This window comes from Janthinobacterium sp. GW460-12-1-14-LB5 (assembly GCF_059423585.1).
The window spans coordinates 114,374-164,897 of sequence record NZ_JBWKYD010000017.1 but is presented as its reverse complement, the minus strand read 5'-3'; the positions used below and the strand labels follow the sequence as shown (position 1 = coordinate 164,897).

The window sequence follows — 50,524 nt, the reverse complement described above, 5'->3', positions numbered from 1 at the left end:
CAGGACCGTGAAACAACTTTGCGCCGATGATAGTGCTGCAACCAGTGTGAAAGTAGGTTATCGTCAGGCTTGTTATACGCAGTAAAGAAAAAACCCCGCCAGCGATGGTGGGGTTTTTTTTCGTCTGCTGATTCAGCCGCCAAAGCGTAACGGCATAAAAAAAGGCAGCGCTACGCGCTGCCTTTGTCATTTATCAAACCCATTAAAAGTGATAAGCGACTTTGACGTTCATGTAATTGACGCCGCTATTTGGTTTCTTGTAGCCGCCATTCGAGAAATGCTGGATCTTCGCAGCGACTTCCCATTTGTTATTGAAGATATAGCCGACGCCGATATGGTCGCCGAACTGGAAGTGGGTCGACAGGCGGTTATCGTCGTTATCGTACAGCTTGGACAGCATGTGCACGCCAATGCCGCCTTCTGCATAGAAGCCCAGCTTGTTCGTGTTTTCAAAGCGGAAGACGGGAGTAAAGCCCAGGTCCCACAGTTTTTGATGCTGGCCGGGGACATTGCGATAGCTCTTGCCATCCCAGCCGCCGATGCTGGCATCCCAGTAACCGCTCAGCTGTGTGCCATTCGATACAAACCAGGCCTTGTCCCAGTTCGAGGTGACGCCGGCGCGTACCATTTGTACCTTCACGCCCTTGGCATATTCGCCGTAGACGGAGTCGATCAGTTTGTCGTCGGCGGCAAAGCCGGCATTGGCTGCCATCAGCGCGGCAACGGCGGCGATGGATTTGAGGAGATTCTTCTTGAAGAACATAGAGGCTTTCATCGTAAAATTGGCCGATAGGCTATTGTCTTGTCTGCGCAGGCAGCTTTTTTGCATGCCGCTCTCGCCACTTGTTGATTTCAGGGGTTCAATTGACATTCTCTACAAAAATCGCATTTCTCGGTATCGGTCTGATGGGGGATCCGATGGTCCGCTGCCTGCTACGCGCTGGATATTCTGTCACAATTTGGAATCGCACGCACAGCAAGGCCCAAGTCCTGCGTGCGGCAGGGGCGCAGGCGGCCGTTTCCGTGGCTGAGGCGGTCAATGGCGCAGATGTGGTCATCTCGATGCTGGAAGCCGGCCCCGTCGTAGCAACGGTGCTGCAGGAAGCGTTGCCGGCCTTGTGCGCAGGAGCGTTGTGGGTCGATATGAGTTCCACCAAGCAATCGGAAGCCCGGCAATTTCATGCCACTTTGCACGCCGCCGGCCATGGCTTCATCGATGCGCCCGTGTCGGGTGGCGTCGGCGGGGCACAGGCGGGTACGCTGGCGATCATGGCTGGCGCCAGCGCCGGCGATTACGCGCGCGTGGAAACTATCCTGGCGGCCATGGGGCGACCGACCCTGGTGGGGCCACCCGGCAGTGGCCAGGTTGCCAAGCTGTGCAATCAGCTGATCGTCGGCGCGACCCTGAATATCGTGGCGGAAGCCCTGTTGTTGGCCCAGGCGGCCGGCGCCGATGCGGCTGCCGTGCGCACGGCTATCCGTGGCGGTTTTGCCGAGAGCAAGATTCTGGAGGTGCATGGCCAGCGCATGCTGGAACGTAACTTTGTTGCCGGTGGACAGGTAAAAAGCCAGATCAAGGATATGCACAATATCCTCGCGGCGGCCGAGGCGGCCCACGTCACCTTGCCGGTGACGCAACTGGTGACGCAGCGCTATGAAACCCTGGCTACCACGCACCCGACGGCAGACCATGCGGCGGCCTTGCTGGCCCTGGAAGCGTTGAATCCGGGCCAGCGCTTGGGCACCGGTCCGGATAAGTTGAGCTGAATCAAGTGACGGGCAGGCTCGCTTCGGCCAGCTTGACCCAGAAACTGGCGCCGATGGGCAGCAGGTTGTCGTTGAAGTCGTAGCTGCCGTTGTGCAAGACGCACGGCCCCAGGCCGTGGCCGCCGTCGCGGTGCTCGCCGTCGCCATTGCCGATGAAGATGTAGCAGCCGGCTTTTTCCTGCAAGAAAAACGCGAAATCTTCCGCACCCATGGTCGGCTCGACATTCGCGTTGACCTTGTCGGCCCCCACCACGCTTTTCATCACGTCGACGGCAAACGCCGTTTCCTTCGCATGGTTGACCAGTGGCGGATAGTTGCGCTTGAAGTGGAACTCGACTTCGGCGCCAAAGGCGGCGGCCGTGTGCACGGCGATGTCGCGCATGCGCTCTTCGATCAGGTCCAGCACGGGCGTGGTAAACGTGCGCACGGTGCCGACCAGGCTGGCATCGTCGGGAATCACATTGGTGGCGCTGCCCGCATGGATTTGCGTGATCGACAGCACGGCCGTGTCGAGCGGACTCTTGTTGCGCGTGATGACGGTTTGCCAGCTTTGCGCGATCTGCACGGCCACCATCACGGGGTCGATGCCCTTGTGGGGCTGGGCCGCATGCGCGCCCTTGCCTTTGACGGTGACGTGGAATTCATTGCTCGACGCCATCATCGGCCCTTCCACCACGCTCAGCGTGCCGGTTTCCGCGCCTGGCCAGTTGTGCATGCCGTAGATGGCGTCCATGGGAAACTTTTTAAACAAGCCGTCTGCTATCATTTCGCGCGCGCCGGCGCCACCTTCTTCGGCCGGCTGGAAGACCAGGTAGACCGTGCCATCGAAGTTGCGGTGCTGCGCCAGGTAATGGGCCGCGCCCAGCAGCATGGCTGTGTGGCCGTCGTGGCCGCAGGCGTGCATCTTGCCCGGGTGGCGCGAGGCATGCTCGAAAGTATTCATTTCCTGCATGGGCAAGGCATCCATATCGGCGCGCAGGCCGATGGCACGCTTGGAGCTGCCATGCTGGATGATGCCGACCACGCCGGTGCGGCCCAGGCCGCGTACCACGGGAATGCCCCATTCCGTCAGTTTGGCGGCGACCACGTCCGAAGTGCGCTGTTCTTCGTAGCACAGTTCGGGGTGCGCATGCAGGTCGCGGCGGATACCTTGCAGCTCGGATTGAAACGCCAAGATCGGATCAACTAGTTTCATGGGACTCTCCTGTGGATGCTGGCACGCAGCAATGTATGGCGCGCCGGACCGCGGCTGTTTGATCAAAAACAGGCGCGGCTAATAATGCATTGTAGCCCTTGTTTGCCGGGTAAATCCAGCGCACGGACCAGCTTGTCATGGCGCCAACAGCAAGCGCGCGGAATGGTTTACAGTATCGCCTTCCCCCAACGTTTTTGGATTGCCCCATGACCACCACCCAAGTGCGCGCCGCCTGCCCGCTCGACTGTCCCGATACCTGCGCCCTCCTGGTCACGGTGACCGATGGCGTGGCCACTGCCGTCAAGGGTGATCCCGACCACCCGACCACGGCTGGCGTGCTGTGCACGAAGGTGTCGCGCTTCACGGAGCGCACCTACCATGCGGACCGCTTGCTGACGCCGCTGCGCCGCGTGGGCAAGAAGGGGGAAGGCAAGTTCGAGCCCATCAGCTGGGACGAAGCGCTGACGACCATCGCGGCGCGCTTGAAACCGATCGCCGCGCGCGATCCGCAGGCGATCTTGCCGTACAGCTACTGTGGCACCATGGGCCTGGTGCAGGGCGAGTCGATGTCCTCGCGTTTCTTCAACCAGCTCGGCGCTTCCCTGCTGGACCGCACCATCTGCGCGTCAGCCGGCGCCACGGGCTACCGCTACACGGTGGGCGCCAGCATCGGCACGGACCTGGAGCAGTTCCAGAACGCGAAATTGATCATCATCTGGGGCGGCAACCCGATCGCCTCGAACCTGCACTTCTGGATGCGCGCGCAGGAAGCCAAGCGCCATGGCGCCACCCTGATCGCCATCGACCCCTATCGTTCGCTGACGGCCGAAAAATGCCACCAGCATATCGCCTTGCTGCCGGGCACCGACGCCGCCCTGGCGCTGGGCTTGATGCATGTCTTGATTGTGGAAGATTTGCTCGATCATGATTACATCGAGCGCTACACTGTTGGTTACGAGGCCTTGAAACAGCGGGCCCTGGAATGGCCGCCTGAGCGCGTGGCCGAGGTGTGCGGCATCACGATCACGGAAGTGGTGGAACTGGCGCGCCTGTACGGCCAGGCCTGCCGCTCTGGCGAAGGCGCCGCCATCCGTACCAACTACGGCGTGCAGCGCGTGCATGGCGGCGGCATGGCCGTGCGCAACATCGCCTGCCTGCCGGCGCTGACGGGCGCCTGGCGCCATCCTGCCGGCGGCATGCAGCTGTCGAGCTCGGGTTCCTTCCCCGTCAACCGCAAGGCCCTCCAGCGTCCTGACTTATTGAAAGGCACGCCGCGCACCATCAACATGAGCACCATCGGCGACGACTTGCTGAAAACCAGCTCGCCCGAGTTCGGCCCGCAAGTGGAAGCCGTGATCGTCTACAACTCGAATCCGCTGGCGGTGGCGCCCGATTCCGCGAAAGTGGCGCAGGGTTTCGCCCGCGAAGACCTGTTTACGGTCGTGCTCGAACATTTCCAGACCGATACCGTCGATTACGCCGACATCGTGTTGCCCGCCACCACGCAACTGGAACACGTCGATGCGCATTCCACCTACGGCCATCTGTACATGATGGCGAACAATGCGGCCGTGGCGCCGCTGGGCGAAGCGAAGGCGAATACGGAAATCTTCCGCCTGCTGGCCCGATACATGGGCTTTGATGATCCATGCTTCCAGGAAAGCGACGATGCGCTGGCGGCCACGGCGTTCGACAACACGGATGCGCGCGCCGTGCATTTCGACTGGGAATCGCTGAAACGCACGGGCTGGCAAAAGCTGGCCATGCCCGAGGCGCCATTTGCCGCGGGCGGTTTCCCCACGCCATCGGGCAAATGCGAGTTGTATTCGGAAGCCATGGCGCAGGCGGGACTCGATCCCTTGCCGACCTACATTGCGCCGCACGAATCGCCAGCCAGCAATCCCGCACTGGCGGCGCGTTTCCCGCTGGCCATGATTTCGCCGCCGGCGCGCAACTTCCTCAATTCCACCTTTGTGAACGTGAAAAGCCTGCGCGCGGCCGAAGGCGAGCCGCACCTCGATATCCACCCGGATGACAGCGCCGCGCGCGGCATCGCGGCCGGCGACATGGTGCGCATCTTCAATGACCGCGGCAGTTTTGTGGCCAAGGCCAGGGTCACGGACAAGGCGAGACGGGGCCTGGTGGTGGGCCTGTCCGTGTGGTGGAAAAAACTCGCCAGCGATGGCAAGAACGCCAATGAAGTGACCAGCCAGCGCCTGACGGACATGGGCCGCGCCCCCACCTTCTACGACACGCTGGTCGAAGTGGAAAAGGCTGCCTGAGATGGCGCGCTGGCCGGCCCGGCTGCTTGTCGGCATGCTGTGCCTGCCGCTGGGCGGCTGCACGCAGCTGCGCTACTACACGCAGGCGGCGCAGGGGCAATATGCGCTGTGGTCCGGCGCGCGTCCCATCGGCGACTGGCTCGATGACCCGGCCACGGAACCGCGCCTGAAAGTGCGCCTGGCCAAGGCGCAGCAAATCCGCCGTTTTGCCGTCAGCGAGCTGGACTTGCCCGACAATGGCAGCTACAAGAACTATGCGGCCCTGCGGCGCCCGTTCGTGCTGTGGAACGTGGTGGCCACGCCGGAACTGTCGCTGCAGCCGCTGCAATGGTGTTTCCCCATCGCCGGCTGCGTCAGTTACCGTGGCTATTACAGCAAGGAAGAGGCGCTCGCGTATGCCGACGAGTTGCGCGCCCAGCATTACGACGTGCAGGTGGGCGGCGTGCCCGCGTATTCCACGCTGGGCTGGTTCGACGACCCGCTGCTGTCGACTTTTATCAATTACAACGATGCGGAACTGGCGCGCCTGATCTTCCATGAACTGGCGCACCAGGTGGTGTACGTGCCCGGCGATTCGGCCTTCAACGAATCGTTTGCCGGCGCCGTGGAAGAGGCGGGCGTGCAGCGCTGGCTGGCGCGCGAGGGCAATGACGCCATGCGCGCGTCGTACGCCCAGTATGCGGCGCGGCGCCAGGATTTCCTGGCCTTGCTGCTGACATATCGGGAGAAACTGGACGCCGTGTATGCAAGCGACGCCAGCGATGCGGACAAGCGCGCGCGCAAGACGCAGGTGTTTGCGGCATTGCAAGAAGGGTATCAGGTGCTGAAGAAAAACTGGGGTGGTTTTGCCGGTTACGACCGCTGGTTCGAGCAGCCCTTGAGCAATGCGCACCTGGCTTCCGTGTCTACCTACAATGAATTTTTGCCTGCCTTCAAAAAATTGCTGGAAGAAAAAAAGAACTTTCGTGCTTTTTATGCTGCAGTGCACACAATGTCCCAGATCAAGAAGCCTGAGCGCAGGCAGGCGCTGGAACAATTGTCCAGCCCGTGACCCGTAAAGTTTGTCCCGCACGTCAGGGCGAGCGATCCTGCAACAGTGTATTTGTCATGCTGCATTGCAGCATAAAATACCCCTAGAGTTGCCGCTCGAATACTGTTGAAAGCGCTTGCATGGAAGCGCGGCGCCCGATAGCATCGCATTAGTAGCATAGAGCAATTGCTCGTCAGAATGCTCAAACCGACTGCCGGACGACAGAATCCGCAGCAATGATCCGCGCCGGCAAGGTGCGCCGGCTCCCCCACGATGATTCGAGACAAGAGGCACAGGATGGAAAAAATTTGGCTGAAGTCGTACCCTCCCGGCGTCCCCGCCGACATCGATCCTGATCAATATCGTTCGCTGGTGCATGTGCTGGAAGAGGCATTTCAAAAATATGCGGACCGCAAGGCCTATGTCTGCATGGACAAATTTCTCACCTACGCCGAACTCGATACCTATTCGCGCCAGCTGGGCGCCTGGCTGCAAAGCCGCGGCTTGAAGAAGGGGGCCAGAGTGGCCCTGATGATGCCGAACGTGCTGCAGTATCCGGTGGCCATTGCCGCCGTGCTGCGCGCCGGCTATACGGTGGTCAACGTCAATCCGCTGTACACGCCGCGCGAACTCGAGCATCAACTCAACGATTCGGGCAGCGAAGCCATCATCGTGCTGGAAAACTTTGCCCATACGCTCGAGCAAGTGCTGAGCAGGACGGCCGTCAAGCACATCGTCGTCGCCAGCATGGGCGAGATGCTGGGCGGTTTGAAGGGCATGCTCGTCAATTTTGTCGTGCGTAACGTCAAGAAGATGGTGCCCGCGTATTCCCTGCCGAACGCCATGCGTTTCAAGCAGGCGCTGGCGCTGGGCAGCCGCATGAAACTCACGCCAGTCGAGCTGAGCATCAACGACCCCGCTTTCTTGCAATACACGGGCGGCACCACGGGCGTGTCGAAAGGCGCGACCTTGAGCCACCGCAATGTGATCGCCAATGTGCTGCAAAGCGAAGCGTGGTCGGGCGCGGCGCTCGACCAGAACAGCAAGGAACAGATGATCATCGTCTGCGCCTTGCCGCTGTACCATATCTTTGCCCTGACGGCGTGCGCCATGTGGGGCACGCGCGTGGGCGCCCTGAATATCCTGATCCCGAATCCGCGCGATATCCCGGGCCTGATCAAGGAACTGGGCAAATACAAGTTCAATTTGTTGCCGGCGGTCAATACGCTGTATAACGCGCTGGTCAATCATCCCGACTTCGCCAAGCTCGATTTCTCGGGCTTGAAGATCGCCAATGGCGGCGGCATGGCGGTGCAGCAAGCTGTCAACGACAAGTGGCTGCAGGTGACGGGTGTGTCCATCATCGAAGGTTATGGCTTGTCGGAAACGTCGCCCGTCGCCACCTGCAACCGCGCCGACAGCACGGCGTTCTCCGGCACCATCGGCTTGCCGATTCCGTCGACCGAGATCGCCATCCTCGACGATGACGGCAAGGAAGTAGCGCTGGGCCAGACGGGCGAGATCGCCATCCGTGGCCCGCAAGTGATGAGCGGCTACTGGAACCGTCCCGATGAAACGGCCAAGGTCATGACGCCGGACGGCTACTTCAAATCGGGCGACGTGGGCATCATGGACGAGCGCGGCTACGTGAAGATCGTGGACCGCAAGAAAGACATGATCCTCGTCTCCGGCTTCAATGTGTATCCGAACGAAGTCGAAGCCGTCATCGCGGCCCATCCGGGCGTGCTCGAGTGCGCTTGCGTGGGCGTGCCCGATGAACATTCGGGCGAGGCCGTGAAAGTGTTTGTCGTGCGCAAGGATCCGAACCTGACCCAGGAAGTGCTGGCCGCGTATTGCAAGGAGCAGTTCACGGGCTACAAGCGGCCGAAATACATCGAGTTCCGCGATGAACTGCCGAAGACCAACGTCGGCAAGATTTTGCGTCGCGCCTTGCGCGACGAGAAAAAGATAGCAGCATAAACAATGTGGATGCGCCAGGGGGCGCATCCCTTTTACAGATAAAGATGAGGCGAGATGGACAAGATTTGGTTGAAGTCGTACCCGGACGGCGTTCCCGCAGAGATTGATTGCACGCAATACCGTTCCGTAACGCATTTGTTGGAAGAGTCGTTCCAGAATTATGCGGACCGCAATGCCTTCGTGTGCATGGATAAATTCCTCACCTACCGCGAACTGGACAAGTTGTCGCAGCAGATGGGCGCCTGGCTGCAAAGCAAGGGCCTGCAACGGGGCGCGCGCGTGGCGATCATGCTGCCCAACGTGCTGCAGTATCCGGTGGCCATGGCGGCGATCCTGCGCGCCGGCTACACGGTAGTCAACGTCAATCCGCTGTACACGCCGCGCGAATTGCAGCACCAGCTGATCGATTCGGGCAGCGAAGCCATCATCGTGCTGGAAAACTTTGCCACCACGGTCGAACAGGTGCTGCCGCATACCCAGGTCAAGCACGTGATCGTGGCCACCATGGGCGACTTGCTGGGCGGCTTGAAGGGCACGATCGTCAACTTCGTCGTGCGCAAGATCAAGAAAATGGTGCCCGCGTTTTCCTTGCCGAACGCCATCAGCTTCAACAAGATGCTGGCCGAAGGCGCGCGCCTGACCTTGACGCCGGTAGAGCAGGGCCATGACGATATCGTCTTCCTGCAATACACGGGCGGCACGACGGGCGTATCGAAAGGCGCCATGTTGTTGCACCGCAATGTGATCGCCAACGTGCTGCAGAACGAGGCGTGGATGGCGCCCGTGATGACCAAGGAAATGCGCGCCACGTCGATGGGCTTCATGTGCGCCTTGCCCCTGTATCACATCTATTCGCTGACGGTCAGCGCCCTGATGGGCATGCGCCTGGGCGGCATGAGCGTGCTGATTCCGAATCCGCGCGACATCCCCGGCTTCGTCAAGGAATTGAGCAAGCACAAGATCGTTGTCTTCCCTGCCGTCAATACTCTGTACAACGCGCTGCTGAATAATGCCGATTTCGCCAAGCTCGATTTTTCCAGCTACAAAGTGTGCAATGGCGGCGGCATGGCCCTGCAGCGCAACGTGGCCGAACGCTGGCTGAAACTGACGGGTTGCCCGCTGATCGAAGGTTATGGCATGTCGGAAACATCACCCGTGGTGACGGGCAACCGCGTCGATATCACGGAATTCACGGGCACCATCGGCTTGCCTTTCCCGTCGACGGAAGTGGCTATTTTGAATGATGACGGCGTGGAAGTGGCGCTGGGCGAGCCGGGCGAAATCGCCGTGCGCGGCCCGCAAGTGATGGCGGGCTACTGGCAGCGTCCGGACGAGACGGCCAAGTCGATGACGGCCGACGGCTACTTCAAGACGGGCGACGTGGGTGTTATGGACGAGCGCGGCTATGTGAAGATTGTCGACCGCAAGAAAGACATGATCATCGTCTCCGGCTTCAATGTGTATCCGAACGAGGTGGAAGACGTGGTCGCTTCCTGCCCGGGCGTGCTCGAATGTGCCTGCATCGGCGTGCCGGACGCCAATTCGGGCGAAGCCGTGAAAGTGTTTGTCGTGCGCAAGGACCCGAACCTGACGGTGGAACAGATCCGCGAGCATTGCAAGCATGAATTGACGGCATACAAGAAGCCGAAATACATCGAGTTCCGCGATGAATTGCCGAAAACCAACGTCGGCAAGATCTTGCGCCGTCAATTGCGCGACGAAAAGAAAGCAGCTTAATGCGCTGATAAGGCCGTGTCCGCCACTACGGCTTGCCGTGGCCGGGCGGGCAAGCCGAAGCAGGGGCGCAGCCAGTTCACTTTGCTGATCAGCAGCGACGTTCCCAGCCAGCAAGTCGCCACCGTGCCTGCAAGTATCAGCAGTGGTTCCAGCACGGGGCCCAGCTTTAACGGCACCAGCCAGTAGGCCAGCAGCACGATGGCGCTCTGGTGCAGTATGTACCAGGGAAAGACGGCCTGGCGCGCCCATGGCAGCCAGGCAAACGGTTTATTCAGCAAGGTGTGCGACCAGCCCAGGATGGCGCAGATGGCCAGCCACATGTACAGGTTGCGCATGGGCCAGGAGCCGGCTGAGGCCCAGGTCAGCAGGTTTTCCGAATACACGAGATCAAAGCCCAGATACACGGCAAACGCGCAGGGCGCCAGCAGCAGCGCATGCCAGCGCAAGCGCGCCAGTTCCTGCCACACTCCCTTGTCATTGCCCAGCCACCAGCCATACAGATACATGGTGAAATAGATGGCGTGCGCGTACCAGTCTTTCACCAGCGCATGGGTTTCCGGATAGCGCAGTTTCAGGAAAGCCGTTGCCGCCAGCGCGGGCAGGGCGGGCAGGATCAACAGGCGCCAGCCGCGCAGCCCCGTCAACAGCGGCCTGGCCTTGGCCAGCAGCGGCTGCAGCGCCACCAGCACGATGGTGTACAGCAGCAGATACACCAGATACCACAGATGGTTCCAGGTAAAACTGGTTTTCCAGCCCGTAAATGCGCCGGCCGGCCAGGCGTAGCCGCCAAAGTAGTGCAGCAGAAATGCTCCATAGCCAGGCTCGACCAGGCCGTTGCTGACGCCCTCGCAATACGGCTGCACGGGAATCACCACCAGCACGCCAAACAGCAGGGGCAGCAACAGGCGCTTGATCCGGCGCCACAGGAAGGCGCCGCGCGAGGCGTGCGCCATCATGGCGCACGACACGCCGGAAATGAGGAACACGATTTCCATGCGCCACCGGTTGATAAAGACCATGGGAAAGTTCAATGTTTCCGTCAAGTAGCTGCTCTTCATGTGGAAGGCGGCACCGTCCAGGTACAGCATGGCCGTGTGGTAGACGATCAGCAGGCTGAAGACAAGAAAGCGCAAGGCATCGATATCGTAACGGCGAGAATCAGTGGTCATGGTCGTGGGTCCGCTGGTGAAGGAAGAGCCCAGCATAGGCAGGCCACACGGGGCGATCCAGCGAAAAGTGATCAATTGCGGGCTGTTTGTGACGAGCGGTGACACTGGGACGGCTTTGGGACCTTACAATCATGCAACTAATTTGCCATCCGACACCATGCGCCTGTCTTCCACCGATTTGTTGCAACGATATCAACGCTGGCGCCAGTTCGCCGAGCCAGCTTTCTGGATCGTCCTGTATCTGCTGCAAACGTCGCTCAACTGCTGGATCAGCTGGACGGACCGCCAACGCGCCGGGCTCGCGACACCGTTCTGGGAAGTGGCCGTGTGGGAGTGGAGCAGCAACCTGGTGTTGCTGGCGCTGGTGCCGGTGGTGATCCTGGCTAACCAGCTTCGGCCCTTGCACCTGATTTTCCAGCGCCAAAACCTGCGCTGGCACCTGATCGCGTCGCTGGTCTACAGCCTCGTGCATGTGCTGGCCATGGTGGCCTTGCGCAAACTGGCGTACTGGAGCGCCGGCAGCGATTACGATTTCGGTAACTGGTGGCGCGAATTGCCGTATGAATATGTCAAGGATGTGCGCACTTACTTCTCCATTTTATTGTTCACGGGCTTTTACCAGTTGCTGCTGATGCGCTGGCAAGGCGAGGCGACCCTGCTGGGCGAACCCGACGAGGGACTGGCCGTGGAGCCGGTGCAGCAGCCGGAACGCTTCCTGGTACGCAAGCTGGGCAAGGATTTTCTGTTGCCCGCCGCCGATATCGAGTGGATACAGGCCTGGGGCAATTATGTAAATTTGCACGTGCGCGGCCATGATTATCCGTTGCGCTCGACCATGGCGGCCATCGAGCGCCGCCTGGATAGCAAGCGCTTCCTGCGTGTGCACCGCAGCTATATCGTCAATCTTGATTTCGTGCAAGCCATCGTGCCGCTGGAATCGGGCGATGCCCGCGCGGTACTTTCCACTGGGGGCGAAGTGCCCGTCAGCCGGCGCTACCGCGAGGCCTTGAAAAGCATAGGCTAGACGCGCTGCACGCCAGCCTTGCCATCCTGAACGGTGAAACTGGCCAGTGTCGCGATGGTCGATGCGCTGTCGCGCACGTTCTCCAGGCCCTGGAACAGGGTCGTGGTCTTCTCCGGCGTGATTTCCATCAACATATAGCCGCGCTTGTCGCTGCGCCCGTAGCGGATGTGCGGATTCATCGCCACATACTGCGCCGTGCGCGCCTGCGGGCGGGAACTCGAGGTGATGGAGGTGCCGCAAAACTCCGTGGCCAGCACGGGATTATCCTTGCCGGTGGGGCGCATGGCGTTGCGGCTCAGTTCCGTGGCATAAAAGGTGTGCACGTCGCCCGACAGCACCAGCGGGTTGCTGGCCTTGCTGCTGCGCAAGGCGTCAAGCAGGTGCTGGCGCGCCATCGGGTAACCGTCCCAGCCATCGGTCCAGACGCGCTCGTCGCCGGGGCGCAGGATGGGCACCTGGCTCGATTGCGCCATCAGGGTTTGCTGGGCCAGGATATTCCAGCGCGCGGGAGAATCATCGAGACCGGTTTGCAGCCAGCGCTGCTGTTCCTCGCCCAGCATGGTGCGGTTCGGTTTGAGCAAGTCGGGGCAGCTGCGCGTGGTGACGGAATTCGAACCGCCGCGACCCGGCCTGGCGCAGGCGTGATGGGCGCGGTATTGCCGGTCGTCCAGCACGTGGAAGCGTGCCAGTCGGCCCCAGTCGTAGCGCTGGTAGATGCGCATGTCGACAAAGCCCCGCCGTCCCAAGGGCAGCAGGCGCAGCGGCATGTGCTCATAAAACGCCTGGTAGGCGGCCGCGCGGCGCTGCAAGAAGGTGGGCGTGAGCAACTCGTCGCGGTCGTTGCCGTAATCGTTGGCCACTTCATGGTCATCCCAGGTGACGATCCACGGCGCGGCCAGGTGCGCGCCCTGCAAGTCCCGGTCGCTCTTGTATTGCGCATAGCGGGCGCGGTACTCGTCCAGGCTGAAGCTTTCATGCGTGCGTATGGCGCGGCTTGGGTGCTGCAGCTGGTACGGCCCCCACTCATAGATGTAGTCGCCAAGGAAGGCCACCAGGTCGGGGGCGGCCGCGGCGATGTGCCGGTGCGCCGCATATGCGCCGAACTCCCAGTGCTGGCACGAGGCGACAGCCAGTTTCAGCGAAGAAGGCATGGAGGCGGGCTCGGGCGCCGTGCGCGTACGGCCCACGGGGCTGACGGCGTCGCCCAGCATGAAGCGGTACCAGTACCAGCGTCCGGGCGCCAGGCCGCCCGCGTCGACATGCACGCTGTGCGCGAGGGCGGGCGTGGCCGTCGCTTGCCCTTTGGCGGCGATGCGCCGGAAAGCTTCGTCTTCGGCCACTTCCCAGCGCACGTTCAAGGCGATGGCGGGCGTGGCGGCAGCCTGCAGCGGGTCGTAGCAGATGCGCGTCCACAGCACGACGGCGTCGGGCAGGGGCGAGCCGGAAGCGACGCCGAGCGCAAACGGGTAGCCCGCGCCGTTCAGGCGCGTGGCGGCGCTGGCGCTGGAACCGGACAGCACGCTGCCGGCGGCAGCCAGCGCACCGATGCGGGCGGCGCTGTGCAGGAAGATGCGGCGCTGGCTATCCATGCCGTCTGAAACGTGGGATTAATACGACAATCAGGACGCCAATAAGGTCTCGATCGGCGGCACCTTGCGCGGCTTGCGGTCGGAGTCCGTCGCCACATAGATCAGGGTTGCTTCCGTGACTTTCACGATGCACGCCTGCAGGCGGTTGCGCTCGGCATACACTTCCACGTTGACGGTGATCGAGGTATTGCCCACCTTGACGATGTCGGCGTAGAACGAGAGCAGATCGCCGACGAAGACGGGGTTTTTGAAGACGAAGGAGTTGACGGCGATGGTGGCGACACGGCCGTTGGCGCGCCGCGTGGCCGGCAGGGAACCGGCGATATCGACTTGCGCCATGATCCAGCCGCCGAAGACGTCGCCGTACACATTGGCGTCGGACGGCGCGGGCATCATGCGCAATTCCGGCATTTTTCCGGCGGGCAGGCCGGAGGCGAGGCAGTTGTCGGGGCGGGCGGGGGAGGTGCTCATCTTTTATTCTCATGAAAGGCTACAATTGCTGCGATTGAACCATAAAAAGCCGACCTTCGCCATGCGCCGTTCCCAGACTCCCCCTCCGCCCCGCTCGCCAGCTTCCGCCAGCCACAGCGATTTCGCCACCATCAAGACCTTGCTGCCCTACCTGTGGGTCTACAAATGGCGAGTGCTGCTGGCGCTGCTATGCCTGGTGGGCGCCAAGCTGGCCAACGTGGGCGTGCCCCTGATCCTGAAAAAACTCGTCGACGCCATGACGGTCACGGCGGCGCATCCGCAGGCGCTGCTGGTGCTGCCCGTCGGCTTGCTGGTGGCCTACGGCTTGCTGCGCCTGTCGACCACCTTGTTTACGGAATTGCGCGAATTTCTGTTCGCCCGGGTCACGCAGCGCGCCGTGCGCACCATCGCCCTGCAAGTGTTCCGCCACCTGCATGCCTTGTCCCTGCGTTTCCACCTGAATCGCCAGACGGGCGGCATGACGCGCGATATCGAACGGGGCACGCGCAGCGTCGGTTCGCTCATTTCCTACACCCTGTTCAACATCCTGCCGACCCTGGTGGAAATTACCCTCGTGCTCGGCTATCTGGTCTTGCATTACGACATCTGGTTCACCGTGATCACGGCGGTGGCGCTGGTGTCGTACATCGCGTTCACCGTGCTGGTGACGAACTGGCGCACGCATTTCCGCCGCACCATGAACGACCTCGATTCGAAGGCAAATACCAAGGCCATCGATTCGCTGATTAACTATGAAACCGTGAAATATTTCGGCAACGAGGATTACGAGGCGAAGCGCTACGACGAGGGCTTGCAGCGCTACGAATCGGCGGCCGTGAAATCGCAGACTTCCTTGTCCTTGCTCAATACGGGCCAGTCGCTGATCATCGCCACGGCCGTGACATTAATTCTCTGGCGCGCCACCGTGGGCGTGATCGCCGGCACGATGACTTTGGGCGACCTGGTGCTGGTGAACGCCTTCATGATCCAGCTGTATATTCCCCTCAATTTCCTGGGCGTCATTTACCGCGAAATCAAGCAAAGCCTGGCCGACATGGAACGCCTGTTTTCCTTGCTGAACGAAAACCGCGAAATCGCCGATACGCCGGACGCCAAACCGCTCGTCACGCGCGGCGCGGCCGTGCGTTTCGCGCATGTGGATTTCAGCTATGAAGCCAAGCGGCAAATCCTGTTTGACGTGGATTTCCAGATGCCGGCCGGCACCACGACGGCCGTGGTGGGCCACAGCGGCTCGGGCAAGTCGACCTTGTCGCGTTTACTGTTCCGCTTCTATGAAGTCGATGGCGGCGGCATCACCATCGATGGCCAGGACTTGCGCGCCGTAACGCAGGATTCGTTGCGCGCGGCCATCGGCATCGTGCCGCAGGATACGGTGCTGTTCAACGACACCATCGAATACAACATCGCCTATGGCAAGCCGGGCGCCAGCAAGGACGCCATCGTGGCGGCGGCGAAAGCGGCATCGATCCATGATTTTATTGAAAGCTTGCCAGATGGCTACAACTCCATGGTGGGCGAGCGGGGTTTAAAACTGTCGGGCGGCGAAAAGCAGCGCGTGGCCATTGCCCGCACCTTGCTGAAAGACCCGGCCATCCTGATCTTCGATGAAGCCACTTCGGCGCTCGACTCCAAGGCCGAACAGGCGATCCAGGCGCAGCTGAAGGACATCGCCAAGAACCGCACCACCCTGGTGATCGCGCACCGTCTGTCGACGGTGGCCGACGCCCAGCAAATCCTCGTGTTCGACCATGGCCGCATCGTCGAACGGGGCACGCATCCGCAATTGCTGGCGGCGGATGGCCTGTACGCGCAGATGTGGCAACGCCAGCAGGCGAACCAGGATGAAGAGCGCGGCGAACAGGACGAGTTGGCGGGGCTGGCGCCGGCAAAATAAATCGGGAATGGGAAATCAGTAGGAAAAATGCTACAGCCGCGCTCCTTCAGGCGCGCGTATAGCGCCTATTTGACGGCAATCGCAGAAAACGGCTGGTCCGGCGCTGAAAATGAAATAAAATTAATTCCATTGGTGGCGTCTGCACCACAGTTGTTTCGTTCGGAGTCCATCCGGTTTGTCCGCCCAGGAGAATTTATGAAATTGACCAAAATCATCGCCACGCTGCTCAGCGTCGGTGTCATCAGCAGCATGTCGCCAGTCCAGGCCCAGGAATTGACCGGCACATTGGCCAAGATCAAGAAAGCCGGTTCCGTCACCCTCGGCGTGCGCGACGGCTCCGTGCCCTTCTCCTATCTCGATGACAAGCAGCAATACCAGGGTTATTCGATCGACCTGTGCATGAAAGTCGTCACGGCCCTGCAAAAGCACCTGGGCCTGAGCGAACTGAAAGTGGTGATGAGCCCCGTCACGTCGGCCAACCGCATTCCGCTGATGGCCAACGGCACTATCGACCTCGAATGCGGCTCGACGACGAACAACCTGGAGCGCCAGCAGCAGGTGGCATTCGCCCCGACCATGTTCGTCATCGGCAATCGCATCCTGGCGAAAAAATCCTCGAACATCAAGACCCTGGAAGACTTGCGCGGCAAGACCCTGGTCGCTACGGCCGGCACGTCGACCATCAAGCAGATGACCATCCTCAACAAGGAAAAGAACCTGGGCATGAACATTGCCGTCGGCAAGGATCATCCCGAGTCGTTCCTGATGCTGGAAACGGGCCGCGCGGTGGCCGAAGCCAACGACGACATTTTGCTGGCCTCGCAAGTGGCCAACTCGAAGAACCCGAACGACTACGAAATCACCAAGGAAGCGCTGTCGGTCGAGCCGTACGGCATCATGCTGCGCAAGGGCGACCCGGCCTTCAAGAAAGTGGTCGACGACGCGCTGATCCGCCTGTACAAGAGCGACGACATCAACCGCATTTATGCGAAATGGTTTACCTCGCCGATTCCACCGAAAAACATCAACCTGAAATTCCCCATGCCGCCGCAACTGAAGGCCGTGTTCATGAATCCGACCGACTCGGGCGACCCGGCAGCATATGCGGCCGTACCGGAAGCGCAGAAGACTTCGGACAAACGGAAAAAGTAAAGATTGCGTAACAAACCGGGAGGCGCAAGCCTCCCGATTTATTTGCGGGATGGTCGGCCGGCTGGCCGCCGTCCTTGGGCTGCACGGGAAGGATGATCATGAATTACAACTGGAATTGGCGCATTTTCTGGGAGATTTCTCCCGATGGCGTGGGCACGTATATGGACACGCTGTGGTCCGGCTTGATCTGGACCCTGGCCACGGCCGGTACCGCCTGGATCATGGCGCTGATATTGGGCCTGGTGATCGGCACCGTGCGCACCTTGCCGAACAAATGGCTGGTGGGCGTGGCCAATGCGTATGTGGAATTGTTTCGCAATGTGCCGCTGCTGGTGCAGATGTTCCTCTGGTATTTCGTCATGCCGGAACTGCTGCCGCCTGACCTGGGCGCCTGGGTCAAGTCGCTGCCGAATGCGCCGTTCGTCACGGCCGTGCTGTGCCTGGGATTCTTTACCTCCTCGCGCGTGGCCGTGCAGGTGACGACGGGTATCGAGGCGCTGCCGCGCGGGCAGAAACTGGCCGGCACGGCGCTGGGCCTGACCCTGCCGCAAACCTACCGCTTCATTCTGCTGCCGATGGCCGCGCGCGTCATCATGCCGCCACTGACCAGCGAGTTTTTGAACATCATCAAGAACAGTTCCGTGGCGTTGACCATTGGCCTGATCGAACTGACGGCCAGCGCGCGCGCCATCCAGGAGTTTTCCTTCCAGGTGTTCGAAGCGTTTTCGGCCGCCACCATCATCTACGTCGTCGTCAACCTGCTGGTGGTGGTGCTGATGCACCTGATCGAAAAAAAGGTCGCCATCCCGGGCTTCATCGTGGCCGGCGCCAAGACGGGAGGACACTGATATGTTCGGTAATTTCGACTTCGACGTCATCTCCCGCTCGTGGGTCTACCTGTTCCAGACCGGCATGGTGTTTACCCTGAAACTGACGGCGCTGGCCATGGTCGGCGGCATCGTGCTGGGCACCGTGCTGGCGCTGATGCGCTTGTCCGGCAGCCGCCTCATCTCGGGCGTGGCATCGAGCTACGTCAACCTGATACGCTCGATCCCGCTGGTGCTGGTGATCTTCTGGTTCTATTTCCTGGTGCCGTATATCGCCGCCTGGGTCATCGGCGCCAACGAACCCGTGAAAGTGGGTGCGTTTTCTTCCGCGCTGATCACCTTCATCATGTTCGAGGCGGCCTACTATTGCGAGATCATGCGCAGCGGCATACAGTCGATTCCCCGCGGCCAGGTGTGGGCGGGCCAGGCGCTGGGCATGAATTACTCGCAGACCATGGCCTTCATCGTGCTGCCGCAAGCCTTCCGCAACATGATTCCCGTGCTGCTGACGCAAACCATCGTGCTGTTCCAGGACGTGTCGCTCGTGTACGTGCTGTCGATCCCCGATTTCGTCGGCGCCGCCTCGAAGATCGCGCAGCGCGACGGCCGCCTGGTGGAGATGTACGTGTTTGTCGCCGTCGTGTATTTCGTGCTGTGCTATGCCTTGTCATTCCTGGTAAAACGCCTGCAGAAACGCGTCGCCATCATTCGCTAACCGTAAAAGAAAGAACAAGATGATTGAACTCAATAACGTCAGCAAATGGTATGGCCAGTTCCAGGTACTGACCGACTGCAGCACCAATGTCGACAAGGGCGACGTGATGGTCATTTGCGGCCCGTCCGGCTCCGGCAAGTCGACCTTGATCAAGACCGTCAACGGCCTCGAGCCGATCCAGCAGGGACAGATTTTCGTCGACGGCATCGCCGTCAACCACCCGAAGACGAACCTGTCCAAATTGCGCGCGCGCATCGGCATGGTGTTCCAGAATTTCGAGCTGTTCCCGCATTTGTCCATCCGCGAAAACCTGACCATCGGCCAGGTCAAGGTGCTGGGGCGCAGCGCCGACGAAGCCAATGCCAAGGGCTTGAAATACCTGGACCGCGTGGGCCTGCTGTCGCAGCAGGATAAATTCCCCGGCCAGTTGTCGGGCGGCCAGCAGCAGCGCGTGGCGATTGCCCGCGCGCTGTCGATGGACCCGATCGCCATGCTGTTCGACGAGCCGACGTCGGCGCTCGACCCGGAAATGATCAACGAAGTGCTCGACGTGATGGTGGGCCTGGCGCAGGAAGGCATGACGATGATGGTCGTCACGCACGAAATGGGTTTTGCCCGGCGCGTGGCCAACCGCATCGTTTTCATGGACCAGGGCAAAATCATCGAGGATTGCAGCAAGGATGATTTCTTCAACACGACGCGCTCGGACCGCGCGCGTGATTTCTTGGCGAAAATCATTCACTGATCCCAGGTTTTCTTGATAAAAACGGCCGGTTTCCACCGGCCGTTTTTGCGTTGACAGCACGCTTGCGTCCGGTTTGCGTCCGGTTTGCCTCCGGCAGCCTGGCCGCAAAGGCAGCCCCGCGGCTGGTAAAATGGCGCTATCCGCAATGACCGCCTGAGAGCAGCCGCCATGTCCACACCCGATCACACCCCAGATTCCATCACCATCACCCGTCCAGACGACTGGCATTTGCACCTGCGCGATGGCGCCGTCATGGCCAGCGTGCTGCCGCACAGCGCGCGCCAGTTCGGTCGCGCCATCGTCATGCCGAACCTGAAGCCGCCCGTTACCACCACGGCCGATGCCAGCGCCTACCGCGAGCGCATCCTGGCCGCCGTGCCGGAGGGCGTGAACTTCGATCCGCTGATGGTGCTGTACCTGACGAACAACACCTCGCCCGACGAAATCCGCCGCGCGCAGGACAGCGGCATCGTGCAGGCCGTGAAACTGTATCCGGCCGGCGCGACGACGAATTCCGACCTGGGCGTGACGGATTTGAAGAATTGCTACAAGGTGCTCGAAGTGATGCAGGAAGTGGGCATGCCCTTCCTCGTGCACGGCGAAGTGACGGATCCGGAAATCGACATTTTCGACCGCGAAGCCGTCTTCATCGAACGCGTGATGCGTCCGCTGCGCAGCGCCTTCCCGGCCCTGTCCGTCGTGTTCGAGCATATCACCACCAAGGATGCGGCGCAGTACGTGGCTGAAGCGGAAGGCCCGATCGCCGCCACCATCACGGCGCACCATCTGCTGTACAACCGCAACGAGATTTTCAAGGGCGGCATCCGCCCCCATTACTACTGCCTGCCCATCCTCAAGCGCGAAGAGCACCGCCTGGCGCTGATGACGGCAGCCGCCAGCGGCGACGAGCGCTTCTTCCTCGGCACCGATTCGGCGCCGCACGCGCAAGGCGCCAAGGAAATGGCCTGCGGTTGCGCCGGCTGCTATACGGCCCTGCACGCGATGGAAATGTATGCCGAAGCGTTCGAACGGGCCGGCGCGCTCGATAAACTGGAGGCGTTCGCCAGCTTCCACGGCCCGGCCTTCTACGGCGTGCCGCGCAACACGGATACCATCACCTTGCGTCGCGAAAGCTGGACCTTGCCGGCTTCGCTGCCGCTGGGCGACAGCCACGTGATTCCGCTTAACGCGGGCGAACAGATCAACTGGAAAATGGTCTAAGCGTTCATGCTGCCATCGATAGACTGGACCCGCCCCTGGTTTGCCACGGTGCTGCCGGCGCGACGGCAGCTGGACCTGCAGCGCGACACGGTGATCGCGGCGCTGAACGGACGTGCGCGGGCGCTGGACTTGCGCAATCCGTCCGGCTTGCCGCTGGCCTTCGTGCCGCAAGCGGACCTGCCCGAAGGCATGGCCTACGAAGAGTTCATCGGCGCCACGGGCGGCGTGCCCACGCGCGACAATCTGCACGATTTTTTCAACGCACTCGTGTGGCTCACTTTCCCGCGCATCAAGCGGCAGTTGAATGCGCTGCAGGCCGCGCAGATAGCCCTGTCCGGCGTGGGTAAATCGCGTGGTCCCGCGCGCGACGGCGCGACCATTTTCGATGAAAACTCCGCCTTGCTGGTGCTGCGCGACAGCGATGCGGGGCGCGCGCTGGAAGCGGCCTTGCGCGGGCACGACTGGCGCAGCGCGTTCATCGCGCAGCGTGATAAATTTGGCGCAGGCGGCGACGCCGAAGTCTGGCTGTTCGGCCACGCACTGATGGAAAAACTGGTAGCGCCACGCAAGGCCATCACGGCGCATACGCGCGTGATCCTTGCCGGCGACGCTTACTTTGCGCTCGACGACGCGGCACGGCGCGCCTGGCTCGACGAGCGGGTGGCGCAGGACCTGGCACAGCAGGGCCTCACCACGGCGGACTTCACGCCGCTGCCGGTGCTGGGCTTGCCCGGCTGGTGCGAAGGCCAGGACGACGATTTTTACAATGACGCGGCGGTGTTCCGCCCGAAGCGCAAGGCAGCAGGCACAGAAAGAGAGTAGAGCATGGAGCATACCGTCCGCTGGGGCATCCTCGGCACCGGCAAGATCGCCCGCGCGATGGCCAATGGCTTGCGCGACGCGCCTGGAGCGCAGCTGGCGGCCGTCGCCTCGCGCAGCGCCGCCGGCGCGCAAGCGTTCGGCGCCGAATTCGGCATCGAGCGTTGTCACGGCTCCTACCAGGCGCTGGCTGACGATCCTGGCGTGGACGTAATCTACATCGCCACGCCGCACACCCTGCATGCGGAAAATGCCCTGATGTGCCTGGCCGCCGGCAAGCACGTCGTGTGCGAAAAGCCGTTCACCATGAACGCGCCCGAGGCGCTGGCCATGGTTGACCTGGCGCGCGAGAAAAAGCTGTTTTTGATGGAAGCGATGTGGAGCCGTTTCCTGCCCGCCGTGCAGGAAGCCAAACGCATCATCGCCAGCGGCGAAATCGGCGTGCTGCGGCAAGTGCAGGCCGATATCGGCTTTGTCGCCAATTTCCCGCCCGAGCACCGCATGTTCAATCCGGAACTCGGCGGCGGCGCGCTGCTCGACGTGGGTATCTATCCGCTGTCGATGGCGGCCTTCTTCCTCGGCCCAGTATCGCAGGTGCAGGCGCTGGCCGAGATGGGCGCCACCGGCGTCGATGAACAGGTGGTGTTCTCGCTGCTGCACGCGGGTGGCGGCACCTCGTCCTGCGCCTGCAGTCTGCGCGCGCAGACGCCGACGGAAATGACCATTTCCGGCAGCCTGGGGCGCATCCGCCTGCCCAGCCGTTTTTACAAGCCCGACCAGCTGATCGTCGAAACGATGGATGGCGAACGCCGCGTCGTCGCCGCGCCGCACCTGGGCAATGGCTATGCGCACGAGGCCATCGAAGCGATGCGCTGCATCCGCGCCGGCCTGCTGGAAAGCCCCGTCATGCCGCACGCCGACAGCGTGGCGCTGATGCGCAACCTCGATACCATGCGCGGCCAGATCGGCCTCGTTTACCAAGCCGACCAGGCGTGAACAGGAATCCCATGACATTGCACGCATCGCGTCCCAGCCTGAAGACTGTCCTCATCGCCAGCGGCGTCGTCCTGACCCTGGCGATGGGCGTGCGCCACGGCCTGGGCTTCTGGATGCAGCCGATCTCGCAAGCGAACGGATGGACGCGCGAAACGTATTCGCTGGCGCTGGCCATGCAAAACCTGATGTGGGGCGTCTTCGGTCCGTTCGCCGGCATGGCGGCCGACCGTTTCGGCACCATGCGCGTCGTCATCGTCGGCGCCATCAGCTACATGGCGGGCCTCGTGTGGATGGCGCTGGTGACGCAGCCCACCCTGTTCATCGTCGGTTCCGGCATCTTCATCGGCCTGGCGCTGGCCTGCACGGCCTTTGGCGCCATCAGCGGCATCATCGGCCGCAGCGCGCCGCCCGAGCAGCGCTCGTGGGCCTTCGGCATTTCGTCTGCGGCGGGCTCGTTCGGCCAGTTTCTGATGATGCCGGTGGAGCAGCAGCTGATCTCCGCCGTGGGCTGGCAAAACGCCTTTTACGTGCTGGCCGCGCTGGTGCTGCTGGCCATGATTCCGATGGCCTTTTATTTGCGCGAGCCGCCCGTGTCGCACGCCAGCGGCCCGCAGCAAAGCGTCGGTGCCGCCTTCAGCGAAGCCATCGCCAGCCGCTCGTTCTGGCTGCTGCTGGCCGGCTATTTTGTCTGCGGTTTCCAGCTGGTGTTCATTGGCGTGCACTTGCCCGCCTACCTGAAGGACCAGGGCCTGATGAATCCGAACATCGCCGTCACGGCGCTGGCCCTGATCGGCCTGTTCAACATCGTCGGCTCCTACTATGCGGGTAAACTCGGTGGCAAGATCGCCAAGCGCTACCTGCTGTCGGCCATCTACGTGACGCGCGCCGTGGTCATCACCGTGTTCCTGCTGGCGCCATTGTCGGCGTGGTCGGTGTACCTGTTCGCCGCCGGCATGGGCGTGCTGTGGCTGTCGACCGTGCCGCTGACGAACGGCATCATCGCCGGCATCTTCGGCGTCAAGCACCTGTCGATGCTGGCCGGGATGGTGTTCTTCTCGCACCAGGTGGGCAGTTTCCTCGGTGCCTGGCTGGGTGGCTATCTGTACGAGCACCAGGGCAGTTACCACGTCGTGTGGATGATCACCATCGGCCTGGGCTTGCTGGCCGCGTTGATCAACCTGCCCATCGACGAGCGTGCCGTCAAGCGCGTGGCGGTGGCGGCATAATGGGGAGTTGGCGCACGTGGCTGTGGCGCCTGGCCGGCGCCGCGCTGCTGGCCATCGTCTTCCTGGCCTATCTGCGGCCCGACTTCATGCTCGACCTGGCGAACCGCTTCTGGATGTGCATGTAGGGCGCTCTTAGACTTTTAAAAATTCCTCTTTCCCACCGAGCCAGCGCGCCAGGTGGGCTTCCACGGTGGCTGCGGCGGCGGCCGTGGTGGCGTGCAGCAGGTCGTGCGCCACGTCGCGCGCTTGGTCAACTAACCATTGATCCGTTTCCAGGTCCGCGAAGCGCAGCATGGCCTGGCCGGACTGGCGCGCGCCGAGGAATTCGCCGGGTCCGCGGATTTCCAGGTCGCGGCGGGCAATTTCAAAACCGTCCGTTGTTTCGCGCATGGTCATCAAACGCTGGCGCGCCACGCCGCCCAGCGGTCCCTGGTACAGCAGCAGGCAGACGCTGGCCGCCGAGCCGCGGCCCACGCGGCCGCGCAGCTGGTGCAGCTGCGACAAGCCGAAGCGCTCGGCGTGCTCGATCACCATCAGCGAGGCGTTCGGCACATCGACACCCACCTCGATGACGGTGGTGGCCACCAGCACGTGGATATGGCCGGCAATAAAGGCATCCATCACTTCCTGTTTTTCCGCTGGCTTCAGACGGCCATGCACCAGGCCCACCTGCAGCGCGGGCAGGGCCTCGGCCAGCATCATGTAGGTGTCGGTGGCCGTTTGCAGCTGCAGCGCTTCCGATTCCTCGATCAGCGGGCAGACCCAGTACACCTGCCGGCCTTCCAGCGCGGCCGCATACACGCGGGCGATGACTTCGTCGCGCCGGTTCTGGTCGATGGCGCGCGTGACGATGGGGCTGCGGCCGGGCGGCAGTTCGTCGATCACCGACACTTCCAGGTCGGCGTAATACGTCATGGCCAGGGTGCGCGGGATGGGCGTGGCCGACATCATCAGCTGGTGCGGCACGGCCGCGCTGTCGCCCTTGTTGCGCAGGGTCAGGCGCTGGCCCACGCCGAAGCGGTGCTGCTCGTCGACGATCACCAGGCCCAGTTTCGCAAACAGCACGTTATCCTGGATCAGCGCATGCGTGCCGATCACCAGCTGCGCTTCACCTGATTCGATCAGGGCCAGCGCCGCCGTCTTTTCCTTTTTCTTCAGGCTGCCCGTCAGCCACGCTACCTTCACGCCCAGCGGTTCCATCCAGGCGGCGATCTTGCGGAAGTGCTGCTCGGCCAGAATCTCCGTGGGCGCCATCAGCGCGGCCTGGTAGCCGCTGTCGATCGCCTGCGTGGCGGATAAAGCGGCCACCACCGTCTTGCCGCTGCCGACGTCGCCTTGCAGCAAGCGCTGCATCGGATACGGCTGGCGCAGGTCGGCGCGGATTTCCTCGAGCACGCGCGCCTGCGCGCCCGTCAGCTTGAAGGGCAGGGCGGCGCCGAAGGCGTTCGACAAGGTGCCGACGACGGGCAAGGACGCCGCGCCTTTCGAGCGGCGCGCGCGCTGGGCGCGTTTGAGCGACAGCTGCTGTGCCAGCAGTTCATCGAACTTCATGCGCACCCAGGCCGGGTGCGAGCGGTCCATCAGCGCGCTTTCATCGATGTCCTGCGGCGGATAGTGCAGCAGGTGCACGGCAGCGCGGAACGGCGATAGCTGCATCTCGCGCAGCAGATGATCAGGCAAGGTGTCCTGCCAGTCGATACGGCGCATGGCGTCCGCGATCTCGCGCCGCAGCACGTGCTGCGACAAGCCTTCGCCGGACGGATACACGGGCGTCAGGGCCGTGGGCAGCGGCGCGCCCTCGTTGACGACTTTATACGTCGGGTGCACCATCTCGGCGCCGAAAAAGCCGTGTTTGAGTTCGGCGCGCGCGCGTACCCGCGTGCCTTCGGCCAGCTGCTTGACCTGGCTGCCATAGAAATTCATGAAGCGCAGCAGCAAATTGCCCGTTTCGTCGGCGATCGTCACCAGCAATTGCTTGCGCGGCTTGAAGTTGACTTCGCACTTGGTGACGACCCCTTCCACCTGCCACGACTCGCCGCCGCGCAGGCAGGCATCGCGGATGGTGTAGACCTTGGTCTCATCCTCGTAGCGCATCGGCAGGTGCAGCACCAGGTCCATATCCGTGCGCAAGCCCAGCTTGGCCAGCCGGCTTTCCGTGCTGACCACCTTTTTGACGGCTTTCGGCTTCGCGGCAGGCTTGGCTGTGGGAGGAAGATCGGGCTTGGGATCGGACATATGCAAGGTTTTGGTGCCGCTAGCGTAAAATAGAGGGTTGTCCGGCACACCCTGTGCGTACCGCAGTCGTAATTTGTTGCGGCGGATTATTGTAATGCCTGTATAGGCGCACAGTATAGTGCCAGATGTTCCATTGCGCACTCCTAATCATTTTTGACGTACTTTTGAAGCAAAACGCATGTATTCGCTTTCCGATTTCGATTTTAATTTGCCGCAAGAAAACATTGCGCAAACTCCATTGGCCGAGCGCAGCGCCTCGCGCCTGTTGCATCTGGACGGCGAGACCGTGGTCGACCGCCAGTTCGCCGACATCGTAGGACAGCTAGCCGCGGGCGACCTGCTGGTAATGAACGATACGCGCGTGTTGAAGGCGCGCTTCTTCGGCGTCAAGGAAAGCGGCGGCAAGATCGAGGCGCTCGTCGAGCGCGTGCTCGACGAGCGCACCGTGCTGGCCCAGGTGCGCGCGTCGAAGTCGCCGCCGCCCGGTTGCCGCATCCGCCTGGCCGACGCCTTCGACGTGACGGTCGGCCAGCGCGCCGGCGAATTCTTTACCTTGCACTTCGAGGCCGACGTATTCGAGCTGATCGAGGCGCATGGCCGCCTGCCGCTGCCGCCCTACATCGAGCACGATGCGGACGCATTCGACGAAACGCGCTATCAGACAGTGTTCAACAAGGTGCCCGGCGCTGTCGCCGCGCCGACGGCGGGCCTGCATTTCGACCAGGCCCTGCTCGACCAATTGAAGGCCAAGGGCGTCAACTTTGCCTATGTCACCCTGCACGTGGGCGCCGGCACTTTCCAGCCCGTGCGCACGGAAGTGCTGGCCGAGCACAAGATGCATACCGAGTGGTACACCATGCCGCAGGAAACCGTCGACGCCGTGCGCGCCGCGCAGCAGGCCGGGCGCGACGTGGTGGCCGTCGGCACGACCAGCCTGCGCGCGCTGGAATCGGCTTCGCAAAGCGGCCAGCTGGTGGCGGGCAGCGCCGATACGGCCCTGTTCATCACGCCCGGCTATGCGTTTAAAACGGTGACGCGGCTGATCACCAACTTCCATTTGCCGAAGTCGACCCTGCTGATGCTGGTGTCGGCCTTTGCCGGCTATGAACCGATCCGCCATGCCTACGCGCATGCGATCGCGCAGAACTACCGTTTCTTCAGCTATGGCGATGCGATGCTGCTCACCACGCAATCGCGCGCTCCGCTGAACCTTGATACTCCCGTGAAAGACTGACCATGCTGGAATTTACACTACTCAAGACCGACACGAGCGGCCTGACCAAGGCACGCCGCGGCACCTTGAAACTCAACCATGGCGTCGTGCAGACGCCGATCTTCATGCCAGTGGGCACTTACGGCTCCGTGAAAGCCATGTCGCCGCTGGAACTGAACGAGATCGACGCGCAGATCATCCTGGGCAACACGTTTCACCTGTGGTTGCGTCCAGGCAACACCGTCATGGAGAAATTCGGCGGCTTGCACGGCTTCATGGGTTGGAACAAGCCTATTTTGACGGATTCGGGCGGTTTCCAGGTGTTTTCGCTGGGCGCCATGCGCAAGATCACGGAAGAGGGCGTGCATTTCAATTCGCCCATCAACGGCGATAAGCTGTTCCTGTCGCCGGAAGTGTCGATGCAGGTGCAGCGCGTCCTGAATTCCGACATCGTCATGCAGTTCGACGAATGCACGCCATATGAAATTCAGGGCCGTCCGGCCACCATCGAGGAAGCGGCCAAGTCCATGCGCATGTCGCTGCGCTGGGCGCAACGCTCGAAGGACGAGTTCCACCGCGGCGAAAACCCGAATGCGTTGTTCGGCATCGTGCAGGGCGGCATGTTCGAAATGCTGCGCGACGAGTCGCTGGCCAAGCTCGAAGAGATCGATTTCCCCGGCATCGCCATCGGCGGCCTGTCCGTCGGCGAGCCGAAGGAAGACATGATGCGCATGCTGGCCCACGTGGGCCCGCGTTTGCCGGCCAACAAGCCCCATTACCTGATGGGCGTCGGTACGCCGGAAGACCTGGTGGCGGGCGTGTCGAACGGCATCGACATGTTCGACTGCGTCATGCCGACGCGTAACGCCCGCAATGGCTGGCTGTTCACCCGTTTTGGCGACATCAAGATCAAGAACGCCAAGTACAAGGAAGACCAGGCGCCGCTCGACGAGACCTGCAGCTGCTACGCCTGCCGCAATTTTTCGCGCGCCTACCTGCACCATCTGCACCGCTCCAAGGAAATCCTCGGCGCGCGTTTAAATACCATCCACAACCTGCATTACTACCTGGACCTGATGCGCCAGATGCGCGAGGCGCTGGACGAAGACCGTTTCCACGCGTTTACCCTGCAATTCCACGCGGAACGCGCACGCGGAACTTAAGAAAACCTTAGCTTGCGCTCTGGCAACAGCATGGCCGGAAGTTTTGTGTATTGGTGCTTGGACGGGGGCGATAAAGCATTGCATAATGCTTTTTTAGCCCCATTTAAAGTTGCCATGGCTGCAATTCGGGTTATGGCGTATAGCCAATGCTAGAATACAGCGCTATTTTTTCAAACTGATTAGAACTGGAGTCACCGTGTTTTTCATTTCCAACGCTTATGCGCAAGCCCCAACCGAAGCCCTGGGCCTCGGCGGCAACCTGACCAGCTTCCTGCCGCTGGTATTGATGTTCGTGGTCATGTATTTCCTGATGATCCGCCCACAGCAAAAACGCGCCAAAGAACAACGGGCGATGATGGACGCGCTGGCCAAGGGTGACGAAGTCGTCACCGCCGGCGGCATGCTGGGCCGTGTTGTCAAGGTAGTGGACGCTTACGTCACCATCGAAGTGGCGGTCGGCACCGAAATCACGGTGCAAAAGAGCTCCATTACCACCTTGCTGCCTAAAGGCACCCTGAAGGCACTGTAATTCCTCGCTGTCATTGCTTCGGCAATGATGACCGGGGCGGCTATCGGCCGCCCCTCGCGACGCCTCCGACGCTCAACACTGAACGCTGAATCACTATGAATCGCTATCCTGCCTGGAAATACATCATCATCGTCGTCGCCTTATTGCTGGGCGCACTCTATACGGCGCCCAATTATTTCGGTGAGTCACCGGCGCTGCAAGTAACCAGCGGCAAGTCGACCGTCAAGGTGACGGGCGAGCTGATGACGCAAGTCGAGCAAATATTGACGAAAGAAAACGTCAAGTCGGAAGGTGTCACCATGGATGGCGCCGGCAACCTCGCCTCCGTGCGCGTGCGTTTCGCCGATCCTGATACCCAGTTCAAGGCGAAACTGGTGCTGGAAAAGGACCTGAATCCCGATGCCAGCGACCCTGCGTATATCGTGACGGTCAATCTGCAAGCCAATACCCCGATGTGGATGCAAAAATTGCATGCCTTGCCCATGTTCCTGGGCCTGGACTTGCGCGGCGGCGTGCACTTCCTGATGCAGGTCGATGCGAAAGCAGTACTGAACAAGAAAGTCCAGGGCGTCCAGTCCGCCGCGCGTAGCGTGTTGCGCGACAAGAATATCCGCCACGCCGGCATCGAGCGCGTGGGCGACAGTGTGCAAATCAACTTCCGCGACGCGGAAACGCGCCTGAAGGCAAAAAATGTGCTGTCCGACCAGATGTCGGAACTGGCGTTCGCCGATGCGGGTGAAGGCAGCGATTTGAAATTGAACATCACCCTGAAGCCGGCGGCCCTGAAGGCTACCATCGACGAAGGCGTGAAACAGAATATCTCCACCCTCTCCAAGCGCGTCAACGAGCTGGGCGTGGCCGAGCCGCTGATCCAGCAGCAAGGTCCCGACCGCATCGTGGTGCAATTGCCTGGCGTACAGGACGTGGCCCGCGCGAAAGCCATCATCGGCCGCACGGCGACCCTGGAAGTGCGTCTGGTCGATGAAAGCATCGTGCCTGGCACCGAACTGTCGAGCGCCATTCCGTTCAACTCGGAATTGTTCACCGTCGGCAAGGGCGTCCCTGTCGTACTGGCGAAAGACGTAATCCTGACGGGCGACTATATCTCCAGCGCCACGGCCAGCTTCGACCAGAACCAGCAAGCGGCCGTGTCGATCGATCTGAACGGCGACGGCGGACGCAAGATGCGCGAAGCGACGCGCGAACGCGTGGGCAAGCGGATGGCCATCGTGCTGTTTGAAAAGGGCAAGCCGGAAGTGCTGTCGGTCGCGACCATCCAGCAGGAACTCGGTTCGCGCTTCCAGATCACCGGCATGGGCGGCGCGGAAAACGCGAATGAACTGGCGCTGCTGCTGCGCTCGGGCGCCCTGTCGGCACCGATGACCGTCATCGAAGAACGCACGATCGGACCGCAACTGGGCGCGGAAAACATCGCCAAAGGCTTCCACTCGACCTTGTACGGCTTCATCGCCATCGCCATCTTCATGATCGCCTACTACATGCTGTTCGGCGCCTTCAGCGTGCTGGCCCTGGCCACCAACCTGCTGTTGCTGGTCGGCTTGTTGTCGATGATCCAGGTGACCTTGACCTTGCCAGGTATCGCCGCTATCGCGCTGGCGCTGGGCATGGCGATTGACGCCAACGTGCTGATCAATGAACGTATCCGTGAAGAGCTGCGCGCCGGCAATACGCCGCAAGCGGCGATCGCCGCCGGCTTCGACCGCGCCTGGGCCACGATTCTGGACTCGAACGTGACCACCCTGATCGTCGGCCTGGCACTGCTGGCCTTCGGCAGCGGTCCCGTGCGCGGCTTCGCTGTCGTGCATTGCCTGGGTATCCTGACCTCGATGTTCTCCTCCGTGTTCGTGTCGCGCGGCGTGGTCAACCTCTGGTATGGCCGCAAGAAAAAGCTGACGACCTTGTCGATCGGCACGGTGTGGGTGCCGGGCACCAGCAAATAAGCGACGGCCCAGCCTTACCCAATAGCGTCAACAGCGATCGCGTCCGGTGGCCCAGCCGCCGGATGCACAGAATAGAACTCAGAGGATTTCATGGAATTTTTCCGGATCAAAAAAGATATTCCCTTCATGCGCCATGCGTTGATTTTCAACGTGATTTCGGCCGTGACCTTCCTTGCCGCCGTCTTCTTCCTGTTCCACAAGGGCTTGCACCTGTCCGTGGAATTCAAGGGCGGCACCGTGATGGAGGTGAAGTACCCGAAAGCGGCCAACCTTGAAGGCATACGCGGCACCTTGATCGGCCTGGGTTATGAAGAGCCGGGCGTGACCAGCTTCGATACGGCGCGCGACGTCATGATCCGCCTGCCGGTGGAAAATGGCGTCAGCGCCGCGAATACCTCGCAGCGCGTGTTTGAAGCCCTGTGCAAGGCCGAGCAAGGCACGACCAAGGGCGTCGACACCGTCACCGAAAAGGGCGAGCACGTCATCAAGAGCGCCTGCATGGACACCGCCGGCAATGAAGCGGTGGTACTGCAGAAGGTTGAATTCGTCGGTCCGCAAGTGGGCGAGGAACTGAAGCAGAACGGCTTGAACGCGCTGGTGGTGGTAATTCTCGGCGTGATGGCTTACTTGGCCGTGCGCTTCGAATGGAAATATGCTGTCTCGGCCATTATCGCCAACTTGCACGACGTGGTGATCATCCTGGGCTTCTTCGCCTTCTTCGAGTGGGAATTCTCGCTGACGGTACTGGCGGCGATCCTGGCGGTGCTCGGTTATTCCGTCAACGAATCGGTGGTGATCTTTGACCGTATCCGCGAAAACTTCCGCAAGCAGCGCAAGGCTTCCGTGCATGAAGTGATCGACAACGCGATCACCAGCACCATTTCGCGTACCATCATCACCCACGGCTCGACCCAGATGATGGTGCTGTCGATGCTGGTCTTCGGCGGCCAGACCCTGCACCACTTCGCGCTGGCGCTGACCATCGGTATCTGCTTCGGTATTTACTCGTCCGTGTTCGTCGCGGCCTCGATCGCCATGTGGCTGGGCGTCAAGCGCGAAGACTTGATCAAGCCGATCAAGGAAAAAGACGAAACCGACGGCGCCGTGGTGTAAGCGTAGGTTTTTTGCAGGTCGAATGAAGAACGATCACCGTTTGCGGTGGTCGTTTTTTTTATGGTGGATGACGATGAAGCGTTTGATTGTGATGGGCATCATGGCAGGCATCGGCATCTTGGCCGGCGCCGCCGAGTTCAGCCGCAGTGGCAGTGACGGCATCGCCCTGCGCGGCCCGATTGCCGGCGGCGACGTGGACACGTTGCGGCAGCTGGCCACGCCGGGTACGACGCTGTTGCGCGTGAATAGCGACGCAGGCGACCCGCAGGCGGCCATGCAGCTGGGCCGCTACCTGCGCCAGCAGCAATGGGACATTGCCGTTGACACGGTGTGTGCGGGCAGCTGCGCCCTGTATGTCTTCCCGGCTGCGCGACACAAAAGCATCCCCGGCGGCGCCGTGCTGGCGCTGCAGGAGTCGGCGTTCCTGCGCGCGCAGGCGAGCCCGGCACAGATGCGCCGCATCCTGGCCGAGGCGGGCGTGGCGGCCGAAGACCTGGAGCGCGACACGGCGGCGCTGGCGGCCCGGTTGACGGAGACTGCGGCGCAGGAAGCGGCGTTTGCCGCGGAACTGGGCATTGCTTCCTCTTTTTACGGCGACTTTGCGCAAGTGGCGGCGCAGGCCGAGAGCGTGCGCCAGCGCTTTCCCGACCAGGAGGCCGCCGTCTACTGGTGGCCGGCCGCAACCCGCCTGGCGCACTGCTACGGTATCGCCGGCGTGGAAGAGGGGCCGCGCGCATCGCGCCTGGCGCCCGACGGTTATCTGTACGTGCCGGCCCTGTCCGCCCTCGTCATGGGCGACCAGGCCTTGCGGGCCTGCCCATGAGCCGCAGCGGCCGCTTGTTCCTGCTGATGGACGCTATGCGCGCCAGGCGCGTGCCCGTCACGGCGGCCCAGCTGGCGCAGCAGCTGGGTGTCTCCGAGCGCACGATTTACCGCGATATCCAGACCCTGGCCGAACTGGGCGCGCCCCTGCAGGGCGAGGCGGGCATCGGCTACGTGCTGCGCCGCGGCGCCTTCCTGCCGCCGCTGATGTTCGGCGCCGATGAACTGGAAGCGCTGGTGCTGGGCGCGCGCTGGGTGCGCCGCCAGGGCGATGCGGGCCTGGCGCAGGCGGCCAGCAATGCCCTGGCCAAGATCGCGGCCGCCTCGCCGCGCGACCTGCGCGACAGCATGGCCGAGACCAGCCTGTGGGTGCCGCTGGGCCGCCCCGCCGACGGCACGCAGCCGGCCGACCCGGCCGACCGGTATGTGCAGCCCGTGCGCGAGGCGATCCGCTACGAACAGAAGCTCACGCTCGCCTATCAGGATGAGCATGGCAGCGCCACCTCGCGCACGGTGTGGCCGTTTGCCCTGGCCTTTTTTGAGGGCAAGCGTCTGCTGGCCGCCTGGTGCGAGCTGCGCGGCGATTACCGGCATTTCCGCATCGACCGCATCGCCAGCGTGCAGCAGCATGAGGAGCGCTATCCCACGCGCCGCCATGTGCTGCTCGATGCCTGGCGCAAGGTGCATGATATCGACCCCGAATCCTGATTTCGCTCCTGACAAAAATTGTCAGTGACGGCAACTACGATGGTGGCTTCTTCACTCACCGGAGCCATCCATCATGCGCCTGTACCACCACCCCATGTCCTCGAATGCCCGCCGTGCCCTGATGACGGCGATCCACCTCGGTCTGCCGCTGGAACTGGCCGAAGTCGACCTGATGAATGCGGACGACCGCCGCCGCCTGCTCGAACTGAACCCGAACGGCAAGGTGCCCGTGCTGGCCGATGGCGCTTTCCTCCTGTGGGAATCGTGCGCCATCATGCAATACCTGGCCGAGCAGGTGCCGGGCCAGACGCTTTATCCGCAGGCGCCGCAGGCGCGCGCCGACGTCAACCGCTGGCTGTTCTGGGCCGCGCAGCACTTCGCGCCCGCCATCAGCGTGCTGGCCTGGGAACGCGCCTGGAAGGGCATGACAGGCAATGGTCCGGCGGATCCGCTGGAAGAGGCGCGTGGCGAGCGCGACCTGCATGAATGCGCCGTGGTGCTGGACGCGCATCTGGCGCGCCGCGACTGGCTTTGCGGCGATGCCTTGACCCTGGCCGATTTCGCCGTGGCCGCGCCGCTGATGTACAGCGAGGCCGTGCGGCTGCCGCTGGCGCAGTACCAGCATATCCAGGCGTGGTTTGCCCGCGTGCGGCAACTGCGCGCCTGGCAGGAAACGGACGTGGAACTGTTGCCGGGATAATCTGCGCGCTAAGTGTGCCAGCGCACGGAGCCGGCGCGGCGCACCGCATAAGATAGAGCTGTCTCTTTCAGGACATCCCTAGCTTTGGACTTTACCCGCTTTCGAGCGGGTTTTTTTTTGTCTGGCGTATAAAAATGGCTTGATAATCTGATAATCGCCGCACAAATGGGCACATCCCACTTCCAGCAGGTACGCCATGTTCATGCCACGCCATCCGAAACCGCTGTTGAGTACCAGGGCGGTCGCCACGCAGGTCGCCCAGCAAAAGCAGGGAACGCAGGCCATGGACAAGCATGTGCTGATCGTCGAAACGGTCAAGCCGGCGGCACCGCCGCCAGCGGCCAAGAAGCCTGCAGGCTAGTGCACGAGCACCTTCAGCAGCGACTGCACTTCATCATCCGATTCTTCCATGATGCTTGACAAGGTCGCATCGTCGCCGATCAGGCAATCGATGCTGCGCGCGGCGCGGGCGGCCCGCACGGCGATGGCGGCCGGGCTTTCGTTGAGCGGGGACGAGACGGGCGCCAGGTCATTCGCCAGCAGCAGGGTGTCGCCCAGCGATTCGGGCGGAATGGCGCGCAAGCCTTCCCACAGCGCATCGATGGCGCCCATTACCGCTTCCGGCACCTTCAGTTTGGTCAGGACGCCATGGCCGATGGCCTGTTCGCCATGTTCGACCCAGTCCTGCGGTTCGCCGTCGAGGATGCCGGGGAATTCGGCCGCGCGCGACAGCAGATAAAAGCCGCCCACTTCATGCATGATGCCGGCAAACAGGGCCGTATCGGGATCCACCTTGGTGACGCGGCGGGCCAGTACCTGCGACAGGGCCGCCACGTGGGCCGTATGCTCCCACAGCTGGTTGGCCTTCGCCTGCAGCGCGGGATCGGTGATGGTGCTGCCCAGCTGGCGCACGATCAGCGATGCCACCACCGATTGCAGGGTGCGCACGCCGAGCCGCTGCACGGCATTGCGCACGCTGGTGATTTCATTGCCGGAACGGTTGAACGCCGCCGAATTGGCGATGGCCACCGTGCGCGCCGCCAGCAGCGGGTCTGCCTGCACCAGCTTGGCGGCGGCCTCGATATGGCAGTCGGGATCGGACAGCGCCTCTTGCAGCTTGAGCGAAGCGTCCACATTGGCAGGAAAGGTCAGCTCGCCACGAGCGGCTTGCGCGGCGATGCTTTTAAAGGCGTCGAGTCTGTTCATTGAAAAAATTATACTCGCAATATTTCCGTACGGAACTTTTTAACCGTGATCTTTTCGCAAACAAGCGAGTAAAAGGCAAGTAAAGCCCCGTAAACGGAAAAAGGCATGCCTATATTGTTGACATGCCTTTTTTTAACGACAGCGATCGTCACAGCGCTGGACAGGACGACTGCGCAGCAGGTCCTGTTCAGCGCTACTACAGAACTTCGCTGAAGATCGCGTCGCAGCCTTCCACCAGCTCGTCGCTGTCTTCCAGTTCATCCGTCAAGCCCAGGTCGAACAGTTCCTCGACAGCGTTCATGAAGCTGTTGTGCTTGGTGGCGCCGATCAGGCGGTAGATTTCGCCGTCTTCGTTGCGCACGCCGATGATCAGTTTTTCCTGGCGTACCAGTTCCGGCGTGCTGGCGTTGAGCAGCAGGTTGCCGATGATGTGTTTATCGAAATGAGCAGGCTTTTTGCCTTCGAGCAGTGAGGTTTTCAACTTGGTTTCCTTTGTCTTGTTTGAATGTCTGTGCTTGGTGAATGGTCAGCCGTGGCCGTTGGCGATGGCGTGTTTCAAGCCCGCCAGGGTGCTTTCGAGACGCATGAAATCGTCTTCGGTATAGCCGTCGAACAGGCGCTGGCCCTGTTGTGTCAGCTTTGGGAACACGTCATGGAACACCTGTTCCCCTTCGCAGCTCAGGCGCACGTAATAGGAACGCTTGTCGTGTGGACAACGTTCGCGTATCACCAGCCCCTTTTGTTCCAGCCGGTCCACCACGCCCGTCAACGTACCCTTGGTAATCAGGGTTTTCTGGCCCAGTTCCTTGTAGGACATGCCGCAAGTGTTGCCGAGCGTGGCAATGATGTCGAATTGCGCATGCGTCAAGCCGTACTGGCGCACGAAGTCGCTAGAAAACCGCTCGAAGCCTTGCATGCATTCGGCCAGCAGCCGGATACTTTTTAAATATCGTTCACCCATGGGTGTGATTATATCCTTCCGCCCCGCTTTTTTCCGCCGCGTCCCGGCGGGTTGTCGCGGCAGGGGCTGGATGGGGCGGAAGTCCGGTATCATGTGGGCAACTCAGCCCTTGCCCCGATCCCGCCCCCGCCGATGTCCTTCGCTAATCTTTCCCGTATCGGCCTCGACAAACCGCTGCGTTTGCTGCTGGTGCATGCCGGCGATGCCGAGTCGATCACCTGGGCTGGCCTGGTGCAGCCGCTGCGCCTGTGCGCGCGGGCGCTGGGGCCCGATGCCCTGCAATTGGACGTGCGCACGCCGGAACAGGTGGCCGCGCAGGGCGGCAACTGGCATATTGCGCTGCTGGTGGCCGATGAAACGCAGGCGCCGCTGCGCGCCGAGCTGTGCCGGGCCGTGATCGAGCGCTGCCGTTCGGCGCCGTTCTGGGGCGGCGTGGGCGCGGCCGTGCTGTGGCTGGCCGACGCGGGCGTCATGGATGGCGTGCGCATCGCCTTGCCATGGGCCCTGTATGCCGATGCGGAAGCGAAGGCGGAACGGGCCATCCTGACGCCGCACCTGTTCGACATCGACGGCCCCCACATCACCTGCTGCGGCGGCGCGGCCAGCATCGACTTTTCGCTGACCCTGATCGAGACCATCTTTGGCGCCGACGTGCAGGCGCTCGTCAAGGAAGCGTTGTGCGTGGACAAGGTGCGCGGCAAGGAAGAGCGCCAGCGCGTGGCCCTGCAGGCGCGCTTCGGCGTGCTGCAGCCGAAACTGTCCGAAGCGGTGACCTTGATGGAAGCCAATATCGAGGAACCGCTGTCGACCGACGACATCGCCAGCTTGGTGGGCCTGTCGCGGCGCCAGCTGGAGCGGCTGTTCAAGCAATACCTGGGCAGCCTGCCGTCGCGCTACTACCTGGAGCTGCGTCTGCAGCGCTCACGGCAATTGTTGCTTGATACACATTATTCCATCGTGCAAGTGGGCCTGATGTGCGGCTTTTCCTCCGGCTCGCACTTTTCCACGGCGTTTGGCGCCTTGTTTGGCAATACGCCGCGTGAAGAGCGGCAAAGAAAGCTGATGCCGCCGGCCTGACGTCTGGCGCATTGAGCTGTGATGAATTGTGAAAATCCTTGTCGCAGATTCAAAAGAGTTTTAGCATCCCGCTTTTTATAATGCAGTACACACGTAGCTGTCGTAGCTGCGGAGTACCTAACATATTGATGGGGAAATGCTATGAATGCCAAGCTTGATTCGACCGTAACGGCTCGTCCAGTCACCCGGGAAACCTTTGACCAGGTCCTCGTTCCTACCTACGCCCCTGCAGCCATGGTGCCCGTGCGCGGTTCCGGACTGGACCTGTGGGACCAGTCGGGCAAGCATTACCTCGATTTCACCTCCGGCATCGCCGTCAACAGCCTGGGCCACTGCTATCCGGCCCTGGTCGACGTGCTGACCAAGCAAATCAATAATTTGTGGCATTTGGGCAACGGCTACACCAACGAGCCCGTGCTGCGCCTGGCGCTGGCCCTGACGGAAGCGACCTTCGCCGACCGCGCCTTCTTCTGCAACTCGGGCGCGGAAGCCAACGAAGCGGCCCTGAAACTGGCACGCAAGTACGCGCACACCAAGTTCGGCGCGCACAAGTCGCGCATCATCTCGTGCTTCAGCTCCTTCCACGGCCGCACCCTGTTTACCGTCTCCGTCGGCGGCCAGGCCAAGTACACGGAAGGCTTCGAGCCGCTGCCGCCGTCGATCGACCATATCGCCTACAACGACATCGAAGCGGCGCGCGCCGCCATCGGCGATGACGTGTGCGCCGTGATCGTCGAGCCGGTACAGGGCGAAGGCGGCGTGGTGCCGGGTAATCCGGAATTCCTCAAGGAACTGCGCGCCCTGTGCGACAAGACGGGCGCGCTGCTGATTTTCGACGAAGTCCAGAGCGGCATGGGCCGCACTGGCGCGTTGTTTGCCTACATGGGCTATGGCGTCACGCCGGACATCCTGACGGCCGCCAAGGCGCTGGGCAACGGCTACCCGATCGGCGCCATGCTGACCACCAACGAACTGGCGCAAACCCTGGCCGTCGGCACCCATGGCACCACCTACGGCGGCAACCCGCTGGCCGCCACCGTGGCCCTGACCGTGCTGGAGACGATCAACACGCCGGCATTCCTGGCGCGCGTCAAGGAAGCCAGCGTCAACACCATCGCCATGCTGCAAGGCTTGATCACGGATTACCCGCAAGTGTTCTCCGTGGTGCGCGGCAGCGGTTTGCTGCTGGGCCTGGTCGTCAGCGATGCCTGGAAGGGCCGCGCGAAAGACATCCAGAAAGCGGCCGAAGCGCAAGGCTTGATGGTGCTGATCGCCGGCATGGACGTGGTGCGCCTGGCGCCGGCCCTGATCGTCTCGGACGAACAGATTGCCGAAGCGGGCCGTCTGCTGCGCGCCGCCATCGACGGCATGCTGAAAGCCTGAGGCTAGCCTCGCTCCCTGTTTGATCACCGGCCCGCCGCTTTGCTGCGGGCCGGCTTGGTTCTACCCCCAGCATCGTCAGCATTGAAGGAGTACCCATGTATGTTGTCCGTCCGGTAGAAATTGCGGATATTGCAGCCCTCGAAGCGCTGGCCGCGGTAACCATGCCGGGTGTCCATACCCTGCCGAAGACGCGCGAGAAAATCGCCGCCTCCGTCGAGCGCTCCATCGCCTCGTTTGCCGCCCATGTCGACATCCCCAGCGAAGAGTCGTATCTCTTCGTGCTTGAATCCCTGTTCGACAAGAGCATTGCCGGTACGGCCGCCATCTTCGCCTCGGCTGGCTCGAACGGCACCTATTTTTCCTTTCGCAACGACGTCATTCAGCAAGTCTCGCGCGACCTGAACATCAGCCACAGCGTGCATGCGCTGACCCTGTGCTCGGAGTTGACGGCGTACTCGCAGCTGTCCGGCTTCTTTGTGCGCAACATGGAGCAGGCGGGCCTGGAAGCGGCCCTGCTGTCGCGCGCGCGGCTGCTGTTCGCCGTGCTTGCGCCGCACCGTTTCGGCGATCGCTTCTTCGTGCCGCTGGCCGGCATCACGGACGCCAACGGCCAGTCGCCGTTCTGGGACGCGTTGGGCCGCAAGTTCTTCCAGATGGATTTCCTCGATGCCGAAAAAGTCATCGGCGGCGCGCGCAACCGCACCCTGATCGTCGAACTGATGCCGCACTACCCCGTGTACGTGCCGCTGCTGCCCGGCGACGCGCAGGCGGCCATGGGCCAGATCCACCCGAGCGGCGAACTGGCGTTCAATTTGCTGACGGAAGAAGGCTTTGAAGCGGACGATTACATTGACATCTTCGATGGCGGCCCGATCCTGCAGGCGCACAAGCATGCGCTGCGCTCGTTTACGGGCTCGCTCACGCGCCGCGTGGTCGCAGGCGTCACGCCCAGCCGCACGGGCCTGAAAGTGCATTACGCGATCGCTTCGGGCGCGGAGCGCAACTTCCGCGCCGTCACCTTCACCTGCGATGCGCTCGAAGCGCAGGACACCGTTGGCTTGCCGCCAGAGCTGCTGGAAGCGCTGGCCGTGGCCGAAGGCGACAGCGTCATTTGCGTGCGCATCTAACCGAGAGAACATTATGCTAGTAGTACGCGCCATCAACGCCAATGACCTCGATGCCCTGTACGGCCTGGCCAGCCAGGTCGGCACCGGCATGACCACCCTCAAGCCGGACATGAAAATGCTGGGCGACCGCTTGGCGATTGCCTGCGCCTCGTTCGCCGAAACCATCGCGCCCGACAAGCGCGACTACATGTTCGTCATGGAGGATACCGACACGGGCCGCCTGGCCGGCGTGTGCGCCATCAAGGGCGCCGTGGGCCTGGAAGAGCCGTTCTATAACTACCGCATCGGCACCCTGGTCCATTCCAGCCGCGAACTCGACGTGTTTACGCGCATGGAAACCTTGTACCTGTCGAACGACCTGACGGGCAGCACGGAACTGTGCTCGCTGTTTTTGCACCCCGATTACCGCAGCGGCAACAACGGCAAGCTGCTGTCGAAAAGCCGGTTTCTGTTCATCTCCCAATTCCCGCACCTGTTCACGGAAAAGCTGATCGCCGAAATGCGCGGCTACCAGGCGCCGGACGGCAGCTCGCCGTTCTACGAAGGCCTGGGCCGCCACTTCTTCAAGATGGATTTCCACCACGTCGACGACCTGACCAGCCTGGGCAAGAAATCGTTCATCGCCGAACTGATGCCGCGCCAGCCCATGTACGTGGCCTACCTGCCCGACGAGGCGCAGGAAGTCATCGGCAAGGTGCATCTGAGCACGGCGCCCGCGCGCCGTTTGCTGGAACAGGAAGGCTTGCACTTCGAAGGCTATGTCGACATTTTCGACGCCGGTCCCGTGCTGCAGGCGCGCGTCTCCGAACTGCGCGCCATGCGCGACAGTATGCCGGCCGTGCTCGACGCCGGGGCTGCGTCGGAAGCGTGCGGCGACGCCGCCCAGGCCGAACCTTACCTGGTGTCGAACACCGACCTGAAAGATTTCCGCATGATCGTCACCAGCGCCAATCCGCACAGCGGCAAGCTCGCGCTGGACGACGATGAACTGCATCTGCTGCGCTGCCATCACGGCGATACCGTGCGCACCTTGTCACTCAACCCGAGGAAGCATCCCCATGTCTAATGTGAATACCACGCAATCGAACTTCATCAACGGCGCCTGGCTGCCGGGCACGGGCCGCGAACTCGTCACCATCGATCCGTCGAACGGCAAGCAGACCTGGGCCAGCCTGGAAGCGACAGAGAACGAAGTCGGGCAAGCCTGCCAGGCCGCCCGCGCCGCCTTTGAAGCGTGGGCCGATACGCCCGTCGAAGAACGCATCGCCATCTGCGTGCGCTTTCGCGAACTGCTGAAGGAGCATGCCGAAGCGCTGGCGCTCTTGATCTCGGAAGAAGTGGGTAAACCGCTGTGGGAATCGCGCACGGAAGTGGCCACCATGGCCAACAAGATCGATATCTCGGTACAGTCGTATCACGCGCGCACGGGCATCACGCAAAGCAAGATCGCCGATGGCGACGCCGTGCTGCGCCACCGTCCGCATGGCGTGTTCGGCGTCTTCGGCCCGTACAATTTCCCTGGCCACCTGCCGAACGGCCATATCGTGCCGGCCCTGATCGCCGGTAACACCATCGTCTTCAAGCCCAGCGAATATGCGCCGCGCACGGCCATCAAAACCGTGCAGCTGTGGCAGCAGGCGGGCTTGCCGACTGGCGTCGTCAACCTCGTCAACGGCGGACGCGACACGGGCGTGGCGCTGGGCGCCAATGCGCACCTCGACGGCGTGCTGTTTACGGGTTCCTGCCAGACCGGCATCAGCCTGCACCGCCAGTTCGGCGGCCAGCCGGGCAAGATGCTGGCGCTGGAAATGGGCGGCAACAACGCCCTCGTCGTATGGGACGTGAAGGATGTGGACGCCGCCGTGCACCACGCGATCTTCTCGGCCTTTGTCTCGGCCGGGCAGCGCTGCACCTGCGCGCGCCGCCTGGTGGTACAGGACAACGCCTTTGGTGCCGCTTTTGTGGCGCGCCTGGTGGAAGTGGCGGCGAAACTGGGCATCGGCGCCTCTGACGCACAGCCGCAGCCGTTCATGGGGCCAGTGGTGTCCAGTGCCGTAGCCGCGCGCCTGGTGCAGGCGCAGGCGGACATGGTCGCCAAGGGCGGCACCACCCTGCTGCAGATGCGCCAGTTGAATCCCGAGGCGGGCTTTGTCACGGCCGGCATCGTCGACGTCACGGCTGCCGCCGGCATCCCCGACGAAGAATGGTTCGGCCCCCTGCTGCAAGTGATACGCGTGGCCGATTTCGATGCGGCCCTGAAGGTCGCCAACGCCACCGAATTCGGCCTGGCCGCGGCGCTGCTGTCCGACGATCCTGCCCTGTGGCAAACTTTTCAAACGCGCGCGCGCGCCGGCATCATCAACTGGAATCGTCCGACCACGGGCGCGGCCAGCACGGCGCCGTTTGGCGGCATCGGCAAGTCGGGCAACCACCGTCCTAGCGCGTATTACGCAGCCGACTATTGCGCCTACCCGGTCGCGTCGATCGAGAACAGCGTATTGGAACTGCCGGCCAAGCTGTCGCCCGGTCTGAATTTTTAAGTTTTAAAGGACAAGCCCCCCATGCACAGCACGCGCGAATACAATTTTGACGGCCTGGTCGGGCCATCGCATAACTATGCCGGACTGTCGTTCGGCAACGTGGCCTCGTTCAGCAATGTGAAAAGCGCTTCGAATCCGAAGCAGGCCGCCTTGCAGGGCCTGGCCAAGATGCGCGCCCTGGCCGCGCGCGGCTTTGCGCAAGCCTTGCTGCCGCCGCAGGACCGGCCGAATTTCCGCCTGCTGCGCTCCATCGGTTTCACGGGCACGGACGCCGAGGTGCTGGCGCGCGCCTACCAGGAATCGCCCGTCATCCTGGCCTGCGCCTATTCCGCCTCGCCCATGTGGACGGCGAATGCCGCCACGGTCAGCCCGTCGGCAGACACGCAGGATGGCCGCGTGCATTTCACGGCCGCCAACCTGAATAACAAGCTGCACCGCGCCTTCGAGCACGCGCAGTCGGCGCGCAGCCTGCGCGCCATTTTCAGCGACGAAAAACACTTCGCCGTGCACGACGCGCTGCCGTCGACGCCCGCCTTTGGCGACGAGGGCGCGGCCAACCACACGCGCCTGGGTGCGAGCCACGGCGCGCCGTCCGTTGAATTGTTCGTGTATGGTCGCGTGGAGTTCGATCCTTCCGCGCCGTCGCCGAAGCGCTATCCGGCGCGCCAGACCCTGGAAGCGTCGCAAGCCGTGGCGCGATTGCACGGCCTGGATGCGAAGCGCACCGTGTACGTACAGCAGAATCCGGACGTGATCGACCAGGGCGTGTTCCATAACGACGTCATCGCCGTCGGCAATGGCAATGTGCTGTTCTATCACGAGCAGGCGTTTGCCGATGAAGGGGAAAGCCTGTCGCAGCTGCGCCGCGCCGTTGCCGCCACGGGCGCGCAACTGGACGCGCTGCGCGTGGACACGGGCCAGGTGCCGATCGCGGACGCCGTCAGCAGCTATCTGTTCAACAGCCAGCTGCTGACGAAAGAGGGCGGCAAGATGGCGCTGGTGATCCCGCAGGAATGCCAGGAAAACCGCGCCGTGTCGCGCTACCTGGAAGGCCTGGTGGCCAGCGGTGGACCGATCGATGAACTGATCCATTTCGACCTGCGCCAGAGCATGCGCAACGGCGGCGGGCCCGCTTGCCTGCGTTTGCGCGTGGCTCTGACGCAAACCGAGGCGCGCGCCATGCACCAGGGCGTGATCATGACGGAAACGCTGTACCATCGGCTGGTGCAGTGGGTGGAAAAGCACTACCGCGACCATCTGGAGCCGGGCGACCTGGCCGACCCGCAGCTGGCGCTGGAAGTGCATGCGGCGCTTGAAGAATTGACGATCATCCTCAACTTACCGGGATTGTACGACTTGTAGGCGATAGAAAAACACACAGAAAAAATCCGAGACAGACTATCCGTAGCACAGAATTGGACGGGCGACCCCCGTCTCTTGACACCGCTGCCGCCCAGCCACAAGCCCGAACGACAGCGTTGGACATTCACATTACCGTAATGGAGATGCAAGATGAATCACACGCCACAAGATTTGCGTACACAAACGCTGGAGCTGATTAACGCGGCTGGCAATGCAGGCAAGGCGGCGGCGCCTGTCGTGCAGCTGGTGCAGGCATGGCTCGACTCGCTCGACGCCGAAGACCTGGCCGACATCGCGCCCGACAGCCTGGCGCCCGTGCTGGTCGACGGCTTCACGCAAGCGGCCAAGCGCACCGGCAGCGGCTGCCAAATCGCCACCCTGCGTTATGCGGATGGCCGTGGCGGCATGGCGAGCGCCTTGCTGATCCTGAACGAAGACATGCCTTACCTGGTCGATTCCATCGTCATGGCCATGCGCCGCCAGCACCTGGCCGTGCGCGGCGTGATGAATACCGTGCTGCCCGTGCGCCGCGCTCTTGATGGCAGCGTGGAAGCGGTGCGCCAGCCGGGCGACCCGCTCGAATCGTATGTGCTGGTGCTGCTCGACGAAGAGCTGGCGCCGGAAGCCCTGGCCGCGCTGGTCGCCGCCCTGGAGACGGTCGCGCGTGACGCTGCCGTCGTGCGCCGCGATGCCGCCGCCATGAGCGAGCGCCTGGCCAGCGTCGCCACGGCTGCAGCGCAGCATGGCGAAGAGGGCGCGGAAGTGGCCGCCTTCCTGGAATGGGCCCGCAGCGGCGGCTTTGAAGTGTTCGGCTACGCCTATTACCGCGTCAAGCCGGGCGTGCGCGAACTCGAACGCGACATCCCGAGCCGCGTCGGCGTGCTGCAGGATACGGCGCACCCCGTGTACGGCACCTGCCTGGCGAACATTCCCGGCGACTTCGACACCCTGGCCAAGCGCGACTCGGCGCTGTCCATCGTCAAGGCCGACGTGGCGGGTACTTTGCACCGCGACCAGCAGCTGGACTTCATCGGCGTGCGCGACATGGATGCGCAAGGCGCGATCCTGGGCGAGCATTGCTTCGTCGGCCTGTTCACCCGCGCCGGCAATTCCACCCCGCTGGCGGCACTGCCATTTGCGCGCGGCCGCGTGGCCAAGGTACTGAGCCTGGCCGGCGTGCGCCAGCAAGGCTTCCGTGCCGAGAAGTTCCGCGAAATCCTCGAATCCCTGCCGCGCACCGAAGCGCTGGAAGCGGAGCTGGACTGGCTGGCGCAAGTATGCGGTTCCGTCGTTTCGCTGTACAAGCAGCCGCGCACCAAGGTCTTCGCGCGCCGTGACGTGTACGCGCGCCACCTGAACGTGCTGGTCTACCTGCCGCGCGAGCGCTACAGCGCCAGCGTGGCGTCGAGCCTGGCCAAAGCCCTGCAAGCCAGTTCCGGCGCCACGCACGTGAGCACGCAGACCCTGGTGGCCGACGGCCCCCTGGCGCGCGTCTACCTGATTGCCCACGCCGCGCGCTACCCGCTGGACCTGGAAACGGATATCGAACAGCCGCTCTTGGGCGTGCTCGATGGCTGGCATAACGGCTTTGCCGCCGTGGCCGACGCCGTGCCCGACGTGGCCCTGCGCGCCAGCCTGCGCAAACTCTGCGCTACCTTGCCGCTCGACTACGTGGCCGCCACCGCGCCGGCCGTCGCCTTCCGCGACCTTGACACCATCCTGCGCAATACCGATCCGGCGCACGTGGCCGTGCGCATCGAGACGGGTGCCGTCACCACGATTCGCCTGTATTCGGCCAACAAGGTGCCGCCGCTGTCGACCATCCTGCCGGCACTGCACAATGCGGGCGTGGCCATCGACCGCGAACAGGCATACTCGGTTTCGCTGCTTGATACCACGCGCTATTTCGTCACCAGCCTGACGGTCGATGCCGCCAGCGCTGCGAAACTGGCGCAGCCATCGGTCGTCGCCGTGGCGCAGGAACTGTTTGCCGCACTCTTCAACGATGAAGCTGAAGATGGCCGCCTGAATGGCCTGGTCATCGAAGGCGGCCTGTCGACGCGCGAAGTGCAGCTGGTGCGCGCCTACACCAGCTACTGGCGCCAGACGGGCAGCCGTTTCTCGGTGCGCTACATTGCCGAAAGCCTGCGCAAGCAGCCGGCCCAGGTCAAAGCCCTGGTCGAAGCCTTCCTGCAGCGCTTTGATCCTTCGCTGTCCGATGCGCAGCACGCGGCCGCCCTGGAGGCGATCGCCGCCATCAAGGCCGGCCTGCCCTCCGTGAACCACGCCGATACCGAGGAAATCCTCGGCGCGCTGGCCGACCTGATGGCCGCCACCCTGCGCACCAGCTACTTCCAGAACAATCAACAAGGCGACAAGATCATCTTCAAGTTCGACACCAGCAGCCTGGCGCTGGTGCCGGAACCGCGTCCTTACCGCGAGATTTTTGTCTTCTCGCGCCGCTTCGAAGGCGTGCACCTGCGCGGCGGCCCCGTCGCCCGCGGCGGCTTGCGCTGGTCCGACCGCATGGAAGACTACCGCACGGAAGTGCTGGGCCTAGTCAAGGCCCAGATGGTCAAGAACGCCGTCATCGTGCCGGCCGGCGCGAAGGGCGGTTTTGTCTGCAAGATGATGCCGAAGGACGCCGTGCGTGAAACCATCGCCGCCGAAGGCGAAGCCGTCTACCGCCTGTTCATTTCCAGCCTGCTGGAAGTGACGGACAACCGCTCGCTGGGCAATATCGTCCCGCCAGTCGACACCGTCTGCTTCGACGACGCCGACCCGTACCTGGTGGTGGCCGCCGACAAGGGCACGGCCACGTTCTCCGACATCGCCAACGGCATCGCCGTGCAGCGCGGTTTCTGGCTCGGCGACGCCTTCGCCTCGGGCGGCTCGAACGGCTACGACCACAAGAAGCTGGGCATCACCGCCAAGGGTGCATTCGAAGCCGTGAAGCGCCACTTCTATGAGATGGACCACGACCTCAATACCACCCCGGTCACCATGGTCGGCGTGGGCGACATGTCGGGCGACGTGTTCGGCAACGGCGTATTGCTGTCGCGCCAGCTGAAACTGGTGGCCGCATTCGACCACCGCCACATCTTCCTCGACCCGACACCGGACGTCGCCGTCTCGTTCGACGAACGCGCGCGCCTGTTCGCCTTGCCGCGCTCCTCGTGGGACGATTACAACAAGGACCTGATTTCGGCAGGCGGCGGCGTGTATCCGCGTTCCGCCCGCACGATTGAGCTGTCGCCGCAGATCCGCGCCGCGCTCGATATCGCAGAAACCTCGCTGGCGCCGGAAGAGCTGATGCACCGCATCCTGAAATCCCCGGTGGACCTGTTCTACAACGGCGGCATCGGCACCTACATCAAGGCCTCGACGGAAACGCACGCACAGGTGAAGGACCGCGCCAATGACCATATCCGCGTGAATGGCAACGAGCTGCGCGTGAAAGTGGTCGCCGAAGGTGGCAACCTCGGTGCGACGCAGGCAGGCCGCATCGAGTTCGCGCTGGCGGGCGGACGCATCTTCACCGATGCGATCGACAATTCGGCCGGCGTGGATTGCTCGGACCATGAAGTGAACGTGAAAATCTGGCTGGACGTGGAAGTCAATGCGGGCAAGCTGACGGAAGCCGAACGCAACCGCGAGCTGTATGCGATGACGGACGACGTCGAACGCCTGGTCTTGCGCGACAACACGCAGCAGACGCATTTGCTGGTGCGCGAGTTGCAGGCGCAAGGCGAAAGCGCCGTGCAGGATGGCTATGCCGCGCTGATCGCCAGCCTGGAAGAAGAGGGTGCCCTGTCGCGCGAACTGGAACAATTGCCATCGGTGGCCGAACTGGCGCGTCGCAAGGCAGACGGCCGTGGCTTGACGACGCCGGAACTGGCGGTGGTCATCGCCAACGTGAAGAACCGCTTCAAGCGCATCCTGTCCGCCCTGCCGCTGACGGACGAAACGTGGGCCGAGCCGGTGCTCAAGCCTTACTTCCCATCCTTGCTGGTGGCAACCCGTTCGGCGCTCGACCATCCGCTGGCCAACGCCATCCTGGCGACCGTGCTGGCCAATGAAGTGATCAACCGCTGCGGCCCGCTGATGATCCGCAACCTGGCGGCGGAACATGGCGTGGACGAGTCGGCCGTGATCCTGGCCTGGGGCCAGGCATGGGTGGCGCTGAACCTGGCGCCCGTGTTCGACGCGCTCGACGCGGATGCCCTGACGGTGCCGCGCGACGTGTCGATCAGGGTCGATGCGCAAACGCGCGTGCTGCAGCAGACGATGATCGCCGGTGTCCTGTCCGTGCCGGCCGAGCAATTGCGCGGCGCCGGCCTGGCCGAGCTGACTTGCCTGTTTGGTGCGGAATCGAAGCGCGAGCTGCTCAAAGCCGTCGGCATCAAGTCGGAAGCGGCGCTGGTGCCGGGCTTGACGCCCGCCTTCGTGCAGGCGTGGGATGCGGTCGATGCGCTGGAAGTCGTCGCCGGCTTCCTGTTCCCGGCCCTGTCCGTGCCGCGCCCTGCCTCGATGGACCTGGCCGCCTTCCTGCAAGTGGGCCTGGCCCTGCGCAGCCAGGCGGGTATCGACACCCTGGAGCGTGGCCTGAAGCTGGCCGCGCAAGGCAAGTCGCAGGAACAGTTGCGCAACTACGCGCAGCAAGCCCTGCGCCGCACGCAACAGCGTCTGCTGACCCAGGTGCTGGCGCGCGCCGAGCAAGGCAATGCGGGCCAGGCCGTCGATGCGGTGACGGGCGCGCTGGGCCTGTCGGCCTATGTGGCGGCGACGGAACTGGAGCAAGCCATGCTGGACGTGTGGACGCTCTCCGAGGCAGTGAATAAAGTGACAGTGGAAGCGGCGGTGTAATGACGCAAGAAGCAACACAAGTAGTAACCCAGGTAGTGCCGGGCGCTGGCGGCTTGCCGCCAGCCGTGCAGGCGCTGGCGCAGGCCGATTTCAGCGGCGTGGCACAGCTGTTCGCCAACGCCGGTTTTACGGTGGCCTTGCCGGCGCCCGGCATGCTGCAGGTCGTCAAGCCGCAAGCCGACGAGGGCCGCCCCAGCGTGGCCGTTTCTGTCGGCGTGCATGGCGACGAGACGGGGCCGATCGAAGTGCTCGCGCATCTGCTCGACGCCTTGTCGCGCGATGCGTCGGCACTGGCCGTCGACTTGCTCGTTTGCGTGGGCAATGTCGATGCGATCCGTGCCGGCAAGCGTTTTATTGACGCCGACCTCAATCGCATGTTCCGCCCCGTGCGGGGCAGCCTGGCGCAAGCGGCGGAAAGTGCGCGCGCCGATGAAATGATCGCCGCGACCAAAGCGTTCTTTGACGCGGCGGGCTCCGTGCGCTGGCACCTGGATTTGCACACGGCCATCCGGCCTTCCGTGTATCCCACGTTTGCCATCGTGCCGGACCTGGTGGCCGACGAGGCCAAGGCGCAGCTGATAGCCTGGCTGGGCCAGGCGGCCATCGGCGCCATCATCATGAACCCGCAGTCGGCCGGCACCTACAGTTATTATTCGGCCGAGCATTGCGGCGCGGCCGCCAGCACGGTGGAACTGGGCCGCGTGGGCACCCTGGGGCAGAACGATTTATCGCTGTTCGACGACGTGTCGCGGGCGCTGAATGGCTTGCTGCGCGGGCTGCCTGCGCAGCCCGTCAAGGCGCAACCGCACGTGTTCAAGGTGGCGCAGGAAATCATCAAGCACAGCGATGAATTCCGCATGGCTTTCGATCGCAGCACGCAGAATTTCACGTCCTTGCCGCAGCATGCCGTGATCGCCAGCGATGGCGACCATGTGTACACGGTGCGGCACGCGGAAGAGCTGGTGGTGTTTCCCAACCCGGACGTGCGGGTGGGCTTGCGCGCCGGATTGATGGTGGTGCGCGTGGCTTGATCGTCCAGTCCTCACACAGCATTTGGCGCCAGCCGGGGAAACCCGCCTGGCGTTTTTTTCATGAAAAAATGCCGCACGGAAATAATTATCCATTAAGCAATTGATTGGTTTAAAATATTTACCCTTTGCAATTTTTTGGACCGATCATGTTGAAACGCCTGCTGACAGCCCTGCTGTGCCTGACCCTCTCCGGCTTCACGGCCGCCGCCCCTGCCGAGGAGAAGGCCGCCGCACCGGAAATGACGGCCGAGCAGTTCCTCGCCCAGTTGCACCTGCAGCGCGGCAAGATTACCTTGCCGGGCGGCATCGCCACCCTGGATTTGCCCGCCAACTTCCGTTATCTGTCGCCGACGGACGCCGAGCGTGTGCTGGTTGATGCCTGGGGCAATCCTCCGGGCATGGTATCGCTGGGCATGATCGTGCCCGCCAAGACCAGCGTGCTCGAACGCGATAGCTGGGGTGTCATCGTCACGTATGAAAAGGAAGGGCATATCAAGGATGACGATGCGGACAGCATCAAATACGACGAATTGCTCAAGGATATGCAGGCGTCCGTGCTGGAAAACAATGCGGAGCGCAAGAAGCAGGGTTATCCCGGCATCCATTTGATGGGCTGGGCGGAAAAACCCAGCTATGCCAAGGATACGCACAAGCTGTACTGGGCCAA

Annotated in this window: 44 protein-coding genes (1 of these 44 only partly in view); 34 read left to right on the top strand and 10 right to left on the bottom strand. The window is 62.6% G+C overall.

Annotated features, from left to right (window positions below):
* The coding region (locus AC07X6_RS18765; RefSeq protein WP_494791978.1) for a hypothetical protein at nucleotides 1–190 on the bottom strand (190 nt) is incomplete at its 3' end.
* A gap of 12 nt (nucleotides 191–202) precedes the next feature.
* Nucleotides 203–775, bottom strand: a complete 573-nt coding sequence (locus AC07X6_RS18760) for an acyloxyacyl hydrolase (protein ID WP_230539252.1) — start codon at nucleotides 773–775, stop codon at nucleotides 203–205.
* Between the two features lie 89 nt (nucleotides 776–864).
* Here AC07X6_RS18760 and AC07X6_RS18755 point away from each other — a divergent pair, with 89 nt between their 5' ends.
* A complete protein-coding gene (locus tag AC07X6_RS18755) occupies nucleotides 865–1,767 on the top strand; it encodes an NAD(P)-dependent oxidoreductase (RefSeq protein ID WP_494791977.1) in 903 nt (300 codons plus the stop codon).
* A 1-nt stretch (nucleotide 1,768) separates the two neighbouring features.
* Here the strand turns inward: AC07X6_RS18755 and AC07X6_RS18750 are convergent, their stop codons facing one another.
* Complete coding sequence (locus tag AC07X6_RS18750; RefSeq protein WP_494791976.1) at nucleotides 1,769–2,962, bottom strand: M20 aminoacylase family protein; 1,194 nt, start codon at nucleotides 2,960–2,962, stop codon at nucleotides 1,769–1,771.
* Nucleotides 2,963–3,168: 206 nt separating this feature from the next.
* On the opposite strand from AC07X6_RS18750, the gene AC07X6_RS18745 reads away from it, so the two are divergent.
* From AC07X6_RS18745 to AC07X6_RS18730, 4 genes are all read left to right on the top strand, one after another.
* On the top strand, nucleotides 3,169–5,244 hold the full coding sequence (locus tag AC07X6_RS18745) for a molybdopterin-containing oxidoreductase family protein (RefSeq protein ID WP_494791975.1): 2,076 nt from the start codon (nucleotides 3,169–3,171) through the stop codon (nucleotides 5,242–5,244).
* Between the two features lies 1 nt (nucleotide 5,245).
* Complete coding sequence (locus AC07X6_RS18740) at nucleotides 5,246–6,295, top strand: aminopeptidase (protein WP_494791974.1); 1,050 nt, start codon at nucleotides 5,246–5,248, stop codon at nucleotides 6,293–6,295.
* A 276-nt stretch (nucleotides 6,296–6,571) separates the two neighbouring features.
* Nucleotides 6,572–8,254, top strand: a complete 1,683-nt coding sequence (locus AC07X6_RS18735) for a long-chain fatty acid--CoA ligase (protein WP_494791973.1) — start codon at nucleotides 6,572–6,574, stop codon at nucleotides 8,252–8,254.
* Nucleotides 8,255–8,308: 54 nt separating this feature from the next.
* The gene (locus AC07X6_RS18730; protein ID WP_494791972.1) at nucleotides 8,309–9,991 is read left to right on the top strand and encodes a long-chain fatty acid--CoA ligase; all 1,683 of its coding nucleotides are present in this window, start codon (nucleotides 8,309–8,311) and stop codon (nucleotides 9,989–9,991) included.
* Here AC07X6_RS18730 and AC07X6_RS18725 read toward each other — a convergent pair.
* Entirely contained in the window at nucleotides 9,988–11,160 is a 1,173-nt protein-coding gene (locus AC07X6_RS18725; protein ID WP_494791971.1) for an acyltransferase family protein, read from the bottom strand. The genes AC07X6_RS18730 and AC07X6_RS18725 overlap by 4 nt on opposite strands.
* A gap of 142 nt (nucleotides 11,161–11,302) precedes the next feature.
* On the opposite strand from AC07X6_RS18725, the gene AC07X6_RS18720 reads away from it, so the two are divergent.
* Complete coding sequence (locus AC07X6_RS18720; protein ID WP_230539244.1) at nucleotides 11,303–12,184, top strand: LytR/AlgR family response regulator transcription factor; 882 nt, start codon at nucleotides 11,303–11,305, stop codon at nucleotides 12,182–12,184.
* On the opposite strand, the gene AC07X6_RS18715 is transcribed toward AC07X6_RS18720, so the two are convergent.
* Together AC07X6_RS18715 and AC07X6_RS18710 are read right to left on the bottom strand one after the other, a co-directional pair.
* Nucleotides 12,181–13,773, bottom strand: a complete 1,593-nt coding sequence (locus AC07X6_RS18715) for an alkaline phosphatase D family protein (RefSeq protein ID WP_494791970.1) — start codon at nucleotides 13,771–13,773, stop codon at nucleotides 12,181–12,183. The two genes, AC07X6_RS18720 and AC07X6_RS18715, sit on opposite strands and share 4 nt — an antisense overlap.
* A 30-nt stretch (nucleotides 13,774–13,803) precedes the next feature.
* Entirely contained in the window at nucleotides 13,804–14,244 is a 441-nt protein-coding gene (locus tag AC07X6_RS18710; RefSeq protein WP_086138644.1) for an acyl-CoA thioesterase, read from the bottom strand.
* A 61-nt stretch (nucleotides 14,245–14,305) separates the two neighbouring features.
* Between AC07X6_RS18710 and AC07X6_RS18705 the strand changes: the two genes are divergently transcribed.
* The 10 genes from AC07X6_RS18705 (at nucleotide 14,306) to AC07X6_RS18660 (ending at nucleotide 23,985) form a co-directional block, all read left to right on the top strand.
* Nucleotides 14,306–16,159: an ABCB family ABC transporter ATP-binding protein/permease gene (locus AC07X6_RS18705; RefSeq protein WP_494791969.1), complete on the top strand. Its 1,854-nt coding sequence runs from the start codon at nucleotides 14,306–14,308 to the stop codon at nucleotides 16,157–16,159.
* A gap of 195 nt (nucleotides 16,160–16,354) precedes the next feature.
* The gene (locus AC07X6_RS18700) at nucleotides 16,355–17,311 is read left to right on the top strand and encodes an amino acid ABC transporter substrate-binding protein (RefSeq protein ID WP_230539241.1); all 957 of its coding nucleotides are present in this window, start codon (nucleotides 16,355–16,357) and stop codon (nucleotides 17,309–17,311) included.
* A 98-nt stretch (nucleotides 17,312–17,409) separates the two neighbouring features.
* Nucleotides 17,410–18,159, top strand: coding sequence for an amino acid ABC transporter permease (locus AC07X6_RS18695; RefSeq protein ID WP_034779060.1), 750 nt, complete (start codon nucleotides 17,410–17,412; stop codon nucleotides 18,157–18,159).
* Nucleotide 18,160: 1 nt separating this feature from the next.
* Nucleotides 18,161–18,853 carry an amino acid ABC transporter permease gene (locus AC07X6_RS18690; protein ID WP_230539240.1) on the top strand — a complete coding sequence of 231 codons (693 nt, stop codon included), beginning with the start codon at nucleotides 18,161–18,163 and terminating at the stop codon, nucleotides 18,851–18,853.
* Nucleotides 18,854–18,872: 19 nt separating this feature from the next.
* Complete coding sequence (locus tag AC07X6_RS18685; protein WP_230539239.1) at nucleotides 18,873–19,598, top strand: amino acid ABC transporter ATP-binding protein; 726 nt, start codon at nucleotides 18,873–18,875, stop codon at nucleotides 19,596–19,598.
* 168 nt (nucleotides 19,599–19,766) lie between these two features.
* On the top strand, nucleotides 19,767–20,819 hold the full coding sequence (gene pyrC / locus AC07X6_RS18680) for a dihydroorotase (RefSeq protein WP_475414198.1): 1,053 nt from the start codon (nucleotides 19,767–19,769) through the stop codon (nucleotides 20,817–20,819).
* Between the two features lie 6 nt (nucleotides 20,820–20,825).
* Entirely contained in the window at nucleotides 20,826–21,641 is an 816-nt protein-coding gene (locus AC07X6_RS18675; protein ID WP_230539237.1) for a DUF3025 domain-containing protein, read from the top strand.
* Between the two features lie 3 nt (nucleotides 21,642–21,644).
* Entirely contained in the window at nucleotides 21,645–22,634 is a 990-nt protein-coding gene (locus AC07X6_RS18670) for a Gfo/Idh/MocA family protein (RefSeq protein ID WP_494791968.1), read from the top strand.
* An 11-nt stretch (nucleotides 22,635–22,645) separates the two neighbouring features.
* Nucleotides 22,646–23,860, top strand: a complete 1,215-nt coding sequence (locus AC07X6_RS18665; protein ID WP_494791967.1) for an MFS transporter — start codon at nucleotides 22,646–22,648, stop codon at nucleotides 23,858–23,860.
* Nucleotides 23,860–23,985 (top strand): hypothetical protein, encoded by a 126-nt coding sequence (locus AC07X6_RS18660; RefSeq protein WP_256608852.1) that lies wholly within the window; start codon nucleotides 23,860–23,862, stop codon nucleotides 23,983–23,985. The genes AC07X6_RS18665 and AC07X6_RS18660 overlap by 1 nt, the downstream gene beginning before the upstream one ends.
* Before the next feature lie 7 nt (nucleotides 23,986–23,992).
* On the opposite strand, the gene recG is transcribed toward AC07X6_RS18660, so the two are convergent.
* A complete protein-coding gene (gene recG, locus AC07X6_RS18655; RefSeq protein ID WP_494791966.1) occupies nucleotides 23,993–26,095 on the bottom strand; it encodes an ATP-dependent DNA helicase RecG in 2,103 nt (700 codons plus the stop codon).
* Nucleotides 26,096–26,273: 178 nt separating this feature from the next.
* On the opposite strand from recG, the gene queA reads away from it, so the two are divergent.
* From queA to AC07X6_RS18610, 9 genes are all read left to right on the top strand, one after another.
* Entirely contained in the window at nucleotides 26,274–27,329 is a 1,056-nt protein-coding gene (gene queA / locus AC07X6_RS18650) for a tRNA preQ1(34) S-adenosylmethionine ribosyltransferase-isomerase QueA (RefSeq protein ID WP_494791965.1), read from the top strand.
* A 2-nt stretch (nucleotides 27,330–27,331) separates the two neighbouring features.
* Nucleotides 27,332–28,471: a tRNA guanosine(34) transglycosylase Tgt gene (gene tgt / locus AC07X6_RS18645; protein WP_034745502.1), complete on the top strand. Its 1,140-nt coding sequence runs from the start codon at nucleotides 27,332–27,334 to the stop codon at nucleotides 28,469–28,471.
* A 196-nt stretch (nucleotides 28,472–28,667) separates the two neighbouring features.
* A complete protein-coding gene (gene yajC / locus AC07X6_RS18640; protein ID WP_494791964.1) occupies nucleotides 28,668–29,000 on the top strand; it encodes a preprotein translocase subunit YajC in 333 nt (110 codons plus the stop codon).
* 95 nt (nucleotides 29,001–29,095) lie between these two features.
* Nucleotides 29,096–30,961: a protein translocase subunit SecD gene (secD, locus tag AC07X6_RS18635; RefSeq protein ID WP_070290808.1), complete on the top strand. Its 1,866-nt coding sequence runs from the start codon at nucleotides 29,096–29,098 to the stop codon at nucleotides 30,959–30,961.
* A 90-nt stretch (nucleotides 30,962–31,051) separates the two neighbouring features.
* Nucleotides 31,052–32,074: a protein translocase subunit SecF gene (gene secF, locus AC07X6_RS18630; protein ID WP_230539232.1), complete on the top strand. Its 1,023-nt coding sequence runs from the start codon at nucleotides 31,052–31,054 to the stop codon at nucleotides 32,072–32,074.
* 73 nt (nucleotides 32,075–32,147) lie between these two features.
* Nucleotides 32,148–32,897, top strand: a complete 750-nt coding sequence (locus AC07X6_RS18625) for a hypothetical protein (RefSeq protein ID WP_494791963.1) — start codon at nucleotides 32,148–32,150, stop codon at nucleotides 32,895–32,897.
* Nucleotides 32,894–33,604: a helix-turn-helix transcriptional regulator gene (locus AC07X6_RS18620; RefSeq protein WP_494791962.1), complete on the top strand. Its 711-nt coding sequence runs from the start codon at nucleotides 32,894–32,896 to the stop codon at nucleotides 33,602–33,604. Before AC07X6_RS18625 ends, AC07X6_RS18620 begins: the two co-directional genes overlap by 4 nt.
* Nucleotides 33,605–33,677: 73 nt before the next feature.
* Nucleotides 33,678–34,304 carry a glutathione S-transferase family protein gene (locus tag AC07X6_RS18615; protein ID WP_494791961.1) on the top strand — a complete coding sequence of 209 codons (627 nt, stop codon included), beginning with the start codon at nucleotides 33,678–33,680 and terminating at the stop codon, nucleotides 34,302–34,304.
* A gap of 196 nt (nucleotides 34,305–34,500) precedes the next feature.
* On the top strand, nucleotides 34,501–34,665 hold the full coding sequence (locus AC07X6_RS18610) for a hypothetical protein (RefSeq protein ID WP_230539228.1): 165 nt from the start codon (nucleotides 34,501–34,503) through the stop codon (nucleotides 34,663–34,665).
* Here the strand turns inward: AC07X6_RS18610 and AC07X6_RS18605 are convergent.
* The 3 genes from AC07X6_RS18605 to AC07X6_RS18595 form a co-directional block, all read right to left on the bottom strand.
* Nucleotides 34,662–35,510, bottom strand: a complete 849-nt coding sequence (locus AC07X6_RS18605) for an HDOD domain-containing protein (RefSeq protein WP_230539227.1) — start codon at nucleotides 35,508–35,510, stop codon at nucleotides 34,662–34,664. The two genes, AC07X6_RS18610 and AC07X6_RS18605, sit on opposite strands and share 4 nt — an antisense overlap.
* 196 nt (nucleotides 35,511–35,706) lie before the next feature.
* Nucleotides 35,707–35,991, bottom strand: coding sequence for a hypothetical protein (locus tag AC07X6_RS18600; RefSeq protein ID WP_230539226.1), 285 nt, complete (start codon nucleotides 35,989–35,991; stop codon nucleotides 35,707–35,709).
* A 45-nt stretch (nucleotides 35,992–36,036) separates the two neighbouring features.
* Nucleotides 36,037–36,471 carry a MarR family winged helix-turn-helix transcriptional regulator gene (locus AC07X6_RS18595; protein ID WP_494791960.1) on the bottom strand — a complete coding sequence of 145 codons (435 nt, stop codon included), beginning with the start codon at nucleotides 36,469–36,471 and terminating at the stop codon, nucleotides 36,037–36,039.
* A 132-nt stretch (nucleotides 36,472–36,603) separates the two neighbouring features.
* Here AC07X6_RS18595 and AC07X6_RS18590 point away from each other — a divergent pair, with 132 nt between their 5' ends.
* The 9 genes from AC07X6_RS18590 to AC07X6_RS18550 all read left to right on the top strand — a co-directional run.
* The gene (locus AC07X6_RS18590) at nucleotides 36,604–37,548 is read left to right on the top strand and encodes a GlxA family transcriptional regulator (protein ID WP_230539224.1); all 945 of its coding nucleotides are present in this window, start codon (nucleotides 36,604–36,606) and stop codon (nucleotides 37,546–37,548) included.
* 141 nt (nucleotides 37,549–37,689) lie between these two features.
* A complete protein-coding gene (gene astC / locus AC07X6_RS18585; RefSeq protein WP_230539223.1) occupies nucleotides 37,690–38,931 on the top strand; it encodes an acetylornithine/succinylornithine family transaminase in 1,242 nt (413 codons plus the stop codon).
* Between the two features lie 95 nt (nucleotides 38,932–39,026).
* Complete coding sequence (locus tag AC07X6_RS18580; protein ID WP_474293348.1) at nucleotides 39,027–40,058, top strand: arginine N-succinyltransferase; 1,032 nt, start codon at nucleotides 39,027–39,029, stop codon at nucleotides 40,056–40,058.
* A gap of 13 nt (nucleotides 40,059–40,071) precedes the next feature.
* Nucleotides 40,072–41,124 (top strand): arginine N-succinyltransferase, encoded by a 1,053-nt coding sequence (astA, locus tag AC07X6_RS18575; protein ID WP_494791959.1) that lies wholly within the window; start codon nucleotides 40,072–40,074, stop codon nucleotides 41,122–41,124.
* The gene (gene astD, locus AC07X6_RS18570) at nucleotides 41,117–42,598 is read left to right on the top strand and encodes a succinylglutamate-semialdehyde dehydrogenase (RefSeq protein ID WP_494791958.1); all 1,482 of its coding nucleotides are present in this window, start codon (nucleotides 41,117–41,119) and stop codon (nucleotides 42,596–42,598) included. The genes astA and astD overlap by 8 nt, the downstream gene beginning before the upstream one ends.
* Nucleotides 42,599–42,619: 21 nt before the next feature.
* A complete protein-coding gene (gene astB / locus AC07X6_RS18565; protein ID WP_494791957.1) occupies nucleotides 42,620–43,960 on the top strand; it encodes an N-succinylarginine dihydrolase in 1,341 nt (446 codons plus the stop codon).
* Between the two features lie 150 nt (nucleotides 43,961–44,110).
* Nucleotides 44,111–48,826 (top strand): NAD-glutamate dehydrogenase domain-containing protein, encoded by a 4,716-nt coding sequence (locus AC07X6_RS18560; protein ID WP_494791956.1) that lies wholly within the window; start codon nucleotides 44,111–44,113, stop codon nucleotides 48,824–48,826.
* Nucleotides 48,826–49,857 (top strand): succinylglutamate desuccinylase, encoded by a 1,032-nt coding sequence (locus AC07X6_RS18555; RefSeq protein WP_494791955.1) that lies wholly within the window; start codon nucleotides 48,826–48,828, stop codon nucleotides 49,855–49,857. Before AC07X6_RS18560 ends, AC07X6_RS18555 begins: the two co-directional genes overlap by 1 nt.
* A 146-nt stretch (nucleotides 49,858–50,003) precedes the next feature.
* Nucleotides 50,004–50,524, top strand: the 5' portion of a protein-coding gene (locus AC07X6_RS18550; protein WP_494791954.1) for a DUF2167 domain-containing protein. It continues 454 nt past the right edge of the window; the window shows 521 of its 975 coding nt (coding positions 1–521); the start codon lies at nucleotides 50,004–50,006; its stop codon lies beyond the right edge, outside the window.

What these genes read in the sequence shown, in the direction of transcription:
- AC07X6_RS18760 (WP_230539252.1), bottom strand. Translation starts at nt 775, where the DNA reads ATGAAAGCCTCTATGTTCTTCAAGAAGAATCTCCTCAAATCCATCGCC.
- AC07X6_RS18750 (WP_494791976.1), bottom strand. Translation starts at nt 2,962, where the DNA reads ATGAAACTAGTTGATCCGATCTTGGCGTTTCAATCCGAGCTGCAAGGT.
- AC07X6_RS18745 (WP_494791975.1), top strand. Translation starts at nt 3,169, where the DNA reads ATGACCACCACCCAAGTGCGCGCCGCCTGCCCGCTCGACTGTCCCGAT.
- AC07X6_RS18740 (WP_494791974.1), top strand. Translation starts at nt 5,246, where the DNA reads ATGGCGCGCTGGCCGGCCCGGCTGCTTGTCGGCATGCTGTGCCTGCCG.
- AC07X6_RS18735 (WP_494791973.1), top strand. Translation starts at nt 6,572, where the DNA reads ATGGAAAAAATTTGGCTGAAGTCGTACCCTCCCGGCGTCCCCGCCGAC.
- AC07X6_RS18730 (WP_494791972.1), top strand. Translation starts at nt 8,309, where the DNA reads ATGGACAAGATTTGGTTGAAGTCGTACCCGGACGGCGTTCCCGCAGAG.
- AC07X6_RS18725 (WP_494791971.1), bottom strand. Translation starts at nt 11,160, where the DNA reads ATGACCACTGATTCTCGCCGTTACGATATCGATGCCTTGCGCTTTCTT.
- AC07X6_RS18715 (WP_494791970.1), bottom strand. Translation starts at nt 13,773, where the DNA reads ATGGATAGCCAGCGCCGCATCTTCCTGCACAGCGCCGCCCGCATCGGT.
- AC07X6_RS18710 (WP_086138644.1), bottom strand. Translation starts at nt 14,244, where the DNA reads ATGAGCACCTCCCCCGCCCGCCCCGACAACTGCCTCGCCTCCGGCCTG.
- AC07X6_RS18705 (WP_494791969.1), top strand. Translation starts at nt 14,306, where the DNA reads ATGCGCCGTTCCCAGACTCCCCCTCCGCCCCGCTCGCCAGCTTCCGCC.
- AC07X6_RS18700 (WP_230539241.1), top strand. Translation starts at nt 16,355, where the DNA reads ATGAAATTGACCAAAATCATCGCCACGCTGCTCAGCGTCGGTGTCATC.
- AC07X6_RS18695 (WP_034779060.1), top strand. Translation starts at nt 17,410, where the DNA reads ATGAATTACAACTGGAATTGGCGCATTTTCTGGGAGATTTCTCCCGAT.
- AC07X6_RS18690 (WP_230539240.1), top strand. Translation starts at nt 18,161, where the DNA reads ATGTTCGGTAATTTCGACTTCGACGTCATCTCCCGCTCGTGGGTCTAC.
- AC07X6_RS18685 (WP_230539239.1), top strand. Translation starts at nt 18,873, where the DNA reads ATGATTGAACTCAATAACGTCAGCAAATGGTATGGCCAGTTCCAGGTA.
- pyrC (WP_475414198.1), top strand. Translation starts at nt 19,767, where the DNA reads ATGTCCACACCCGATCACACCCCAGATTCCATCACCATCACCCGTCCA.
- AC07X6_RS18675 (WP_230539237.1), top strand. Translation starts at nt 20,826, where the DNA reads ATGCTGCCATCGATAGACTGGACCCGCCCCTGGTTTGCCACGGTGCTG.
- AC07X6_RS18670 (WP_494791968.1), top strand. Translation starts at nt 21,645, where the DNA reads ATGGAGCATACCGTCCGCTGGGGCATCCTCGGCACCGGCAAGATCGCC.
- AC07X6_RS18665 (WP_494791967.1), top strand. Translation starts at nt 22,646, where the DNA reads ATGACATTGCACGCATCGCGTCCCAGCCTGAAGACTGTCCTCATCGCC.
- AC07X6_RS18660 (WP_256608852.1), top strand. Translation starts at nt 23,860, where the DNA reads ATGGGGAGTTGGCGCACGTGGCTGTGGCGCCTGGCCGGCGCCGCGCTG.
- recG (WP_494791966.1), bottom strand. Translation starts at nt 26,095, where the DNA reads ATGTCCGATCCCAAGCCCGATCTTCCTCCCACAGCCAAGCCTGCCGCG.
- queA (WP_494791965.1), top strand. Translation starts at nt 26,274, where the DNA reads ATGTATTCGCTTTCCGATTTCGATTTTAATTTGCCGCAAGAAAACATT.
- tgt (WP_034745502.1), top strand. Translation starts at nt 27,332, where the DNA reads ATGCTGGAATTTACACTACTCAAGACCGACACGAGCGGCCTGACCAAG.
- secD (WP_070290808.1), top strand. Translation starts at nt 29,096, where the DNA reads ATGAATCGCTATCCTGCCTGGAAATACATCATCATCGTCGTCGCCTTA.
- secF (WP_230539232.1), top strand. Translation starts at nt 31,052, where the DNA reads ATGGAATTTTTCCGGATCAAAAAAGATATTCCCTTCATGCGCCATGCG.
- AC07X6_RS18625 (WP_494791963.1), top strand. Translation starts at nt 32,148, where the DNA reads ATGAAGCGTTTGATTGTGATGGGCATCATGGCAGGCATCGGCATCTTG.
- AC07X6_RS18620 (WP_494791962.1), top strand. Translation starts at nt 32,894, where the DNA reads ATGAGCCGCAGCGGCCGCTTGTTCCTGCTGATGGACGCTATGCGCGCC.
- AC07X6_RS18615 (WP_494791961.1), top strand. Translation starts at nt 33,678, where the DNA reads ATGCGCCTGTACCACCACCCCATGTCCTCGAATGCCCGCCGTGCCCTG.
- AC07X6_RS18610 (WP_230539228.1), top strand. Translation starts at nt 34,501, where the DNA reads ATGTTCATGCCACGCCATCCGAAACCGCTGTTGAGTACCAGGGCGGTC.
- AC07X6_RS18605 (WP_230539227.1), bottom strand. Translation starts at nt 35,510, where the DNA reads ATGAACAGACTCGACGCCTTTAAAAGCATCGCCGCGCAAGCCGCTCGT.
- AC07X6_RS18595 (WP_494791960.1), bottom strand. Translation starts at nt 36,471, where the DNA reads ATGGGTGAACGATATTTAAAAAGTATCCGGCTGCTGGCCGAATGCATG.
- AC07X6_RS18590 (WP_230539224.1), top strand. Translation starts at nt 36,604, where the DNA reads ATGTCCTTCGCTAATCTTTCCCGTATCGGCCTCGACAAACCGCTGCGT.
- astC (WP_230539223.1), top strand. Translation starts at nt 37,690, where the DNA reads ATGAATGCCAAGCTTGATTCGACCGTAACGGCTCGTCCAGTCACCCGG.
- AC07X6_RS18580 (WP_474293348.1), top strand. Translation starts at nt 39,027, where the DNA reads ATGTATGTTGTCCGTCCGGTAGAAATTGCGGATATTGCAGCCCTCGAA.
- astA (WP_494791959.1), top strand. Translation starts at nt 40,072, where the DNA reads ATGCTAGTAGTACGCGCCATCAACGCCAATGACCTCGATGCCCTGTAC.
- astD (WP_494791958.1), top strand. Translation starts at nt 41,117, where the DNA reads ATGTCTAATGTGAATACCACGCAATCGAACTTCATCAACGGCGCCTGG.
- astB (WP_494791957.1), top strand. Translation starts at nt 42,620, where the DNA reads ATGCACAGCACGCGCGAATACAATTTTGACGGCCTGGTCGGGCCATCG.
- AC07X6_RS18560 (WP_494791956.1), top strand. Translation starts at nt 44,111, where the DNA reads ATGAATCACACGCCACAAGATTTGCGTACACAAACGCTGGAGCTGATT.
- AC07X6_RS18555 (WP_494791955.1), top strand. Translation starts at nt 48,826, where the DNA reads ATGACGCAAGAAGCAACACAAGTAGTAACCCAGGTAGTGCCGGGCGCT.